Annotated in this window: 51 protein-coding genes (2 of these 51 cut by a window edge); 21 read left to right on the forward strand and 30 right to left on the reverse strand. The window is 76.6% G+C overall.

Features of this window, described 5'->3' with window-relative positions:
• Positions 1–56, reverse strand: the 5' end (the start) of a protein-coding gene (locus SK069_RS11390) for a hypothetical protein (protein ID WP_319954355.1). It extends 289 nt beyond the left edge of the window; only the first 56 of its 345 coding nucleotides appear in the window; the start codon lies at positions 54–56; its stop codon lies off the left edge, out of view.
• 249 nt (positions 57–305) lie between these two features.
• On the opposite strand from SK069_RS11390, the gene SK069_RS11395 reads away from it, so the two are divergent.
• Both SK069_RS11395 and SK069_RS11400 read left to right on the forward strand, forming a co-directional pair.
• Complete coding sequence (locus SK069_RS11395) at positions 306–1229, forward strand: LysR family transcriptional regulator (protein ID WP_319954356.1); 924 nt, start codon at positions 306–308, stop codon at positions 1227–1229.
• Between the two features lie 66 nt (positions 1230–1295).
• Positions 1296–2222, forward strand: a complete 927-nt coding sequence (locus SK069_RS11400; RefSeq protein ID WP_319954357.1) for a LysR family transcriptional regulator — start codon at positions 1296–1298, stop codon at positions 2220–2222.
• A 6-nt stretch (positions 2223–2228) separates the two neighbouring features.
• On the opposite strand, the gene SK069_RS11405 is transcribed toward SK069_RS11400, so the two are convergent.
• Both SK069_RS11405 and SK069_RS11410 read right to left on the reverse strand, forming a co-directional pair.
• Positions 2229–2582, reverse strand: a complete 354-nt coding sequence (locus tag SK069_RS11405) for an ArsR/SmtB family transcription factor (RefSeq protein WP_319954358.1) — start codon at positions 2580–2582, stop codon at positions 2229–2231.
• Complete coding sequence (locus SK069_RS11410) at positions 2579–3025, reverse strand: SRPBCC family protein (protein ID WP_319954359.1); 447 nt, start codon at positions 3023–3025, stop codon at positions 2579–2581. The genes SK069_RS11405 and SK069_RS11410 overlap by 4 nt, the downstream gene beginning before the upstream one ends.
• 130 nt (positions 3026–3155) lie before the next feature.
• Between SK069_RS11410 and SK069_RS11415 the strand changes: the two genes are divergently transcribed.
• Positions 3156–3767 carry an ATP-dependent Clp protease proteolytic subunit gene (locus SK069_RS11415; protein ID WP_319954360.1) on the forward strand — a complete coding sequence of 204 codons (612 nt, stop codon included), beginning with the start codon at positions 3156–3158 and terminating at the stop codon, positions 3765–3767.
• Positions 3768–3769: 2 nt separating this feature from the next.
• On the opposite strand, the gene SK069_RS11420 is transcribed toward SK069_RS11415, so the two are convergent.
• Positions 3770–4441 (reverse strand): hypothetical protein, encoded by a 672-nt coding sequence (locus SK069_RS11420; RefSeq protein WP_319954361.1) that lies wholly within the window; start codon positions 4439–4441, stop codon positions 3770–3772.
• 98 nt (positions 4442–4539) lie between these two features.
• Between SK069_RS11420 and SK069_RS11425 the strand changes: the two genes are divergently transcribed.
• Positions 4540–4980 (forward strand): YunG family protein, encoded by a 441-nt coding sequence (locus SK069_RS11425; RefSeq protein WP_319954362.1) that lies wholly within the window; start codon positions 4540–4542, stop codon positions 4978–4980.
• Between the two features lie 136 nt (positions 4981–5116).
• The gene (locus SK069_RS11430) at positions 5117–6697 is read left to right on the forward strand and encodes a PQQ-dependent sugar dehydrogenase (RefSeq protein WP_319954363.1); all 1581 of its coding nucleotides are present in this window, start codon (positions 5117–5119) and stop codon (positions 6695–6697) included.
• Positions 6698–6795: 98 nt separating this feature from the next.
• On the opposite strand, the gene purB is transcribed toward SK069_RS11430, so the two are convergent.
• Entirely contained in the window at positions 6796–8127 is a 1332-nt protein-coding gene (purB, locus tag SK069_RS11435) for an adenylosuccinate lyase (protein WP_319954364.1), read from the reverse strand.
• Positions 8128–8531: 404 nt separating this feature from the next.
• Here purB and SK069_RS11440 point away from each other — a divergent pair, with 404 nt between their 5' ends.
• Together SK069_RS11440 and SK069_RS11445 are read left to right on the forward strand one after the other, a co-directional pair.
• Complete coding sequence (locus SK069_RS11440) at positions 8532–11501, forward strand: amidase (RefSeq protein ID WP_319954365.1); 2970 nt, start codon at positions 8532–8534, stop codon at positions 11499–11501.
• A 245-nt stretch (positions 11502–11746) separates the two neighbouring features.
• Positions 11747–13378 carry an NAD-dependent malic enzyme gene (locus tag SK069_RS11445; protein WP_319954366.1) on the forward strand — a complete coding sequence of 544 codons (1632 nt, stop codon included), beginning with the start codon at positions 11747–11749 and terminating at the stop codon, positions 13376–13378.
• Positions 13379–13732: 354 nt separating this feature from the next.
• Here SK069_RS11445 and SK069_RS11450 read toward each other — a convergent pair whose 3' ends face one another.
• Positions 13733–14578 (reverse strand): ABC transporter permease, encoded by an 846-nt coding sequence (locus tag SK069_RS11450; RefSeq protein ID WP_319954367.1) that lies wholly within the window; start codon positions 14576–14578, stop codon positions 13733–13735.
• Positions 14575–15591 carry an ATP-binding cassette domain-containing protein gene (locus SK069_RS11455; RefSeq protein WP_319954368.1) on the reverse strand — a complete coding sequence of 339 codons (1017 nt, stop codon included), beginning with the start codon at positions 15589–15591 and terminating at the stop codon, positions 14575–14577. Before SK069_RS11455 ends, SK069_RS11450 begins: the two co-directional genes overlap by 4 nt.
• Before the next feature lie 282 nt (positions 15592–15873).
• Between SK069_RS11455 and SK069_RS11460 the strand changes: the two genes are divergently transcribed.
• The 3 genes from SK069_RS11460 (at position 15874) to SK069_RS11470 (ending at position 17778) form a co-directional block, all read left to right on the forward strand.
• Positions 15874–16539, forward strand: a complete 666-nt coding sequence (locus SK069_RS11460; protein WP_319954369.1) for a TetR/AcrR family transcriptional regulator — start codon at positions 15874–15876, stop codon at positions 16537–16539.
• A gap of 83 nt (positions 16540–16622) precedes the next feature.
• Positions 16623–17123, forward strand: a complete 501-nt coding sequence (locus SK069_RS11465; protein ID WP_319954370.1) for an AIR carboxylase family protein — start codon at positions 16623–16625, stop codon at positions 17121–17123.
• A 58-nt stretch (positions 17124–17181) separates the two neighbouring features.
• Positions 17182–17778: an NUDIX hydrolase gene (locus tag SK069_RS11470; protein ID WP_319954371.1), complete on the forward strand. Its 597-nt coding sequence runs from the start codon at positions 17182–17184 to the stop codon at positions 17776–17778.
• A gap of 20 nt (positions 17779–17798) precedes the next feature.
• Here SK069_RS11470 and SK069_RS11475 read toward each other — a convergent pair whose 3' ends face one another.
• The 4 genes from SK069_RS11475 to SK069_RS11490 all read right to left on the reverse strand — a co-directional run bounded on the left by SK069_RS11475 (position 17799) and on the right by SK069_RS11490 (position 22598).
• Positions 17799–19289: a hypothetical protein gene (locus tag SK069_RS11475; RefSeq protein WP_319954372.1), complete on the reverse strand. Its 1491-nt coding sequence runs from the start codon at positions 19287–19289 to the stop codon at positions 17799–17801.
• A gap of 33 nt (positions 19290–19322) precedes the next feature.
• Positions 19323–20615: a phosphoribosylamine--glycine ligase gene (purD, locus tag SK069_RS11480; protein WP_319954373.1), complete on the reverse strand. Its 1293-nt coding sequence runs from the start codon at positions 20613–20615 to the stop codon at positions 19323–19325.
• A 75-nt stretch (positions 20616–20690) separates the two neighbouring features.
• Positions 20691–22148, reverse strand: coding sequence for a hypothetical protein (locus tag SK069_RS11485; protein ID WP_319954374.1), 1458 nt, complete (start codon positions 22146–22148; stop codon positions 20691–20693).
• 168 nt (positions 22149–22316) lie between these two features.
• Positions 22317–22598, reverse strand: coding sequence for a GYD domain-containing protein (locus tag SK069_RS11490; protein WP_319954375.1), 282 nt, complete (start codon positions 22596–22598; stop codon positions 22317–22319).
• Between the two features lie 165 nt (positions 22599–22763).
• On the opposite strand from SK069_RS11490, the gene SK069_RS11495 reads away from it, so the two are divergent.
• Positions 22764–23435, forward strand: coding sequence for an LmeA family phospholipid-binding protein (locus tag SK069_RS11495; RefSeq protein ID WP_319954376.1), 672 nt, complete (start codon positions 22764–22766; stop codon positions 23433–23435).
• A gap of 112 nt (positions 23436–23547) precedes the next feature.
• Positions 23548–23874, forward strand: coding sequence for a hypothetical protein (locus SK069_RS11500; RefSeq protein ID WP_319954377.1), 327 nt, complete (start codon positions 23548–23550; stop codon positions 23872–23874).
• 12 nt (positions 23875–23886) lie between these two features.
• On the opposite strand, the gene SK069_RS11505 is transcribed toward SK069_RS11500, so the two are convergent.
• Entirely contained in the window at positions 23887–24756 is an 870-nt protein-coding gene (locus SK069_RS11505; protein WP_319954378.1) for a 3-hydroxybutyryl-CoA dehydrogenase, read from the reverse strand.
• Between the two features lie 226 nt (positions 24757–24982).
• Between SK069_RS11505 and SK069_RS11510 the strand changes: the two genes are divergently transcribed.
• A complete protein-coding gene (locus tag SK069_RS11510) occupies positions 24983–26497 on the forward strand; it encodes a flavin-containing monooxygenase (RefSeq protein ID WP_319954379.1) in 1515 nt (504 codons plus the stop codon).
• 33 nt (positions 26498–26530) lie between these two features.
• Here the strand turns inward: SK069_RS11510 and SK069_RS11515 are convergent, their stop codons facing one another.
• Entirely contained in the window at positions 26531–28786 is a 2256-nt protein-coding gene (locus SK069_RS11515) for a molybdopterin-dependent oxidoreductase (RefSeq protein WP_319954380.1), read from the reverse strand.
• 107 nt (positions 28787–28893) lie between these two features.
• Between SK069_RS11515 and SK069_RS11520 the strand changes: the two genes are divergently transcribed.
• From SK069_RS11520 to SK069_RS11530, 3 genes are all read left to right on the forward strand, one after another.
• Complete coding sequence (locus tag SK069_RS11520) at positions 28894–29763, forward strand: aldose 1-epimerase (RefSeq protein WP_319954381.1); 870 nt, start codon at positions 28894–28896, stop codon at positions 29761–29763.
• Positions 29764–29947: 184 nt separating this feature from the next.
• The gene (locus tag SK069_RS11525; protein ID WP_319954382.1) at positions 29948–30436 is read left to right on the forward strand and encodes a cupin domain-containing protein; all 489 of its coding nucleotides are present in this window, start codon (positions 29948–29950) and stop codon (positions 30434–30436) included.
• Between the two features lie 33 nt (positions 30437–30469).
• Positions 30470–33289: an ATP-binding protein gene (locus tag SK069_RS11530; protein ID WP_319954383.1), complete on the forward strand. Its 2820-nt coding sequence runs from the start codon at positions 30470–30472 to the stop codon at positions 33287–33289.
• A gap of 21 nt (positions 33290–33310) precedes the next feature.
• On the opposite strand, the gene SK069_RS11535 is transcribed toward SK069_RS11530, so the two are convergent.
• From SK069_RS11535 to SK069_RS11545, 3 genes are all read right to left on the reverse strand, one after another.
• Entirely contained in the window at positions 33311–33922 is a 612-nt protein-coding gene (locus tag SK069_RS11535) for a methyltransferase family protein (RefSeq protein WP_319954384.1), read from the reverse strand.
• Positions 33922–35811 carry a heavy metal translocating P-type ATPase gene (locus SK069_RS11540; protein WP_319954385.1) on the reverse strand — a complete coding sequence of 630 codons (1890 nt, stop codon included), beginning with the start codon at positions 35809–35811 and terminating at the stop codon, positions 33922–33924. The genes SK069_RS11535 and SK069_RS11540 overlap by 1 nt, the downstream gene beginning before the upstream one ends.
• Positions 35812–36068: 257 nt before the next feature.
• Entirely contained in the window at positions 36069–36428 is a 360-nt protein-coding gene (locus SK069_RS11545) for a helix-turn-helix domain-containing protein (RefSeq protein WP_319954386.1), read from the reverse strand.
• Positions 36429–36614: 186 nt separating this feature from the next.
• Between SK069_RS11545 and SK069_RS11550 the strand changes: the two genes are divergently transcribed.
• Positions 36615–37967 carry a TolB-like translocation protein gene (locus SK069_RS11550; protein WP_319954387.1) on the forward strand — a complete coding sequence of 451 codons (1353 nt, stop codon included), beginning with the start codon at positions 36615–36617 and terminating at the stop codon, positions 37965–37967.
• Positions 37968–37997: 30 nt separating this feature from the next.
• On the opposite strand, the gene SK069_RS11555 is transcribed toward SK069_RS11550, so the two are convergent.
• Together SK069_RS11555 and clpB are read right to left on the reverse strand one after the other, a co-directional pair.
• Positions 37998–39386 carry a TolB-like translocation protein gene (locus tag SK069_RS11555; protein ID WP_319954388.1) on the reverse strand — a complete coding sequence of 463 codons (1389 nt, stop codon included), beginning with the start codon at positions 39384–39386 and terminating at the stop codon, positions 37998–38000.
• Positions 39387–39536: 150 nt separating this feature from the next.
• Positions 39537–42167 carry an ATP-dependent chaperone ClpB gene (gene clpB / locus SK069_RS11560; RefSeq protein ID WP_319954389.1) on the reverse strand — a complete coding sequence of 877 codons (2631 nt, stop codon included), beginning with the start codon at positions 42165–42167 and terminating at the stop codon, positions 39537–39539.
• Between the two features lie 256 nt (positions 42168–42423).
• Between clpB and SK069_RS11565 the strand changes: the two genes are divergently transcribed.
• Both SK069_RS11565 and SK069_RS11570 read left to right on the forward strand, forming a co-directional pair.
• On the forward strand, positions 42424–43323 hold the full coding sequence (locus SK069_RS11565) for an alpha/beta fold hydrolase (RefSeq protein ID WP_319954390.1): 900 nt from the start codon (positions 42424–42426) through the stop codon (positions 43321–43323).
• Positions 43324–43421: 98 nt separating this feature from the next.
• Entirely contained in the window at positions 43422–44060 is a 639-nt protein-coding gene (locus SK069_RS11570; protein WP_319954566.1) for an FMN-dependent NADH-azoreductase, read from the forward strand.
• 47 nt (positions 44061–44107) lie between these two features.
• On the opposite strand, the gene SK069_RS11575 is transcribed toward SK069_RS11570, so the two are convergent.
• Together SK069_RS11575 and SK069_RS11580 are read right to left on the reverse strand one after the other, a co-directional pair.
• The gene (locus SK069_RS11575) at positions 44108–44656 is read right to left on the reverse strand and encodes a dihydrofolate reductase family protein (RefSeq protein WP_319954391.1); all 549 of its coding nucleotides are present in this window, start codon (positions 44654–44656) and stop codon (positions 44108–44110) included.
• Between the two features lie 39 nt (positions 44657–44695).
• The gene (locus SK069_RS11580) at positions 44696–45661 is read right to left on the reverse strand and encodes an AraC family transcriptional regulator (RefSeq protein ID WP_319954392.1); all 966 of its coding nucleotides are present in this window, start codon (positions 45659–45661) and stop codon (positions 44696–44698) included.
• Positions 45662–45759: 98 nt separating this feature from the next.
• Between SK069_RS11580 and SK069_RS11585 the strand changes: the two genes are divergently transcribed.
• Positions 45760–46470: a phosphatase PAP2 family protein gene (locus SK069_RS11585; protein WP_319954393.1), complete on the forward strand. Its 711-nt coding sequence runs from the start codon at positions 45760–45762 to the stop codon at positions 46468–46470.
• On the opposite strand, the gene SK069_RS11590 is transcribed toward SK069_RS11585, so the two are convergent.
• Positions 46376–47110 (reverse strand): RDD family protein, encoded by a 735-nt coding sequence (locus SK069_RS11590; RefSeq protein ID WP_319954394.1) that lies wholly within the window; start codon positions 47108–47110, stop codon positions 46376–46378. The two genes, SK069_RS11585 and SK069_RS11590, sit on opposite strands and share 95 nt — an antisense overlap.
• Before the next feature lie 3 nt (positions 47111–47113).
• Here SK069_RS11590 and SK069_RS11595 point away from each other — a divergent pair, with 3 nt between their 5' ends.
• Positions 47114–48058 (forward strand): stage II sporulation protein M, encoded by a 945-nt coding sequence (locus SK069_RS11595; protein ID WP_319954395.1) that lies wholly within the window; start codon positions 47114–47116, stop codon positions 48056–48058.
• A gap of 12 nt (positions 48059–48070) precedes the next feature.
• Here the strand turns inward: SK069_RS11595 and SK069_RS11600 are convergent, their stop codons facing one another.
• The 9 genes from SK069_RS11600 to dnaK all read right to left on the reverse strand — a co-directional run.
• Entirely contained in the window at positions 48071–49471 is a 1401-nt protein-coding gene (locus SK069_RS11600; protein ID WP_319954396.1) for a DUF58 domain-containing protein, read from the reverse strand.
• A gap of 85 nt (positions 49472–49556) precedes the next feature.
• Complete coding sequence (locus SK069_RS11605) at positions 49557–50495, reverse strand: AAA family ATPase (RefSeq protein ID WP_319954397.1); 939 nt, start codon at positions 50493–50495, stop codon at positions 49557–49559.
• Positions 50492–51679: a DUF4350 domain-containing protein gene (locus SK069_RS11610; protein ID WP_319954398.1), complete on the reverse strand. Its 1188-nt coding sequence runs from the start codon at positions 51677–51679 to the stop codon at positions 50492–50494. The genes SK069_RS11605 and SK069_RS11610 overlap by 4 nt, the downstream gene beginning before the upstream one ends.
• The gene (locus SK069_RS11615) at positions 51676–52431 is read right to left on the reverse strand and encodes a hypothetical protein (RefSeq protein WP_319954399.1); all 756 of its coding nucleotides are present in this window, start codon (positions 52429–52431) and stop codon (positions 51676–51678) included. The genes SK069_RS11610 and SK069_RS11615 overlap by 4 nt, the downstream gene beginning before the upstream one ends.
• Positions 52428–53552: a hypothetical protein gene (locus SK069_RS11620; RefSeq protein ID WP_319954400.1), complete on the reverse strand. Its 1125-nt coding sequence runs from the start codon at positions 53550–53552 to the stop codon at positions 52428–52430. Before SK069_RS11620 ends, SK069_RS11615 begins: the two co-directional genes overlap by 4 nt.
• Positions 53552–54055, reverse strand: a complete 504-nt coding sequence (locus SK069_RS11625) for a heat shock protein transcriptional repressor HspR (protein WP_319954401.1) — start codon at positions 54053–54055, stop codon at positions 53552–53554. The genes SK069_RS11620 and SK069_RS11625 overlap by 1 nt, the downstream gene beginning before the upstream one ends.
• 5 nt (positions 54056–54060) lie before the next feature.
• Complete coding sequence (gene dnaJ / locus SK069_RS11630) at positions 54061–55191, reverse strand: molecular chaperone DnaJ (protein ID WP_319954402.1); 1131 nt, start codon at positions 55189–55191, stop codon at positions 54061–54063.
• A 17-nt stretch (positions 55192–55208) separates the two neighbouring features.
• Positions 55209–55937 (reverse strand): nucleotide exchange factor GrpE, encoded by a 729-nt coding sequence (gene grpE, locus SK069_RS11635; RefSeq protein WP_319954403.1) that lies wholly within the window; start codon positions 55935–55937, stop codon positions 55209–55211.
• Positions 55938–55967: 30 nt separating this feature from the next.
• On the reverse strand, positions 55968–56617 hold the 3' end of the coding sequence (gene dnaK, locus SK069_RS11640; RefSeq protein ID WP_319954404.1) for a molecular chaperone DnaK. The gene runs 1252 nt beyond the window's last position; 650 of the gene's 1902 nt are visible here — the last part of the coding sequence; its start codon lies off the right edge, out of view; it ends in the stop codon at positions 55968–55970.

Genomic DNA, 56617 nt, shown 5'->3' on the forward strand with positions numbered 1-56617 from the left:
TGCGCCGCGCGGCGCAGCTCATCGTCGGGGGTGGAGTTCAGGAGGGTCGCGCCCATGGGTGGCCTTTCGTCGTCTCGTCTCGTGCCCCGAGGGTGCCGGCCCCGGCGGGCCGCGGACAGGCCGCTCGCCGCGCCGCCGGCGGTTCGAGCCCGGTCGGGCCCTCGACGGTGGCGGGCCGCCGTCCGGTTCTCCATCGCACCTGCGCATGACGGCCATGCGCCGCGCCGCGCCCCCGCGCCGCGCATGGGCGCCATGCCGCTCCCGCATGGTCCTCGCGGCCCGGGCGGGCTACCGTCGGAGGGACCATGGAGCTCCTGCACCTGCGGGTCCTCCGCGAGGTCGCCCGCCGCGGGTCGATCTCCGCGGCCGCCGACGCCCTCGACTACACCCAGCCCGCGGTCTCGCGCCAGCTCGCGATGCTCGAGCGGCAGACCGGTCAGGCGCTCGTCGAGCGCACCCCGCGCGGCGCCCGCCTGACCGCCGCCGGCGAGGCGCTGCTGCACCACGCCGACGAGATCCTCGACCGCGTCGCGGCCGCCGAGCGGGAGATGCGCGCGATCTCGACGCTCGGCGCCGGCAGCGTGCGGCTCTCGGCGTTCCCCTCGACCGTCGGCTCGTTCGTGCCGGCGGCGCTGCGCGGGTTCCGCGATCGCTACCCCCGGGTCCGCGTGGCGTTCGAGCTCGCCGAGCCCGGACCCGCGCTGGAGCTCCTGCGCCAGGGACGCGTCGACGTCGCGGTGACGAGCCTCGGCGCGGCGGCCGGCCCGCCGCCCGGGTTCCGCGCCGTGCCGCTGATCGAGGACCCGATGCTCCTCGCGCTGCCGACCGACCATCCGCTGGCGGAGCTCGAGGAGGTGCCGATCGCGGCGCTCGCCGGCGAGGCGCTCGTCCTCGGCTCGCCGCGCACCTGCCCGGACTGCGACGTCGTGCAGGCCGCCTGCGAGGAGGAGGGGTTCGCCCCCAACCGCGCGTACGTGGCCGACGACTACGGCGCGACGCTCGGGCTCGTGGCGTCGGGCCTCGCGGTGGCGACGGTCCCGCAGCTGGCGCTGCACCATCCGCGTCCGGACGTCGTCGTGCGCCCGCTGGAGCAGCGGATCGTCCGGCGGATCGTCGCGATGACCCCCGCGGCCGCGTCCGGAGCGGCGCGCGACGCGCTGCTGGAGGCGCTCGTCGCGGCGGCCGCCGCGCACGAGAGCGCCTTCACCGCCGCGCGGACCGTCGCCTAGCGGGTCCGGCGCCGCGGACGCGCTGCGTCCCGCACGAGCATTCCGAGGTGGCATAGTCAGCGGTGGATGAGCGAGCGACCCGCACCCCCGGCGACGCACGACCTCGAGGCGCTCGTGGCCGCGGTGGAGACCGGGACGATGAGCGGGGCCGCGGAGGCGCTCGACCTCACCCAGTCAGCGGTGACGAAGCGGATCGCGCGGCTCGAGGCGCAGCTCGGCTCGCTGCTGCTGGAGCGCGGCCGCTTCGGCGTGCGCCCGACGCCGGCCGGTGCGCTCCTCTACCCGGAGGCCAAGCGCGCCCTCGACGTCCTGCACCGCGCCGCCGACCTCGTCCGGGCCGAGCGGACCGAGCGGCAGGAGACGCTGCGGATCGCCGCGAGCCACACCGTCGGCGAGTACCTCGTGCCGGAGTGGCTGGCCGAGCACCGTCGCTCGGGCGGCCCGCCCGTGCGGGCGGCGGTGACGATCTCCAACTCGCCCGCCGTGCTGCAGGCCGTCCGCGACGGCGATGTCGACCTCGGCTTCGTCGAGCACGACCAGCCGGCGACGGGCCTGGAGACGCTCGTCGTCGGCCGCGACGAGCTCGTGGCCGTCGTCGCCGCCGACCATCCGTGGGCGCGCCGCGAGAGCGTCCCGGTCGGCACCCTCGTCTCGGAGGCGTACCTCACTCGCGAGCCGGAGTCGGGCACGCGGACCGTCGCCGAGCACGCGCTGGCCGCCGCGGGCGTGTCGCTGCGTCCGGCGCTCGAGGCGATGAGCCTCGAGGCGGTGAAGCGGTCCGTCGCGTCCGGCGGCGGGTTCGCGCTGCTCTCGCCGCTCGCCGTGGGCCGCGAGGTGGAGGCCGGCCGCCTGGCGACGGCACGGGTGGAGGGCGCCGACCTGCACCGCGAGCTGCGCGCCGTGCGGCGCCGCAGCTCCTCGACCTCGGTCACCGGCAGCGAGCCCGCGCGGCGGCTCTGGCGCTGGCTCGAGGCGCGCCCGACCGCGACCTGACGCCGCTCAGCCGCCGAGCTCGCGCTCGAGCCGCGCGAGGCGGTCGTCCCACCGCGCCCCGGCGCCGGCGATCCAGCGGACCGCGTCGTGCAGCGGCTCCGGCGTCAGGCGGAAGCGCGTCTCCCGCCCCTCTCGCGCCGCCGCCACGAGCCCGGCGTCCGCGAGCACGGCGAGGTGCTTGGCGACCGCCTGGCGGCTCATCGGCAGCTCGCCCGCGAGCGCCGACGCCGTGACCGTCGGGCGGTCGGCGAGGGCGCGCACGACCTGCCGGCGGGTCGGATCGGCGAGCGCGGCGAAGACGGCCCCGGCCGCGACGTCGCGGTCCGCGGCGACCGGCGGCGTTCCGGCGCGCGGGGTCACGCGCGGGCGAGCGCTCGGGCCTGCGGCGCGCCGCCGCCGTGCCGGCGCGAGACCGGGGCGTGCCCGGGGACCGCGACGACGCGGAGCGCGCGGACCGGCAGCTCGACGACCACGACCCGCGTGCCGCCGGGCGCGTCGTCGAGGGTCAGCTCGACGAGCGCCGGCTCCTCCCCGTCGCCGCTCCAGGTCAGGGAGAGGCGCCGGCCGGGCACGACCTCCTCGATCTCGACGTCGCGCTCGCGGCCGTCGACGGTCATCCGGCCCCGCGCGCCGGGGCGCAGCTCGACGTCGACGTCCTCGGCGAGCCAGCGCTCGAGGCCCTCGGGCGTGGCGAGCATCGTCCAGGCGTCCTCGCGGGCGGCGGGCAGCAGCCGCTCGCGGCGCACCGCGTCCTCGAGGAGGTCGGGCTCGGCCGTCGGCCGGTCGTGGTGCGGCTGGGTCATCGTGGTCCTCCGGGCGTCGCGGCGGGTCGAGGACGACCTTACACGCAACTGCCGAGTTGCGTGTAAGGTACCCACGAAGCGCAACCATTTGGTTGCGTCTTTCCCGGTCACCCGTCCCACCAGGAGCCCCATGCCCCTCGTCCCGATGGTCGTCGAGCAGCACTCGCGCGGCGAGCGCTCGTTCGACATCTACTCCCGTCTGCTGAACGACCGCGCGGTCTTCCTCGGCAGCCAGATCGACGCCGACGTGGCGAACCTCGTCGTCGCGCAGCTCCTGCACCTCGAGGCCGACGCGCCCGACAAGGACATCCAGCTCTACGTGAACTCGCCCGGCGGCGACGTCTACGCGAGCCTCGCGATCTACGACGCGATGCAGTACGTGCGCTGCGACGTCGCCACGATCTGCTGCGGGATCGCCATGTCCGGTGGCTCGATCGTGCTCTGCGGAGGCGCGCCCGGCAAGCGCGCCGCGCTGCCGAACAGCCGGATCCTCGTGCACCAGCCGCACGGCGGGCTGCAGGGCCAGAGCTCGGACATCGAGATCCACGCCCGGGAGATGCTCTGGATGCGCGAGCGGATCGAGCGGCTCTACGCCGTGCACACCGGGCAGGAGCAGGAGCGCATCCACCTCGACATCGAGCGCGACCGGTTCCTCTCGCCCGAGGAGGCGCGCGCCTACGGGCTCATCGACCGGGTGATCGCCCACCGTGCCCCCGCCGGCACCGGCGCCGGGCTGACCTGAGGTCAGCGAGCCGCGAGGTGCGTGCGGAACCGCTTCTGGAACGCCTTCATCTCGCGGCTCGCGCCGAGGGCCGCCGGCACCGCGCCGACGAGCGGGATCGCTCGCACCCCGGGCTGCAGCGACTCCGGAACGAGGTCGCGGACCTTCCGCACCCGCCAGAGGAAGCGCAGGGTGCTCCACGGGGTCCACTCGTCGGGCACGAGGTCCGTCACGGCGCCGGCCGCGCGGCTCGCCTCGAGGTCCAGCAGCGACCGCGTGCCGGTGCCCGCCGTGATCGCCTCCGCCTCGTCGAGCTCCTCGACGAGGCCCCAGACCACGAGCAGGTCGGCGGCGAGCTCGGCGTCCGTGCGCGGCGTGCCGAGCTCGGCGGCGAGCGTCACGGCGGCGCGCGCCTCCTCGATCACCGCGAGCGCCTCGCCGGACACGCGGCCGGGCAGGCCGGCGAGGCCGGTGACGGCGGCGAGCCGGCGCGCCCGCTTGCGCGCGTCCTTCGGCCGCGCCGGATCGGCGTCCTCGCGCTCGGCCCGCAGCTCGGCCACGAGCGCCACGAGCACCCGCTCCGGGATGGCCGGGAGCCGACCGGCCCGCGGGGGCGCGTCCTGCGCGTCCTTCACCGCGCGCACGAGCGCGGCGACCTGCCGCGGGCGCAGCGGCAGCCGGGGCGCGCCGCTCATCGACGTGGTCCGGCGCTCGGGCTCCGCATGACGGCCCCAGGGTACCCGCGGACGCCGAGTCCCACCGGGGGCCGACGCGGACGTGCCACGATCGACCGATGAGCGACGCGCCGCCCCCGGAGCCCGAGGGCTCCTCCCACCAGCCGACGCTCGACGCGCTCGAGGAGGCGCTGCGCGCGTCGTGGGACCGTGACACGAGCGACGACCCGGACCGGTGGACGCCGGAGAACCCGGCGCTCGGCCAGTGCGCGGTCTCGGCCCTCGTCATCCGCGCGGTCTACGGCGGGGAGATCCTCATCGCGACGGTCCTCGACCGCCACGGCGAGCGCACGCCGGACGGCCACGCCTGGAACCGGCTGCCCGACGGCAAGGAGGTCGACATCTCGTTCGACCAGTTCCTCGACGGCGAGCAGCTCGCCACCCCGCTCGTGACCGAGCCGGTGATCGCCGGCGACCCGCACCGCCACCGGCTCCTGGCCCGGCGGGTCGAGGAGCGCCTCGGGATCGAGATCGACCGATCCCGGATCGACCCGCGCTAGGTCCTCCGGCGGGCGGCGCGCGGCGGCTGGTGCGTCGTCGCAGCCCCGGCCCCCGGGGCTCCCGCGACGCACCAGGGGTCCCGCGTCCGCGCGACCCCGCGGTTTGCGGACCGGCCCGGCGTGGGAACAGCGGTCCATGGCCCGCGCTCCCGTCCTGCTCGCCGGCGTGCTCGCGTCGCTCCTCCTGCCGGCGGCGGCCGCCGCGGTGCCGACCGGCGACCCGGTGACGGTCGCCGAGGGCCTGCGCACGCCGTGGGAGGTCGCCCCGACGCCCGACGGGCGGACGCTCGTCGTCGAGCGCGACCAGGGCGTGCGGGTGCTCGACGCCCAGGACCGCCTCCAGGCCGGCAGCGTCCTGACGCGCAGCGCGGTCGCCCCGGACGCGACGAAGCTCCTGGGGCTCGTCCTGCATCCCGGCTACGCGACGAACCACCGGCTCTACCTCTACGCGGTCCGCGCGGCGGACCCGGACGGGACCGGACCGGCGACCGGCACGAGCGGCATCTGGCGCCTGCGGGACGAGGGAACGCGGCTCGTCGTCGAGCAGCAGGTCTTCCGGGGCATCGACTCCGACGGCAACCACGACGGCGGCCGGATGGCCTTCGGGCCCGACGGCGCGCTGTACGTCACGACCGGCGACATCCATCAACCGGCGCGTCCGCAGGACCACGGGTCGCTCAACGGGAAGATCCTCCGCTTCGCGCCGCCCTCCGGCAGCGAGACCGAGCTCGCGCCGGCGCCCGACAACCCGTTCGCGGCGGAGGGCGGCAACGCCCGGTACGTCTGGTCGCTCGGGCACCGCCATCCCCAGGGCATCGCCTTCGACGCCGCGGGCCGGCTGTGGGAGACCGAGCACGGCCCGACCGGCGAGCAGCACGGCTCCGCGTACCCGGGCGGCAACGATCAGCAGGGGCGGGACGAGCTGAACCTCATCGTCCGCGGCGGCAACTACGGCTGGCCGCTCGTGTCCGGGCCGATGACGCGCGCGGGGACGATCGCGCCGCTCGCCTACGCCCCGGACGACGGCGCCTGGGCGCCGGGCGACGTCGCAGTCGGGCGCGACGGCAGCCTCTACGCGCCCTTCCTGCGCGGCGCGCAGCTGCGGCGCTTCGACGTACGGGCCGGCGCGGTGATCGGCCAGGGCCAGCACCTGCAGGGCCTGGGCCGGCTGCGGGTCGCCGTCGCGCGCGGCGACCACCTGCTCGTCGCCCAGGACGGCAGCGCCGCGAAGCTCCTGCGGCTGCCGCTGAGCGAGCCCATCCCCGGCGGCAGCGACGCGGCCGACCCGCCGGCCGGCCCCGGCGGCGGGGCGGGCGGGGGAGGCACCGGAGGGACGAACGGCGGCGGCACGGGCACCCCGGCGGCGCCGTCGGCCACCACGGCGACCGCCCGCCTGGCCCGCGGCCTGCGCGCCGCCACCACCCGGCTCGGCGAGCGCCGCCTGCGCGCCGGCCGCGGCGCCACCACGCGCGTGGCCCTGCCGGCGGGGCGCGTCACGGTCGAGCTGCGGCTGCGCAGCTCGCGCGGCCCGCGGCTGTCCCGGACGACCCGCACGGTGCCCAGCGGCAGGACACGGACCTGGGCGATCCGCGCCGACGCGCGCGGCCGGCGCCTGCTGCGCCGCACCGCCTCGCGCCGGATCGTCGTGCGCGTCGTGACCCGCCCGACCGGGGCGGCGACCGTCGTGCGCGCGTCCGGAGGCACGCTGCGCCGCTGACCCATCCGGCCAGGTCCGCTCGACCAGTGCGTCGGCGGAGCCCCGGCCCCCGGGGCCTCCGCCGACGCGCCAGCGGGCGGATCGGGCTCGCCGGCTGCTCAGAGGCCGGCGTCGGCGAGGCGGCCGACGAGCTCGTCGGCGTGCTTCGTGTAGTGGCCGAGGTCGAACACGGCGTCGAGGTCGAGCGCCGAGCAGCGCTCGTCGGCGGCGGCGAGCTGGCGCAGCGGGGTGCGGGTGTCCCAGGCGCGCTGGGCGAGCTCCTGGGCGATCCGGTAGGCGTCGTCGCGCACCATCCCCGTCTTGACCAGGGCGAGCAGCAGCCGCTGGCTGAAGAGGGCGCCGGAGGTGATCTCGAGGTTCTCGCGCATCCGGTCCTCGTGCACGACGAGGCCGGACACGACCCGGACCGCGAGCGACTGCATGTAGTCCAGCGCGATCGTCGCGTCGGGCAGGATCACGCGCTCGGCGCCGGAGTGGCTGATGTCGCGCTCGTGCCAGAGGGCGACGTTCTCGACCGCCGCCTGTGCGTAGCCGCGCAGCACGCGGGCCAGGCCGGTGATCCGCTCCGTCGTGATCGGGTTGCGCTTGTGGGGCATCGCGGAGGAGCCCTTCTGCTTGCCCGCGCGGAACGGCTCCTCGGCCTCGCGGACCTCGGTGCGCTGCAGGTGCCGGATCTCGGTGGCCAGGCGCTCGAGCCCGGCGCCGGCGAGGCTGATCGCCTGCAGCAGCTGCGCGTGGCGGTCGCGCGGGATGACCTGGGTGGAGACCGGCTCGCCCTGCAGCTCGAGCCGCTCCAGGACCTTCGCCTCGAACGCCGGCGAGGTCGAGGCGTAGGTGCCCACCGCGCCGGACAGCGCGCCGACGGCGACCTGGTCGAACGCCTCGGCGAGCCGCTGCGCGTTGCGGTCGGCCTCGAGCGCGAAGCCGGCGAGCTTGATGCCGAAGGTCGTCGGCTCGGCGTGGATGCCGTGGGTGCGCCCGACGCAGACGGTGTGGACGTGCTCGCGCGCCTTCGCCGCGAGCGCCTCGGCGACCTCCTGCGCACCGGCGACGACGATCTCGCCCGCCTTGCGCAGCTGGAGCGCCAGGGCGGTGTCCAGCACGTCGGAGGAGGTGAGGCCGTAGTGGATCCAGCGGCCGCTCTCGCCGGCCGACGCCGAGAGGACGTCGACGAACGCCGCCACGTCGTGATCGGTGATCTTCTCCCGCTCCTGGACGGCCTCGACGGTGAAGGTCGCCGCGCGGATCGCGTCGAGATCCTCGGGAGACGGGCCGCCGCCCTCCCCACCCTCGCCCGTGCCCTCGAGCCCCGGGACGACGTCGGGCGTCAGCGCCTCGGCGGCGGCCACCTCCACGTCGCGCCACGCCTGGAGCTTGGCCTGGTCGGTCCAGACGGCGCCGATCTCGGGACGGGTGTAGCGCGGGATCATCGCGGCGGATTCTGGCTGATGGCCGACGACGACGCCCGCCGCCCAGGTGACCTCGCGCGCGCGGCCGACCCTCGTAGCGCTCGGCTCCGCACTGGCGCGACGCTCGGGCGCGACCCGGCCGCGCCGGGCGTACATGTCCGCTTCCCCCACCGAGCGCCCCACGCGGCCCGGAGCTTCCCCGGGCGCGTCGCGGGCATCTTGGGTCCGGGCCGTGGCGATACGCCATAGACCGCCGTCGTCGCGGAGCGTCGGCGCGCCACGGCCTATCCCGCGGGACAGGCCGACCGGCCGCGGCGGGGGCGATCGTGTTCCCGTCCGGTCACGCGCCGTCGACGGCCCGTGCGCGGCGCCCCGGCCCGCGTGGTGTCGGCCGGCCTCACGCACCCGATCGAGGAGATCACGCAGTGTCATCCCACCCCCGCCGTCGGAGGGCGGCGGCGCGACGACGCGCCGCCGCGCGCGCGATCGCCCTCACGGCGACGACCGCGATCGCCGCGGGCGCGCTCGCCGTCCCGGCCAGCGCCTACAACTACGTCCCCAGCGGCAACGGCGTCACCTGGGGCGTCCAGGACGGTGCCGCGCCGCGCGTGGACACCGGCAGCATCCGCGACACCTCCTCCAACGCCCTGACCGGCTTCGGTGGCATCCGGGTGAAGGTCTCCACCGACGCCGCCCGCAACGGCGAGCTCGTGCGCGGCTTCCGCCTGACGTTCGATCCGCCCGAGCGGTTCAGCTCGCGCAACAGCGTCGAGCTGGGCGGGGTCGCGATCGCGCGCCAGATCCGGTTCAACCGGACCGCCAACTGGGCGCGCTGGCTGGACACCTTCAAGAACACGACCGACGCGCCGGTCACCGTCGACGTCCAGTTCGGTGGGCAGACCGGCGTCGGCAGCAGCAACGGCAGCACGAACGGGATCGTCTCCGGCACCTCCTCCGGCGACGCCGACATCACGCCCGGCGACGCGTGGACGCTGACCCGCTTCGGCACGAGCGGCGCGAGCACCCGGGGCCCGTCGGCGGTCGTCGTCGGCTCGCCCGCGCCGTTCACGGGCGCGATGACCCGCACCGGCAACTTCCGCGACAAGCCGTTCGACGAGGACCGCGTCCTGACCGGCCACGAGTCGAACTTCATCGGCTACGAGCACCGGCTGACGCTGGCCCCCGGCGAGACGAAGTCGCTGGCGCGGTTCGTCGTCGTCGGCCTGGCGGAGAGCGCCGGCGGCACCGGCGACACCGCGCCGGGCGCCCAGGTCGCCGCGGTGCGCGCCACCGCCGCGGCGATCCCGACGACCGCCGCCGCCTTCGCGGACCTCACGAAGCCGGAGCTCTGCTCGCTGGCCAACTGGGACCTCGACGCACTGCCGACGATCGCCGCGTTCGACCCGGGCACCGACTGCGCGGGCGTCGCCGCACCGGTGATCCCGGCGCTGCCGCCGGCGACCCCGACGACGACCGGCTCGACCTACGACGTCGTCGGCACGTCGATCGGCGAGATGCAGGCCGACATGGCCGCCGGCCGGACGACCTCGCAGCAGATCACCCGGGCGTACCTCGACCGGATCGCCGCCTACGACCGCGGTCCCTGGGGCTTCAACGCGTACACGACGGTCGCCTCCGACGCGCTGGCGCAGGCGAAGGCCGCCGACGAGGCGCGCGCCGCGGGCAGGACCGGGCCGCTGCTCGGCATCCCGCTGGCGATCAAGGACCTCTACGACACGAAGGACATGCCGACCACGAACGGCTCGCTCGTGTTCGAGGGCTACCGCCCGCCGGAGGACGCGACCTCGGTCGCCCGCCTGCGCGCCGCCGGCGCCGTGATCCTCGGCAAGGCGTCGCTGGAGGAGTACGCCCTCTCGGGCCAGTACTCCGACTCGGCCTACGGCATCGTCTGGAACGCGTTCTCGCCGTCGAAGTCGTCGCTGGCCTCCAGCGGCGGCTCGGCGACCGCGACCGCGACCTGGCTGGCCGCCGGCGCGCTCGGCAGCCAGACCGGCGACTCGCTCTACGCCCCCGCCAGCGGCGCCAGCCTCTACACGCTGCGTGGCACCGACGGGATGGAGAGCCTCGCCGGCCTCATGCCCCTGACCTGGCTGCAGGACTACGGCGGAGCGCTCGCCCGCTCGCTGCCCGACCTGGCGGACATCCTCGACGTCACCACCGGCACCGACCCGCGCGACGCGGAGCGGACCGCCGAGGCCGACGCGCACCGCCCCGAGACCTGGCGCTCGACGTTGAAGGCCGATGCCCTGCAGGGCAAGCGGATCGGCTACTACGACTCGGCGTTCACCGATCCGTTCGGCACGTCCGGCACCGTCGACGCCCAGAAGGCGGCGCTGCAGCGCTTCGAGGAGGCCGGCGCGACCCTGGTGCGGATCTCCGGCGGCCCGTCGCTGCCCGGGAGCGTCGCCGGCGACCGCGCCTACCAGGGCTGGGTCGAGTACATCAAGGAGCACCCGAACCTCCCCTTCCAGAACGCCGGCGACATCCTCGCCTCGCCGCTGCGGCTGCCGTACCGACGCCGTGACGGCTACACCGGGACGGGCGCGATGACCCCGGCGCAGATCACCGCCTACAAGCAGTGGCGCGCCGACGCCAAGGTCGCCGTCGGGCAGTGGCTCGACGACCCGCCGAGCCCCGTCGACCCGGACACCGGCGCCCCGTCGCCGGGCGCGCTGGACGCCGTCGCGTTTCCCGGGCTGAAGAGCACGTTGAGCCTCAACGACGGCAACGCCGCCGCGTTCGGTCGCGGCGACCCGCCGACCAACGGCGCCGGCGCGCCGTCCGTGGCGTTCCCGGCGACGGTGAACGACGACGGCGAGCCGACGAACCTGCAGCTCGCCGGCCGGGCGTGGGACGACGCGAAGCTCATGGGCTACGCGTACGCGTTCGACCGGGTCGCGGAGGCCCACATCGCCCCGACGACGGCGCCGCGGCTGGCCTACGCCGCCGATCCGCAGCCGCCGGTCGTCGACCCGCCGCCGGTGGTCGCTCCGGAGCCGGCGCCGATCCCCGCGCCGCTCGTGCCGCCGACGACGCGGCCGCTGGCGCCCCCGGCGGCGGTGAAGCGCACGGTGCGGATCCGCGCCGGATCCGTGCGGGTCGACCGCTCCGGGCGCTTCGCCGTCCGGGTGAGCTGCGCCCGTGGCGCCACCTCCTGCGTCCTGCGCGTGCGGGTGACGCGCGGCGGCGGCACCCTGCTCTCGCGGGTGATCACCGTCCGGGCCGGCCGGACCGCGACGCTGCGGGTGCGACCGACCGCGTCGATGCGGCGGGTCCTGCGCCGCGGGTCCTCGCCGACCGTCCGGGTGCGGGTCTCCGGCGCGCGGATCCGGTCGACGCCCTCGGCGGTCGTCGTGGTGCGTCCCGCGCGGTGAGCGCCGTGGGGTGCGCGGCCCGTCCGCGCACCCCACCGCGGGTGTTCCCCGGCGGTGGGCGTCGCAGCGCGGCGTTCCGGGCGGTGCGCGGTACCGGGGACGGCCGCGCCGGGATGCGTGGTCCGCCGCCGACCACGTCGACCCCCCAGACCGTCGGGATCGAGCCGCTCCGGGGCGCCCGCGGCGGGGGTCGGCCACCGCATCGCCACCCGCTCCGGCGCCGCGACCGGTAGAGCTTGGGGGCGATGTCGCCGGCGCGCTATCCGCAGATCCTCGACGACCCGCTGCGCAACCGGGGCACGGCGTTCACCGCCGAGCAACGCCGCGTCCTGGGGCTCGACGGGCTCCTGCCGCCGGCGATCGAGTCGCTCGACGAGCAGGTCGCCCGCTCGATCGAGGTCTTCCGCCGCCGGCCGCGGCCGATCGACCAGTACCTCTACCTGCGGGAGCTCCAGGACACGAACCTCGTCCTGTACTACCGGCTGCTCGTCGACCACCTCGAGGAGGTCCTGCCGATCGTCTACACGCCGACGGTGGGACTGGCGTGCCAGCGCTTCCACCGGATCTTCCGTCGTCCGCGCGGCCTGACGCTGCCCTACACCGAGCGTCACCGACTCCCGGAGCTCCTCGGCAACCGCCGTCAGCCGAGCGTCGACGTCATCGTCGTGACCGACGGCGAGCGGATCCTCGGGCTCGGCGACCAGGGCTCCGGGGGCCTGGGGATCCCGATCGGCAAGCTCGCGCTCTACACCGCGATCGGCGGCCTCGACCCCGGTCGGACGCTGCCGATCGTGCTCGACGTCGGGACGAACAACGAGGAGCGCCTCGCCGATCCCGGCTACCTCGGCTGGCGCCACGAGCGGATCGCGGGACCGGAGTACGAGGACTTCGTCGAGCGGTTCGTCCAGGCCGTCGAGACGGAGCTGCCGCGGGCGATGATCCAGTGGGAGGACTTCGCCAGCCACAACGCGCGGCCGATCCTCGACCGCTACCGCGACCGGATCTGCTCGTTCAACGACGACATCCAGGGAACGGCCGCGGTCGCCGTCGGCGCGTTGCGGGGCGCGATCCGGGTCGCGGGGTCGCGGCCACGCGACCAGCGGATCGTCGTGCTCGGCGCCGGCTCGGCGGCGATCGGCGTCGCGGACGAGATCCGCCAGGCGCTCGTCGACGACGGCCTCGGCGCCGACGAGGCGCGGCGCCGGTTCTGGGTCCTCGACGTCGACGGCCTGCTGACCGAGGAGCGCAGCGACCTGAGCCCCGAGCAGCGCGTCTACGCGCGGCCCGCGTCGGAGGACCTCAGCGCCGGCGCGACGCTCGCCGACGTCGTCTGGGCGGTGCGCCCGACGGCGCTGCTCGGCCTCTCGACCGCGCGCGACGCGTTCACGGAGGAGGTCGTCCGCGCGATGGCCAGCCACTGCGAGCGGCCGATCATCTTCCCGCTGTCGAACCCGACGGCGCGCTCGGAGGCCGACCCGGCCGACCTCGAGCGGTGGACGGACGGCCGCGCCCTCGTGGCGACCGGGTCGCCGTACCCCGCGATCCAGCGGCACGGCGGCGAGGTGCCGGTCTCGCAGTCCAACAACGTCTACGTCTTCCCCGGCGTCGGGCTCGGCGTCGTGGCGGCCCAGGCCGCGCGCGTGACCGACCGGATGCTGCGCGCCGGATCGGCGGCGCTCGGTGCGCTCTCCCCCGCGCTCCGGGATCCCGACGCTCCCCTGCTGCCGCCGATCAGCGCGCTGCGCGACGTCGCGGCCGAGGTCGCCCTCGGCGTCGCGGTCGCCGCGGTGGAGGACGGCGTGGCGCCCGAGCGCAGCCGCGAGGACCTGCGGGCCCGGATCGCCCGTGCCCGCTGGTCCCCGGTCTACCCGGACTGATCCGACCGGCGCGAGGACCGCAGCTCGGCTCGGCCGGCCGAGCGCCGCTCGACGCGGCTCGGGGGCCGTGGCCAGACGAGGTCCTGGCGCGTCCTCGCGACGCGCGGCGCGCCGGCCGCGCGGTGCCGCGGAGGGAACAGGGTCGGCTGTGCACGTCGATCTCGTGGAGGCGGACGGTCCGAGACGTGCGAAGAGCACGATCCGCATGCGTTTCGTCGTTCTCGGCCGTTGGCCGGGCGCGAGGGCGACGAACCGCACGCCCCGTGGACGAGCACCGGTCGCGGGAGGTCCGGGCACCCGGCACCCGGCACCCGGCCCCCGGCTTGCTCGCCCGGGGCGGCGAGCATCGTCCCGTCAGACGCGGCGGTACAGGCGCGTCGTCAGGGGCGCGAAGACGACGGTGAGCCCCGCGGTCACCGCGAGCGAGATCGCGACGTCCGCGCCGTCGACGTCGCCGGCCATGAGGCCGCGGGAGGCGTCGGCGAGGATCGAGATCGGGTTCACGCCGACGAACCACTCGAGCACCGCCGGGAGCGTCTCGGGCTCGACGAAGACGTTCGAGAGGAACGTCAGCGGGAAGATCGCCATGAACCCGACGTTCATCACCGCGTTCGGGGAGCGCAGCACGAGCCCGAGGCACATGAAGACCCAGGAGAGGCCGAAGGCGAAGATCGTGACGATCGCCATCGCCCCCAGGACGCCGAGCAGGCCGCCCTCGGCGTCGAACCCGAGGATGAACCCGAGCACGACGAGCACGGTCCCCGCGACGACGTAGCGCACGACGTCGCCGAGCAGCGCGCCGACGAGCGGCGCCGAGCGCCAGATCGGCAGCGAGCGGAAGCGGTCCACGACGCCCTTCGTCGCGTCGGTGTTCAGCGACACGCCGCAGTAGACGGTCGTGAAGAGCACCGACATGACGAGCATCCCCGGCAGGACGTAGTCGAGGTACTCGCCGGTCGAGCCGGAGATCGCCCCGCCGAAGAGGTACGTGAACATCAGCAGGAACATCACCGGGGTCACGGTGACGTCGAGCAGCTGCTCCGGGACGTGCTTGATCTTCAGCATGCCGCGCCACCCGAAGGCGGCGGCGGTGCGCAGGCGGCCCGGGGGCGCGGGGCGCTGGGTCGAGGCGATCGCGCGACGGACGGCGTCGGCGTCGGCGACGCCGACGTTCTCGGTGGGGGTCGTCGCGGTGCTCATGCGGTCGTCTCCTGATCGTCGTTCGTGCGGCCCGCGGCGACCGGGACCTCGGCCGCGCCGTCGCCCTCCGCCTCGGCGGGATGGCCGGTGAGGGCCATGAAGACCTCGTCGAGGCTCGGCTGCCCGAGCGCGAAGTCGCCGATCGCGATCCCCGCGGCGGCGAGCGCGCCGACGGCCGCTGCGGCGGCGTCCGCGTCGTCGCTCTGCACCGACAGCGACGCCGGGTCCGGCTCGAGGTGGACGGTGCCGAGGCGCTCGCCGAGCAGCCGGGACGCCTCGTCGCGCCGCGCCGCGTCGAGCAGGCGGACGTGCAGCGTGCCGCTGCCGACGGAGCGCTTGAGCTGCGACGGCGACCCCTCGGCGATCACGCGGCCGCGGTCGATGACCGCGATCCCGGACGCGAGCTGGTCGGCCTCCTCGAGGTACTGCGTGCAGAGGAGGATCGTGGTGCCTCCCTCGACGAGCATCCGCACGATGTCCCAGACCTGGCCGCGCGAGCGCGGATCCAGGCCGGTCGTGGGCTCGTCGAGGAACAGGAGCTCCGGGGTGACGACGAGGGACGCGGCGATGTCGAGCCGCCGGCGCATGCCGCCCGAGAAGTGCTTCACGAGTCGCCCGGAGGCCTCCTCGAGGCCGAACGCCCCGAGCAGCTCGCTCGCGCGGGCCTTCGCCGCGGGGCGGCGGAGCCCGAGCAGCAGCCCGATGAGCACGAGGTTCTCCGTCGCGGTGAGCTCCTCGTCGACCGAGGCGAGCTGCCCGGTCAGCGCCACCTTGCGGCGGACGGCGTCGTCCTCGCGGACGATGTCGTGGCCGAGGACCCGGGCCTCGCCGCCGTCCGGGCGCAGCAGCGTGGCGAGCATCTTGATCGTCGTCGACTTGCCGGCGCCGTTCGGGCCGAGCACGCCGTAGACGATGCCGCGCGGCACGGCGAGGTCGACGCCGTCGACGGCGCGGTGCTCGCCGAAGGCCTTCGCGAGGCCCGATGCCTCGATCGCGAGAGAGGGCGGGGACATGGCTCCTGGTGCTCCTTGGGACGGGACGGGGCGGACGACGGCCGCGGGACGTGGCGCCGCGGCGCTCACCGAGAGAGACGCCTCGGGGCGGCGAGACTCATCGCTCGCCACCCCGATGCGCTCCTGGCGGGTGGAGCCGGACGGGACGGACCGGGCTCCGGGATCGGGAACGGGACGGGACGGACCAGGACCTTGAGGCCTCGAGTGCACTGGAGGTCAAGCCTCGGCGCAAGGGCGCGTGCGGGGCCGATCGCGGTTCGAGTCCGTCGAGACCGGGGCGGCATGTTCACCCATCTGGTTGAATTTGTCAACCAGATGGATGAATCGAGCGCACCGGGAAGCCCCGGACCGCCGCGCGGGCCGCACCGTCCGCCGCCGGGGGAGGAGCCCCGCCGCGATCCCGAGCAGACGCGATCGCGCCTGCTGCGAGCGGCGAAGGCCGAGTTCGCCGAGAAGGGCCTGGCCGGCGCGCGGGTGGCCGCGATCGCCGAGCGGGCCGGGGTGAACAAGCAGCTCATCTCGTACCACTTCGGCGGCAAGGACGGCCTCTACCGGGCGCTCGTCGAGCGGTGGCTGGAACGCGAGCAGGCCTTCGCCGCCGAGGGTGCCCCGCTGGAGGAGCTCGTCCTGCACTACCTCGACGTGGCCGTCGAGGACCCGGAGCTCGTCCGGCTCTTCGTCCGCCAGATGCTCGACGGCCTGCCGGCCGGCGCGTCGCCGGAGCCGACGGACGACCTCGACGACCTGCGCCGCCGGCAGGACGAGGGCGAGCTCGCGCCCGAGCTCGATCCCGGCTTCGTCCTGCTGCTGCTCCAGGGCGTCGTCACCGCGGGCGTCAGCGCGCCGGACGACGTGCGCCGGCTCCTCGGCGTCGCGCCGAACGGCCCCGAGTACCGCGAGCGCATGGCGCAGCAGCTGCGGGTGCTCGTCCGGCGGCTGCGGGACTGATCCCGGCCGCGACGCGCTGGAGCGCCGCGCAGCGGTCTCGTAGGCTGGGACGGCGTCCGCGCCGGACGCCGAGGATCTCGTCCATGTCCGAGCCGCCGCTCACCACCAGCGATCCGGAGACGGAGCTCCTGGAGGCCGCCGTCGAGGCGCCGGCCGAGGCGCCCCGCGTCGGGATCCTCACCGGCAGCACGACCGACCTGCTCGTGCTCGAGGAGGCCGGCGCCGTCCTGACCGAGCACCACGTCGCCTGGGAGCTGCGGGTGGCCAGCCCGCACGAGGAGCCCGAGACCGTCGCCGCGTACTGCCGCAACGCCCGGATGCGCGGGCTGCGGGTCCTCATCGCCGGCGGCACCCTGTCCGCGGCGCTCCCGGCCATCGCCGCCGCGCACACCGACCTGCCGGTGATCGGCGTGCCGCTGAGCGGGCTGGGATCCGTGTCGGGCGGCCTCGACGCCGTGCTCGGGACCGTGCAGGCGCCGCCGGGCGCGCCGGTGGCGGCCGTCGGGCTGGACAACGCGCGCAACGCCGCGCTGCTGGCGATCCGCATCCTCGCCTCCGGCGACCCGTCCGCGCCCGTCCGCTGAGCGGCCCGGCGCGTCGCCGGGCGCGATCCGGGCGCGGGAGGCCGTAGCGTCCCGCGGGATGAGCGCCTCCTTCGATGGCCCCCGGATCCGCACCGTCTCGTCGCGCGAGGCGTACCGCAACCCCTGGATGGTCCTGCGCGAGGACGCGATCGAGCGCCCGGGTCCCGACGGCCCGCGGCCGGGGATCTACGCGGTGGTGATGAAGCCGTGGGCGGCGGTCGTCGTGCCGTGGGACGGCGAGCGCGTGCACCTCGTCGGCCAGCACCGCTACCCGCTCGGCGACTGGAGCTGGGAGCTGCCGCAGGGCGCCTCGCACGCCGCGGGCGACGGCGCGTCCTCGACGACCGAGGACCCCGCCGAGGTCGCCCGCCACGAGCTGCTCGAGGAGACCGGCTTCGTCGCGGGCGAGCTCGTCCGGCTCGCCGACCTCGCCTTCGCCCCGGGGATGGCCGACCAGCGGTTCACGGCGTTCCTCGCCCGCGACCTGCGCCCCGGGCCGCCGCAGCCGGAGGCCGAGGAGGAGGGCCTCCTCGTCCCGCGCGCGGTGACGCCCGACGAGCTGGACGCGATGATCGACGACGGCGAGATCGTCGACGCGGCGACCGTCGCCGCCTGGCTGCTGGCCGTCCGCCGCGGCCTCGTCGTTCCCGGCTGAGCGGCCTCGCCGCCGGGCGGTCAGCGCACGACGGTCGCCCGGACGTGCAGGCGGGTCGTCGGCCGCAGGCAGAGCACGCCGCTGCGCGACAGCCGCACCGCGACGCGGCGGACGCTCGCCCGGCCCCGCCGGACGGCGATCCGCCGCGCGGTCGAGGTCCGCGCCGCGCAGTTCCACGCGCGAACCGCTCCCGAGCGACCCGGCGGGCGCACGGACAGCTCCACCGTGGCGCGCCGGAGCCGCCGGGGCAGGCCGCCCCGTCCGCCGACCCGCACCCGGACGGTGCGGCGGGCGCGCAGCGCACGCCGTGGCGCGCCGACCCCGCGGCGCGTGTCGAGCACGACCACCGCGGGCGGCGAGACCGGCGGCGCGGGCGGCGCCGCGCAGCTCGTCGGCACCGTGCCGACGTCCGGCGTGCCGGGCAGCCCGAGCACGACCGCGCCGCGACCGCTGGCGGGATCGACCGCCTGGAGCGTGATCGCGATGCCCGTCACCGGGTCGCGCAGCGTGCGGCCGGGGGGCAGCGGCGCGTCGGCCCACGTCGCCGTCTCCGGACGCGCGTCGACGAGCTGGCTGCGCCCGTCGGGACCCGCCAGCCGCACCTGCAGGGCGTCGATCGCCGGATCCCCGGGCGCGAAGTCGTCGAACGTCCCGTGCGGCCGGCGCAGCTCGAGCCAGAGGCGGCGGGCATCGCCCGGCCGCGTGATCGTCAGCGCCCGGGTGCCGCCGGGGGCCATCAGCGGGCAGAGCTCGTAGGTGCCGCTCGCCACCGCCGCTCGCACCTCACCGGGGACGGTCCAGCCGAGCGCGTCCCGCCGGGGCGCGGAGAGCAGCCGGCCGAGCTCGTCGCCCGCCGCGCCCATGAGCTCGAGCCGGTCGCCCTGGTCGCCGTCGGGTGCCTCGCACGTCGCGCTGATCGCCGCCTTCGGACCGCCCGGACCGTCGGTGCAGCGCAGGAGCCCCGCGTGCCGCAGGCCGAGGTTGTGGCCGAGCTCGTGCGCGAGCGTCCGCGGGCGCAGCCGCGCGTCGGGCAGGTTGTCGTAGAGCACGAGGCGCCGGCCCGGCGGCAGCTGGCCCGCGCCGTTGACCGTGCCGCAGCCCGGGTGCGGCCAGGTCACGTAGAGGACGTGGTCGTAGCCGTCCAGGGACCGTCCCGCCAGCCGGGCCGCGGTGTTCGCGCGACGCTCGAGCCGGTCGCGGCCCGCCTCGGTGCACGGGTCCAGCGGCCCGACGTCGTACGGGCCGATCACGTCCCCGTCGCGTCGGTCGCGACCGACGAGCGCGAGGCGCCCGCCCGAGGACTCGCGCAGGAACGCCGCGGGCGAGCGCGGGCCGGTGAAGACGTCGGTGCGCGCCTGGGCGCGGCTGATGCGCGACGCGCGGGCGCCGCTCGAGGTCAGCACGACGAGCGCCTCGCGCTCGCCGACGGCCCGCGCGCCGGCGCCGTCCGCCGGCGCGGCCGCGCCGAGCGCCGGCAGCACCGCCGCGAGCAGGAGGGCGATCCGGCGCACGGCCCTCCATCGTTCCCGCCGTCCCCCGCGGCGTCAATACCGCTCGACGGCGCGGAGGGCGACGTCGCGGCGCAGCTGCCGTCCGTCGAAGCCGATCGCGTCCGCGGCGGCGTACGCCTCGGCGCGCGCGTCGACGGGGGCGTCGCCGAGCGCCGTGACGTTCAGGACGCGCCCGCCGGCGGTCACCAGCGTCCCGTCGGCGTCGCGGGCGGTGCCGGCGTGGGTCACCTCGACCGCCTCGCGCTCGGCGGCGCGCTCGACGCCGGTGATCCGGTCGCCCTTGGAGGCCGACGCCGGGTAGCCGGCGGACGCGAGCACGACCGTCACGGCCCAGCGCGGGTCCCACGCGAGCGTCACGGCGTCGAGCGTCGCCCCGTCGACCCCGGCCGAGGCCTGCATGAGCTCGAGCAGGTCGCTGCGCAGCCGCGGCAGGACGGCCTGCGTCTCCGGGTCGCCGAAGCGCGTGTTGTACTCGAGGACCTTCACGCCCTCGGCCGTGAGCATGAGGCCGGCGTAGAGGACGCCGCGGAAGGGCGTGCCGCGGCGCGCGAGCTCCTCGACGATCGGCTGGTGGACGTCGGCGGAGATCTGGGCGGCGCGCTCGCCGTCGATCCCGACCACCGGGGAGTAGGAGCCCATGCCGCCGGTGTTCGGGCCCTCGTCGCCGTCGAAGATCCGCTTGTAGTCCTGCGCCGGTGCGAGCGCGACGGCGCGCTCGCCGTCGCAGACGGCCAGGAGCGAGAGCTCCTCGCCGTCGAGGAACTCCTCCACGACGACGGCGGCGTCGCCGAACCGCTGGTCCTCGAGCATGTCGACGAGCGTCGCGCGCGCCTCGTCCTCGTCCTGCGCGATGACGACGCCCTTGCCGGCGGCGAGGCCGTCGTACTTCAGGACGACGGGGAAGCCGAACGACGTGGCGACGGCCATGCCCGCGTCGACGCTCGTGACGGTCTCGTGGCCGGCGGTCGGGACCCCGGCGGCGATCATGACCTCCTTCGCGAACGCCTTCGAACCCTCGAGACGGGCGGCCGCGGCGGTCGGCCCGAACGCGGCGATGCCGGCGTCCTGGAGCGCGTCGACGAGCCCGGCGACGAGCGGCACCTCCGGCCCGACGGCCACGAGGTCGACCCCGAGCTCCCGCGCGAGCGCGACGAGCGCCGGCACGTCGTCGACGGCGACGTCGTGGACGGTCGCGTCCTCGGCGATGCCGGGGTTGCCCGGCGCGGCGTGGAGGTCCCCGGGCGCCTCGACCTGGGGCGAGCGCGCGAGGGCGCGGACGATGGCGTGCTCGCGCCCACCGGCGCCGACGACGAGGACCTTGGCCATGCGCGCCAACCTACTGTCCGGCGGCGCCGGCGCGACGCGTCGACGTCCGGGCCGGGACCCGGACGCCCGCCGCGCCTACGGGGTGCCGTCGGCGAAGCTCGTCGCCGAGCGGAGCTTCCCGTCGACGACGCTCGCCTTCGTCCAGGCCACGGTGAACGTCCCGTCGGGCAGCGCCCCGATCGCCGCGCCGCCGTAGGCGTTGGAGCGGTCCAGCAGCTGCTCGTCGGTGAAGGCGTCGAGCGTCGCCGGCGCCCCGAGGGCGCCGTCGGCGGGACGCACCGCGACCTGCACGGCCGTCCCGCGGTCGCCGTTGGAACCGCCGCGCGGGATCTCCTGCTCGCGCACGAGCACGAGGCCGGTCGCCCCCTGGGCGGTCGTGGCGACCCCGTGGATGCGACCCGCGGCGGCGAGGTCGGTCGCCGTGCCGACGCGGCCCGTGGCGTCGCCCTGGGCGACGCGCGGCAGGTCGTGCGCGGTGCCGTCCGCGGCGCTGCCGACGACCTGGTTCCAGCCGACGATCGGACGGTTCGCGCGGTCGATCGCGGCGACGAGCTCGCCGCCGGGCGCGCGCACGACGGTGCCGCCCCGGTCCAGAGGCTTCGGGGCGGAGAAGCGCGAGCCGTCCGTGTCGCGGCTCGTGGCGCGCACCACGTAGGGCTTCGTGCGGTCGGAGGCCGCGTCCTGCTCGCCCCAGGCGATGACGGCGCGGCCGTTGCGTCCGACGGCGACGGCGACGCTCGAGAAGCCCGGGCCGCCCCGGCGCAGCGTCTGCCGCTTGCCGAGCTCGCCCTTGCGGATGTCGAGGGACCGCGTGTAGAGGCGTCGCGTCTTCTCGCTCGCGCCCTGCTCGAAGACGAGCACGGACTCGCCCGAGCGCCCCGTCGCCAGGCCGAGCAGGCGGCTCGAGCGGCTGCCGCTGACGAGGCGCGGCGTCCCGAGCTGGAGCTTCGCCTTCGAGCTCGAGCGCCGCCAGCTCGCGTAGACCCGCACGACGCCGTCGTCGCCGACGTCGCTCCACGCCATGACGAGGTTGCCCGACGGCGTGCCGGTGAGGCGCGCGGGCTGGTCGAGGACGGCCGTCGCGTGGTAGCGGGCCGCGCCGAGGCGCACCTCGGGACCCGACCCGGCCGAGAGGCCCAGGCGCACGCGCGCCAGGCGCGCCGTGCGGGTGCCGCCGCGGCCGTTGGGGACCTTGCGGGTGACGGTGCCGAGCGACCGCGTCCGCGTCCAGAGCAGCTGATCGTCGCGGTAGGGGATCGGCTCCGGGACGACGCCGGCGAGCGTCCGGCGCCCGCCCGGGCGCCCGTCGGCGTCGACGCCAAGGATCCGGCTGTTCAGCGCGCCCTTCGACGAGCCGCGGGCGAGCACGAGCCGGCCGCCGGCGCCGTCCACGGCGACCGCTGACACGCCGACGCCGGTGTCGAGCTCGACCGGCGCGCCGAACGCCGCACCGGCGGCGGCGGGCGCGGTCAGCGCGAGGGCTCCGGCGCCCAGGAGGGCGAGCGGGACGCGATGGCGGTGGATCGTCGGCAACGGGTGCTCCAGTCCTACGCGGGGCGGGACCGAGCGACGGTAACGCACGACCCCGCCTCCGCTCGCAGGTTGCCGTTCACGCCGCGTCGCGGCGCGGGTGCCGGACGGCGGGCCGGAGCGCCGACCCGTCCGCCCGGTCCGGCGGCGCCCCGGGGCGCCGCCGGTGCGTCAGATCCCGGCGATGAAGTCGTCGATCGGGATCGCGGTGAGCGTCTCGAAGCTCCCGGTCCCGCGCGAGGACAGCTCGAGCGAGACGCGGGCGATCGTCTGCTCGTCCGGCGCCTCGAGGATGTTGATGAAGTCGTACTGCCCGAGCGTCGCCCACTGGGCCGTGACGGACGCGCCGAGCGCCTCGACCTCCTTGTTCACCTCGCGGATCCGCTGCGGGTTGTTCTTGATCGTCTGCACGCCGTCGGGCGACAGGCGGGTCAGCAGGACGTAGGTCGGCACGGGTGTTCCCCTCGGTTCGACGTTCCGGCGGCCGCACGGGGCACGACCGCTCCCGGCTGTTCTATCCCAATCGCACGACGACCGGCAATCGATCCGGCCGGGCGAGGGGCCGGCGGCCCGCCGGGCGTGGCGGCCGGGCCGCGGCGCTGCCCTACGATGCCCGTCATGGAGGGCCGCAGGGTCACGCGCCGGCAGCTGCAGATCGGCGCGCTCGTCACGCTCGTCGTGCTGCTCGTGGGCGGCCAGCTGCTGCTCCCCTGGATCGGCGCGCGGGTGGTGCGCTCGAAGCTCGGCGACCCGTCGGCGGAGGTCACGGTCAAGGCGTTCCCCGCCTGGAAGATGGTGCTCGGCAAGGTCGACTCGGTCGACGTGCGCTCGGCCGGCGTGGAGCGCTCCGACGACGAGCTCTCCGACCTGCTGGAGCGCAGCAAGGACGTCGGGCGGATCACCTCGGTCGTCCAGCGGATGACGATCGGCGGCCTCGAGCTGCGCGACGTCCGGACCCGGATCGAGGACGGACGGCTGCAGGCGTCCGCGACGATGACCCTCGCCGCGCTGCGCGCGATGGCCCCGGCCGGGACCGACCTCACCGTCCTGCCCGACAGCGGCGACGGCGTGCCGCGGTTCGAGGTCGCGGTGACGATCCTCGGCGTCACCCAGCGGATCGGCCTCGCGGTGACCGCCGAGGAGGGCCAGGTCGTCGTCGCCCCCGACAACGCCCTCGGCGCCGTCTTCCGGCTGACGATCTTCGAGAACCCGAAGCTGCTCGTCGAGCAGGTGACCTCGCGCCGCAGCGGCCAGGACCTGCAGCTCGACGTCACCGGCTCGATCCGCTGAGGGCGGATCGGTCCCCGCGGCGGCGCACCGTCCCGGCGGGCCGATCCTCACGAAGTTGCAACATCGGGCCAACAGGTCGGCCCGCGAGCGTCCCTAGCCTTGAGCGCCAAGGATGCTCCAGTTGCTCTCCTCCCTCCCCGAAGCACCCCGGTCGATCGCGATGCGCGACGGCCAGGACCTCGCCGCCGGCGCGCCGCTGCTGCTCGACGGGTTCCGCCTGGTGGGCACCGCGGCCGACGTCCCGCCGTGCGAGCGACGCGTCGCGGCGCTGGGTGACCGCCGCGTCTCCGTCTTCCGCTCGGGCCGTGGCTTCGCGGCCGTCGACGCCGGCGGCGACGGCGCCGCCGCGGTCCACGAGATCGCCGAGCGCGAGGGCCTGCTCTACGTGCGCCTGGCCCAGCGCCCCTCGGGCCAGGCGCCCGCCGAGCGCGCCGCCTGACCCGGGCGCTCCTCAGTAGCTGTAGAGCCCGTGGCCGGTCTTGCGGCCGAGGCGGCCGGCCGCGACGAGGCGCTGCAGCAGGGCGGGCGGGGCGAAGAGCTGCTCGCGCTGCTCGGCGTAGAGCGTCTCCGCGACGCCGAGGACGGTGTCCAGGCCGATGAGGTCCGACAGCGCGAGCGGGCCCATCGGGTGGGCGCAGCCCTTGACCATGCCCTCGTCGATGTCCTTCGCCGAGGCGAGGCCCTGCTCGAGCATCCGGATCGCGGACAGCAGGTACGGGATGAGGAGCGCGTTGACGGTGAAGCCCGCGCGGTCGGGGGCCTTGATCGGGTCCTTGCCCAGGACGTCGGTGGTGAACGCCCAGACGCGGTCGGTGACCTCCTGCTCGGTGAGCAGCGAGGGGATGACCTCGACGAGCGAGAGGACCGGCACGGGGTTGAAGAAGTGCAGGCCGAGGACCTTGCCGGCCCGGTCCCCGACGGCGGCGCCGAGCTCGACGATCGGGATCGAGCTCGTGTTCGAGGCGAGGATCGCGTCGGGGTCCTCGACGGTGTCGGCCAGGCGCGTGAAGACGTCGAGCTTCGCCGCCTTCTGCTCGACGACGGCCTCGACGACGAGCTGGCGGTCGGCGAGGCGGCCGAAGTCGCTCGTGGCGGTGAGGCGGCCCAGGGCCTGGTCGGCGTCGGACTGCTCGATCTTGCCGCGCTTGACGCCGCGCGCGATCGAGGACGCGATCCGGTCGCCGGCGGCCTTCGCCCGGGCGTCGTCGACCTCGACGATCACGACGTCGCACCCGCGGCGGGCGGCGACCTCCGCGATGCCCGTGCCCATCTGGCCACCGCCGATCACGCCGACGTGGGTGGGATGGGCAGTCGTGGACATGCGGGACCTCGGATCGGAGCGGTCGGAGACGACCCGCCGATCCTCGCGCGCGACGGCCCCCGGCGGCGAGGGCGACCGCCCACCATCCCCCCGGTCGGCGAAGGCGAGATAGTCGGACGTCCGACTATTTCGCGCAGACCCCCACCGCCGGGTCCGCAGCGCACTCCAGGAACCTGGCGTGTCGGCGCTCTTGCTACTGGCGAGTAGCCTACGGTACGGTAGGAACATGACCGAGCACGTCGACGTCCTCATCGTCGGAGCGGGCCTCTCGGGGATCGGCGCCGCGTGCCGGCTCCGGCAGGAGCACCCGGGCAAGTCGATCGCGATCCTCGAGTCGCGCGGAGCGATCGGGGGCACGTGGGACCTCTTCCGCTACCCCGGCATCCGCTCGGACTCCGACATGTTCACGCTCGGGTTCGACTTCTCCCCGTGGGACTCGCCCCAGGCGATCGCGGACGGCCCGTCGATCCGCGAGTACGTCGAGCGCACGGCCGCCGAGTACGGGGTCGACCGCCTGATCCGCTTCCACCACCGCGCCGTCCACGCGGCGTGGTCGACGCCCGACGCCCGGTGGACGGTGACCGCCGAGCGGACCGACGATCCCGACGCCGAGCCGCTGACGATCACCTGCGGCCTCTACTACAACTGCACCGGCTACTACCGCTACGACGAGGGCTTCACCCCCGAGTTCCCCGGCGTGGAGTCCTTCGAGGGGACGCTCATCCACCCGCAGCACTGGCCGGAGGACCTCGACTACGCGGGCAAGCGGATCGTCGTCATCGGCTCCGGCGCCACCGCGGTGACGCTCCTCCCGTCGCTCGCCGAGCAGGCCGAGCACGTGACGATGCTCCAGCGGTCGCCGAGCTACATCCTGTCGCTGCCGGGCCGGGACCCGGTCGCGCCGATCGCGCAGAAGGTCCTGCCCCGCAAGGCCGCCTACGCGGCGATGCGGTGGGGCAACGTCCTGCGCGCCGCCGCGGTCTACAACCTCAGCCGCCGGGCGCCGGGCCTCGTCAAGCGGCTCGTGAAGGCCGGCGTCGCCCGCCAGCTGCCCGACGGCTACGACGTCGACACCCACTTCACCCCGCGCTACGACCCGTGGGACGAGCGCCTCTGCCTCGTCCCCGACGGGGACCTCTTCCGGTCGATCCGCCGCGGCAACGCCTCGATCGTCACCGACCACATCGAGACGTTCACCCCGACGGGCATCCGGCTGCAGTCCGGCCGCGAGCTCGAGGCGGACATCATCGTCACGGCCACGGGCCTGAACCTCCTCCTGCTCGGCGGGCTGGAGATCGACATCGACGGCAAGCGCGTCGACCTCAGCGAGACGATCGGCTACAAGGGCCTCGCGCTGTCGGGCGTGCCGAACCTCATCGTCACGCTCGGCTACACGAACGCCTCGTGGACGCTGAAGGCCGACCTCATCAGCCACTGGGTCTGCCGGCTGCTGCGCTACATGGACGAGCACGGCCACCGGATCGCGATGCCCCTCGCGCCGCCGGCCGACGAGCCGACGCACCCGTTCCTCGACCTCCAGTCCGGCTACATCATGCGGGCGGCCGACCGCCTGCCGAAGCAGGGCGACCGCGCACCGTGGCGGCTCTACCAGAGCTACCCCCGCGACGTGCGCCTGCTGCGCCGCGGGCCGATCCTCGACGAGGGCATGAGCTTCCCGCCCGTGCCGGCCGCCGACGTCACCGAGCGCGACGCCGCGCCGCGCCCGATCGCCGCCGACTGACGCGACGCGCCGGCGGCCCGGGCCCGGCGTCCGTCAGGCGACGCTCGCGGCGGCCGACGCCGCGGCGTCGCCGGCCACGACGGCGGCGGCCTGGACCGGCACGCCGTTGAGGTGGGCCATCCCGGCGAGCGGCTCGAGGTCGGCGGGGTCGCTCGACATGAGCAGGTTGACGTTCACGCCCCCGGGCCGTCCCTCCGGGGCGTCCTCGCGGCCCGCGCCGGCCGCGTTCGCCCGCCGCCAGCGCCCGGTGCCCTTGTGGCCCCAGCCGTGCGGGACCGCCACGACTCCCCGGGCGAGCCCGTCCGTGAGCAGCGCGGGCAGCTCGATCGCCCCGTGTCGGGTGGAGAGCCGGACGGGGGCGCCGTCCTCGATCCCTCGTTCCGCCGCGTCGTCGGGGTGCAGCCGAGCCGCGTGACGACGGCCGCCGCGCAGGAGCAGCGGGCTGTTGTGCAGCCACGAGTTCTCCGAGCGCAGCTCGCGCATCCCGATGAGCAGCAGCGGGTGATCGGGATCGGGGCGACGGGTCGCCAGCCGCGCGACCTCGGCGCGGATCGCCGGCGGCGCCAGGTGCACGCGACGGTCGCGGTGCCAGACGACCGCGCGCAGCACGCCGGCCCGCAGCCGATCGGCGAGGACGGTGCCGTGAGGGTGCTCGCGCAGGAGCCGCCTGCGGCTCAGCCCACCGCGGCGCAGCCCGAACCGGTCGCCGCCCTCGGCGAGCCGGACGAGGCCGTCGGCGACGAGGTTCGGCAGGTGCATCCTCCCGGCCAGCGGGCCGAGCGCGCGACGCCCCGCGGCGAGGGCGGCGAAGGCCGGGCGCTCCCGCCAGAGCCGCGCGGCGAGCTCGCCGACGACGCGCCACTCCTCGCGGGCCTCGCCCGCCGGCGGGACCACGGCGGTCGTCGCCTGGCGGAAGGGCGTGGTGTGGAACGTCTGGAAGGCGAGCGGGAAGTCGTCGCGCTCGTACATCGTCGTGGCCGGCAGGACGTAGTCGGCGTGGGCGTTCGTCTCGTTGACGTAGAGGTCGATCGAGACGAGCAGGTCCAGCGCGCCGAGCGCCGCCTCGAGCTCGTCCCCGTCGGGCACCGACAGGACCGGGTTGCCCGCCGAGACGAAGAGCGCGCGCAGGCGGCCCGGTCCGGGCGTCGTGATCTCCTTCGCCATCACCGACGCCGGCGAGGTGCCGAGGACCTGGGGCAGGTTCCCGACCCGCGAGCGCCGGCGGTCGTGCATCACCGGCAGGACGCGCCCCGCCAGGCGGCCGAGCGCCCGCTCGCCGGGCACGCCGAGCGTGCCGAACATCGCGCCGCCCTCGCGGTCCAGGCAGCCGGCCACGAGGTTCACCGCGTCGAGCAGGAAGGTCGTCAGGGTGCCGCTGCGCCCGAGGCACGTGCCCGTGCGGCCGTAGACCGCGGCGCGCTCCGTGGTCGCCAGCGCCCGCGCGAGCGCGCGGACCTCGCCGGCCGGGACGCCGTGGTGCTCGACGGTCGCCTCGGGCGCGAACGGCCGGGCGAGGTCGCGCAGCGCCTCGCCGTCGCGCGCCTGGCGCGCGATCGCGGCGGTGTCCGCGAGGCCCTCCTCGAACAGCACGTGCAGGAGCGAGAGCAGCAGGTGGGCGTCGCCGTCGGGCGTCACCGGCAGCCACTCGAACGCCTGGGCGGTCTCCGTCCGGCGGGGATCGAGGACGAGCACCCGTCCGCCGCGGTCCACGACGCCGTGCAGCTGCTCCTTCAGGCGTGGGGCGCTGAGCACCGAGCCGTGCGAGACGACGGGGTTCGCGCCGACGAGCACGACGAGCTCGGCGCGCTCGACGTCGGGGACCGGCACGACGAGGGGCGAGCCGTAGAGCAGCTCGCTGGCGACGAAGCGGTTGTTCACGTCCTGGGAGCCGGCGGAGTAGACGTGCGGCGAGCCGAGCGCGAGCATGAACGCCGGCACCGCGAGCGCGTGCCCCGCGCTGAACGCCGAGGGGTTGCCGAAGTACCAGCCGATCGCGTCGCCGCCGTCCTCCCCGTGGATCCGGCGCAGCCGGGCGGCGATGTCGTCGAGGGCGGCGTCCCAGCCGACCCGCTCGAACGTCCCGTCCGGACGGCGGCGCTGCGGGTGCAGGACCCGGTCGGGGTCGTTCTGGACCTCGGTGAACGCGATCCCCTTCGGGCACGCGAAGCCGCGGGACAGCGGATGGTCGCGGTCGGGTCGCAGCCGCACGAGCCGCCCGTCCTCGACGGTCGCGACCATGCCGCACAGCGGCTCGCAGATCCGGCAGTACGTCGGCTTCTCCTCGCGCATCCCCGGCCCCCTCGACAGCGATGGGACGAACGTCCCCGATGCGTCCCACGGTACCGCGGCGGTCGGGCGCGGTCCACCGCGTCGGGCCCTCGCTGCATGATCCGCCGATGATCGAGCTGCGCGCCGGCGACCTGACCACGACGTGGCACCCCGACACGGGGATGGTCTGCTCCTCGCTGCGCCACCGCGGCGAGGAGCTGCTCGGACAGCGCGGGGGCCTCGAGGCCTACCGGGCGCGGGGCGCGGCGTTCGGGATCCCGCTGCTGGCGCCGTGGGCCAACCGGCTCGATGCCCCGGAGCTCGACGGGCCGGACGGTCCCGTGACGCTCGACCCCGCGCAGGTCAAGGTCGACGGCGCCGGGTTGCCGAAGGACGGGCTGCTCGCCGGGGTGCCGTGGCGCGTCGTCGAGCAGGCGCCCGAGCGACTGGTCGCCGAGCACGACCTGACGCCGTCGCAGGAGCGCTGGTTCCCCTTCCCCCACCGCCTGCGGGTCGCGGTGTCGCTGACCGGCGACGCGCTCGCCGTCGCCACGACGATCGAGGCGACCGGGTCGGTGCCCGTCCCCGTGAGCTTCGGCTGGCACCCGCTCTTCACGCTGCCGGGCGTCCCGCGCGAGGCGCTCGAGGTCGCGCTGCCGATCGGGGACGAGCTCGAGCTCGACCCGCGCGGCATCCCCACGGGGCGCCGCGTCCCCGCGGCGTGGACCGACGGACCGCTCGGGGACCGCGTGCTCGACGCGGAGTACGTCGCGACGGGCGACGCGTTCGTCCTGCGGGGCGGCGGCCGGACGGTGACGGTGGCGTTCGGCGCGCCGGGCTACCCGATCGGGCACGCGTGGGCGCCCGCGGGCGAGGCGTTCGTCGCCTGGGAGCCGATGACCGCCCCGACGAACGCGCTGCGCAGCGGCGACGGACTGCGTCGGGTGGGACCGGGCGGGGCGCTGACGGCGACGTTCGTCGTCCGCGTCACCGGCTGACGGTCGCGGGCGGTCCTGGCCGGCATCCCCGCCCCCTGCCGCGCGTCGGCCGCGTCCGGCGAGGCGCCCCGCAGCCTGCCCCCGCTCGGAGCGCCGCCGACGACGGGCCCGGCGGGCGATCCTGGGGGGAGGTCGGGGGTGGGTCCCCGATGCGCACCGGCGTCCGGCACGCCACCGTCGCTCCATGACCCCGCCCGACCCGCTCGTCGTCCCGCCGGCGGCCGCTCCCGGCCCGCCGGGCACGGGCCCGACGCCCGACCCCCTCGCCGCTGCGCCGCACGGCCCGCCGCGCCTGCGCCGCGTGGCCGCCGGGGCGGCCGGCGACTACGCCCTGCTCGAGCTCGACGTCCCCGCCGGGGCCGCCACGCCCCCGCACGTCGCCGAGGCCGCCGACCTGGCCCTCGGCGTCCTGACGGGGGCGCTCGAGCTGCGCACCGGCGTCGCGACCCGCCGGCTCGGCCCCGGTGCGTGGGCGACGATCGGCCGCGGCGAGCCGCGCGCGATCGTCGTGCTGCAGGACGCGCGGATCGTCTGCGTCACGGTGCCGAGCGGGCTCGAGGGGCTCGTCGGGACGCTGCTCGACGGCCCGCTGGACCCCGACGACCGGGACGTCCTCCTGACCGCCGCCGGGGTCCGGCTCCTGCCGCGCGGATGGCGGCCCGGTCCCCGCTAGCGACCGGCCGACGGCTGCTCTAGCCTGCCGCGCGTGAGAGCGGGCACCGATGCCGCGCTGCTGGAGCGCGAGGAGGAGCTCGGCACCCTCGCCCGCCGGATCGCCGCGGCGTCCGCGGGGCGCGGCGGGCTCGTGCTGCTCGAGGGCGGGCCCGGGCTCGGCAAGACCGCGCTCGTCCGGCGCGTTCGCGCGCTGGCCGGCGACGGCGGCCTGCGCGTCCTCCAGGCGACGGGCGGCGAGCTGGAGCGCGAGTTCGCCTTCGGCGTCGTGCGCCAGCTCTTCGAGCCGACGGTGCTCGCCGCCGCGCCGGAGGAGCGTGCCCGGTTGCTGGACGGCGCGGCGCGGCGCGCCGCGCCGCTGTTCGACGTCGAGGCGACGGTCGAGCCGACGCTCGACCCGGGCTTCGCGACGCTTCACGGCCTCTACTGGCTCACCGCCGCGCTCGCGGAGGAGGAGCCGCTGCTCGTGCTCGTCGACGACGCGCACTGGGCCGACGCGCCGTCGCTGCGGTTCCTGGACTTCCTCGCCCGGCGCGCCGCGGAGCTGCCGCTGCTGCTCGTCGTGGCGCTGCGCCCGAACGAGCCCGGCGCCGAGCACGGTCTGCTCGGCGCGCTCGGCGCCGCGCCCGAGGTCGAGACGCTGCGGCCGCGCCCCCTGAGCCGGGACGGCGTGCAGCGGCTCGTCGACGAGCGGCTCGCCGAGCGGGCGGCGCCGGAGCTCGGCGCCGAGGCCCACGCCGCGACGCACGGCAACCCGCTGCTCGTCGGCGAGCTCGTGCGGGCCCTCGCCGAGCGCGACGGGCCGCTGGAGCCCGGCGCGGTCGACGAGTCCGTGCCGGAGGCCGTCGCGCGCTCGGTGCGCCGCCGGCTCGCCGCCCTGCCCCCCGCGGCGCGCGAGCAGGCCCGCGCCCTGGCGACGCTCGGCGACCGCAGCGGGGTGCCGCTGCTCGGCGCCATCACCGGCCAGGACCCGGCGGCGAGCGCGGCCGCGCTGGGCGCCCTGCGCGACGCGGAGCTCGTCGCCGGCGAGCCGCCCGCGTTCGTGCATCCGCTGGTGGGCCGGGCGGTCGCCGACGGCCTGACCGCCGCCGAGCGCGACGACCTGCACCGTCGCGCCGCGCGCTGGCTGCGCGACCACGACGCCCCGGACGACGAGATCGTCGTGCAGCTGCTCGCCGCGCCGCTGCTGGGCGAGCCGTGGGAGCGAGAGCTCCTGCGGCGCAGCGCGGCGCGGGCCCTCGCCGACGGTGCCCCGGACGCCGCGCTGCGGCGCCTGCGGCGAGCGCTGGAGATCGCCGCGGAGGACCCCGAGCTCGAGCGGCTGCGGCTCGAGCTCGGGCGCGCGGCCTTCGCCGCCGAGGCGCCCGATGCGCGGCACCTGCTCTCGGTCGCCGCGGCGGCGCAGGACCCGCGCGTCGCCGCCGACGCGACCGCGCTGCAGATCTGGCTCGGGCACTTCGGCGCCGAGGACACGACGGCGCGGATGGCCGAGCGGCTGCGGGCCGGGGCGGCCGCGCTCGGCCCCGAGGAGGCCGATCAGGCCGACCGCTGGCAGGGCCGGCTCATCGACCTGCTGCTCGTCGAGGTCGCCGCGGCGCCGGAGCGGGCGCGAGCGCTCGCCGCCGCCCCGGACGGGCCTCGCGTGCTCTCGCACCGGGCGTGGGAGGCGGCGGCCGGCGACGCCGCGGGGGACGAGGTGCTCGCCCTCGGGGCCGCCGCGCTCGCCGACCGGCCGTTCCAGCGGCTGGAGGTCGTCGAGCACCCGACGCCGCTGTGGGCGGTCATGGCGCTCTGCGCGTGCGACGGCGCGGCGCTCGCGGACGAGGCGCTGCGGGACGCCGACCTGACGCTGCGGCGGGAGAGCAGCCCGCTCGGGCGCGGGCTCACGGCGGTCCTGCGGGCCGAGTGGCTGCTGGCCTTCGGCGGTGCCGGCGCGGCCGAGGCGTCGGCGCGCGAGGCGACCGAGCTGCTGGAGCGCAGCGGCAGCGGTGCGACGTCGTCGGCGGCGTGGGCGGCCCTCGCGTCCGCCCTCGTGCGGCGCGGCCAGCTCGAGGAGGCCGAGGAGGTGCTCGCCCGACTGGGCCCCGACGAGCGGTTCGCGGCGTACTTCGGCGGCGGCAGCGTGTGGTCCAGCCGCGCGCAGCTGCGCCTGGCGCAGGGCCGTCCGGCCGACGCGGTCGCCGATCTGCGCCGCGTGGCGACGCTCTGCGACCGGTACGGGTGGCGGCGCTACCCGCGTGGCGCGAAGGGGGCCGACCTGCCGCGCGCGCTGGCGCTGGCGGGCGAGCGCGAAGAGGCCCGCGCCCTCGCCGACGCCGCGGTCGCCGACGCGGCACGACGCGGGACCGGCAGCGACCACGCGATCGCGTTGCGCGCCCTGGCCGCCGCGCAGGAGGGCGAGGAGGCGATCGCGACCCTCCACGACGCGGTGGAGGTCGCCGACGCCGCGCCCTCTCCGGCACTGGCCGCCGCGGTCCGGCTCGACCTCGGGATCGCGCTGCGCCGCGCGGGGCGGCGGGTCGACGCGCGCGCCCGGCTCGCGGAGGCCCGCGAGGCCGCCCACCGCCTCGGCGAGACGCCGCTCCTGGACCGCGCGACCGAGGAGCTCTCCGTCGCCGGCGCCCGGCCCCGCCGAATCGCGCTCAGCGGGGCCGATGCCCTGACCCCGAGCGAGCGGCGCGTCGCTGAGCACGCCGCGCGCGGCCTCACGAACCGCGAGATCGCCGAGACGCTCTTCGTGACCCGCAAGACCGTCGAGTTCCAGCTCGGCGCGACCTACGCGAAGCTCGGCATCTCCTCGCGGACCCAGCTCGCCGCGGCGCTGGAGCCGGACGGCGGGAGCGCCGCGGGCTGACCACGCTCCGCGGACGAGCGGTCAGCCGCCCGGGCGCCGACCGACGCCCGGGACGAAGCGCCCGGCGCGGGCGGCATAGGCGGCGTACGCCGGACCGTGGAGCCGGGCGAGGTAGGGCTCCTCGGCCCAGCGCACCTGCAGCTGGACGGCGAGCAGCAGCGCGAGCAGGCCACCCAGCGCGACGACGTTCGGAACGAGCGCGAGCAGCCCCGTCGCCACGAGCAGCATCGCGGAGAAGACGGGGTTGCGAACGTGGGCGAACGGCCCGCCCGTCACGAGCTCGGTCCGCTCGTCCTCGTCGACCCCGATCCGCCACTGACGCCCCATCTCGCGCTGCGCGCCGAGCGTCAGCACGCCGCCCGCGAGCACGAGCGCCACGCCGCCCGTCCGAGCGAGCGCGCCGTCGCCCGCGCTCGACGGCGTCAACGCGCCGGCGAGCTGCAGCAGCGGGGCGAGCGCCCCGGCCGCGAGCGCGACGACGAACAGCACGCCGCCCCACCACTCCGGTCTCGCGGGGGATCCGCTGAGCCCGACGAAGCCGCTGCGACCGGTCGTGCGCACCTGGACGACGGTCCGCCAGCCGAAGGCCACGACGAGGAACGCCCCGTAGAGCGCGAGCGCGAGACCGGGCATCAGACGGCCGAGGTCGGGCGCAGCGTCCCGGGCCGAGCTTCGCGTGCCGGACCACGGGCGCCCGGCCACCGCGCGGCCCGCACGCCGTTGGCGATCACGAGGACCTCCGCCAGCTCGTGGATCGACACGACCGCGGCGAGCCCCAGGACCCCCGTGGCCGCCAGCGGCACGAGCCCGACGAGGATCGCGCCCGAGAGCGCCAGGTTCTGGCGCATGATGCGGCCGGCGCTCCGCGCGTGCCCGATCGTCCGCGGCAGGGCGCGGAGGTCGTCGCCCAGCAGCGCGACGTCCGCCGTCTCGATCGCCACGTCGCTGCCCATCGCGCCCATGGCGATGCCGACGTCGGCGCTGGCGAGGGCCGGCGCGTCGTTGATGCCGTCGCCGACCATGGCGACGGTCCCGCGTCCGTCGGCGCGAAGCCGGTCGACGACGCGCGACTTGTCCTCGGGACGCAGCTCCGCGTGCACGTCCGCGATGCCGGCGTCCCCGGCCAGCGCGCGGGCGGCGCGAGCGTTGTCCCCGGTCACCATGGTCACGCGCCGGACGCCGTGGTCGCCGAGCTGCGCGACGGCGACCCGCGCCTCCACGCGCAGCTCGTCGCGAACGGCGATCGCGCCGAGCAGGCGCCCGCGGCGCTCGAGGAGCACGACGGTCGCCCCGTCCTCCTGGGCGGTCGAGATCCAAGGCTCCCAGGGACCTGGGTCCACGAAGCCGGGGCGCCCCAGCCGGACGGGATCCCCGTCGACGACGCCGACGATCCCGTCGCCGGGGATCGCCCGCACGTCGTCGGCGACCGCCGGGTCCGGCGACGCCGCGAGGATCGCCCGGCCGAGGGGGTGCTCGCTGCGCGCCTCGAGCGCCGCCGCGAGGGCGAGCACCTCCTCCCGGTGGTCCCCGCCGTGATGGAGCACGTCGACGACCCGTGGCTCGTTGCGGGTCAGCGTGCCCGTCTTGTCGAGCGCGACGGACCGCACCTCGCCCAGGGCCTCCAGCGCGGCGCCGCCCTTGATCAGCACGCCCGCGCGGGTCGCCGCGCCGATCGCCGCCACGACGGTGACCGGAACGGCGATCGCGAAGGCGCACGGCGCGGCCGCGACGAGGACCACGAGCGCGCGTCCGATCCACTCGCCCGGGTCGCCGGAGACCGCGCTGCCGACCACCGCGATCAGCAGCGCAGCGACGAGCACCCCGGGCACGAGCGGACGAGCGACCCGGGCTGCCAGCCGCTGCCCCTGGCCCTTCCGCTCCTGGGCCGCCTCGACGATCCCCACGATGCGGGCGAGCGAGTTGTCGACGGCCGTCGCGGTCACCTCGACCTCCAGCGCCCCGCCGCCGTTGATCGCGCCGGCGAGCACCTCGTCGCCCGGCCCGAGCACCACCGGGATCGACTCGCCGGTGATCGCCGCGAGGTCGACGGCCGAGCGTCCGCGTGCGATCACGCCGTCGGTGGCCAGCCGCTCGCCGGGCCGGACGACGAGGAGCGCGCCCGGACGCAGGTCGGCCGGATCGATCTCGACCTCCCGGCCGCCGTGCAGGACGCGAGCGCGGTCGGGGACGAGGTCGAGCAGGGCGCGAAGGCTACGGCGCGTTCGTGCCACGGCGAAGCGCTCGAGCGCCTCGCTGACGGAGAAGAGGAACGCGAGCGTCGCGGCCTCCGTGATCTCGCCCAGCGCGATCGCACCGAGGCCGGCGATCGTCATGAGCGTCGCGACCGAGAGCCGCCGTGCGAGCATTCCGCGGACGGCGCCGGGCACGAAGGTCGCACCCCCGGCGACGATCGCGATCGCCGAGAGGAGCAGGATCGCGGCATCAGGCGCGCCGAGGACCCCGACGAGCAGTCCGGCACCGAGCGCGACGCCCGAGAGCGCCGCGAGGCGGATCTCGTGCACGTCGCGCAGGCGCGCCGGCTCGTCGCCGACGCGCCCCGGGATCTCGCATCCGCACTCGTCGTATCGCGCCGACGGCGTCGGCGCGGGGGCGCAGCAGGCATCCAGCGGCTCCCGTTGCGACGCCGCGGACGCGCGACGGGCGCCCGCCGGGCCTCGCGACGCACCGACGCACGCCTCGCCCCCGGGCGCCCGGCCGCGGTCCGACGCCGGCGTCGCGGCCCGAGGCGCCTCGGGCGGACCCGTGGGTCGTCCGTCGCTCATGCGTCCGCCCCCGCGATCGCCCCGACGAGCGAGCGGAGCAGGTCCGCCCCGGCGGGCGTCAGCCGGTACATCACCATCCTGCCCTCGCGGCGACTCGCTACCAGCCCCGCGGCGCGCATCTTGCGAACGTGGTGGGACACCGCCTTCTCCGGCCGCTCGACCACCCAGGACAGATCGCAGACGCAGAGCTCGCCGCCGTCGCGCAGCGCGAGCGCGAGCAGGAGCCGGGTCGGATCGCCGAGGCCGGCGGCGCGCTGGGCCGCGCGCTCGGCCTCCGACGCCGAGAGGCGCGCTCGGCGCAGGGCCTCGGCACGCGGCAGGTCGAGGCAGAGGAGGTCGCAGGCATCCGCCGTCATGCGTACATCCTAACGATCGTTGGTATGACGGAGCGAGTCGCGTCCCCTGCGTGCGCCCCCGTCGTGCCGCAGAGACCGACACGGCTGCCGTCGAGCCCCGACGTCGCTCGCCGGCCGTGGTTCTGGGGTGGCGTTCTGGTGTGGCGCCTGATGTGCCCGGGACGGGCCGGCGAGAGAGTCGCCGCCATGACCTTCGCCCGCCCCGCCCTCCTCGCCGCCGCCACCGGCGCGGCCCTCGCCGTCGGCCTCGCGGCGGGTGCCGCGCCGGCCGGCGCGTCGCTGACGTTCGTGAAGGACCACGACGTCTGGCTCGCCCACGACGACGGCTCCGGCGCCGTGCGCGTCACGACCGACGGCACGGCCGAGAACCCGTGGCAGTCGCCCTCGCAGGCCGACGACGGGACGATCGTCGCCGCGCGGAAGCTGCCGCGGTCCGGCCCGCTGTTCGTCCTGCGCCAGAACGGCGAGCTCGTCCGCCGGATCGACCTGCCCGCCGTGCAGTTCGGGCCGTTCGACCCCGCGGTCTCGCCCGACGGGACGCTCGTCGCCTACGGCCACTCCTTCGCGCGCTACGTCAACGGCTGGCTCGAGACGGGCAGCGACATCCGCTACGCGCGGACCGACGGCACGGGCGGGACCGAGAGCTGGCCCGGCGTGGCGACGAACGCCTCGACGCCCTCGTGGATCGACGCGCGCCACGTGCTCGCCGCTCGCGGCACCGTCGCCTACGACCAGCGACCCGACGAGAGCCCGACGCAGTGGTGGTCGGACTACGACCACCAGGGCACGTTCGACCACGGCGAGGACCTCTCCGACGGCGAGGTCGCCGGCGGCCGGATCGTCGTCGTCCGCGGCACCGGCACGCCGAACACGCTGCAGGTCTACCGCGTCGCGGGGCGCCTCGGCACCCCGACGCCGACCTGCACGATCCACGACCCCGCCGACGGCCCGCTCGGGCGGGCGTACAAGGACCCGACGCTCTCCGCCGACGGCCGTCGCATCTGGTGGCAGGAGGGCGACGGGATCTGGACGGCGACCACGCCGGCGGGCGACGGCTGCGAGGGCTGGGACGTGCGACGGATCGTCGACGGCGCGTCCGAGCCGGACTGGAGCCCCGCGGCGGTGAGCCCCGGGCCGCGCGGCGGCGGGGGAACCGGCGACGGCACGGGCGGCGGGACCGGCGACGGAGCCGGCGCAGGCGGCGGCACCGGTCGGCCCGCGCCCGGCGCCGGCGGCGCTCCGGCCACGGGCGCGCCGGCGGCGCGGGCGGCGCTCAAGGGCCGCGTCACGACGGCGGCCCTGCGACGCGGGCTCGTGCTCTCCGTCCGGACGACGAAGGCCGGGACCGTGAGGACGACCGCGACGACGGGCGCGCGCACCATCGCCCGTCGCAGCACGAAGGTCCGCCGCGCCGGGACGACGACCGTGCGCCTGCCGAGGCTCCGCGCGAGCGTCGCCCGGCGGCTGCGCGGCACGGCCGTCCGGATCACCGTCCGCGGCGCGGGCGTCAGCACGACGCTGCGGGCGACCGTCCGCTAGCGCCGGTCGCCCGGTCCACCGGCGGACGGTCTACCGGCGGACGGTGAGCGTCCCCGTCGCGACCGGTCCCCTCGGCGCGGTCGCCCGCAGGACGAGGCGGTAGCGGCCCGGGCGCACCCGCGGCCGCACGACGATCCGGCGCGTCCCGCGGCCAGCGCTGCCCCGCAGCCGCAGCGCGGTGCGGCCGGCGCGGACGAGGCGCAGCTCCCAGCGCGTGGCCACCGGGGCGCGGAAGGCGATCGTCACCCGGCCGCCCCGGCGCACCCGCCAGCTCCGTCGCGTCAGGCGCAGCCGCACCGTCGCCGTCGTCGCACCGCCGGCCGGGGCGCCCGCGCCCGGACCGACCGGCCCGGAGCCCGGAGCCGGCCCCGGAGCGCCGTCGGTGGGACCGTCGTGGGCCGTGCCGCCCGGTCCCGCGTCGGCGGGGACGTCGGCCGGTCCCCAGTCCGGTGCGGTGGCGCCCGGCAGCATCGTCCGGACCGCCACCGCGTCCCCGGCCGGGCAGCCGCCGGCGAGGCCGGCGAGCGTCGCGACGTACAGGCCCTGGGGCCCCGCCCAGACGAGCCGCTCGCCGTCCGGCGACCAGCTCGGCGAGGACCAGGCGCCGCCCGAGGCCGGCGCGTCGAGGCACCCCTGCGGCGCGGTCGCCGGCGCGGCTCCCGGCAGGCGGTAGACGACCAGGCGGTCGCCCTGGCTGTTGGCGACGAAGGCCGCGCCGGTCCCCTGCCGGTTCAGCTCGCCGTCGTAGAGGTTGCCCACGGCGCCCTCGCTGAACCACTCCGCAGCCGTCGCCGGATCGCCGGCCTCGTCGATCGCGACCTGCTTGACGAACGCCGACGACGGGCCGGACAGGAGCGTCCGCCGGTCGTCGATCCACGACGGATCGCCCCATCCCCACTCGGGACGGAAGCCGGCCTCGTCCCACTCGACCGGACCCGTCGACCGGGCGTACCCCGTGCCTGCGTAGAGCTGGCCGGTCTGACAGCCGCCGGGACGCCCGCAGTGGGGATCGCCCGCCCGGTACTGCACGAAGAACCCGTAGGCGACGTGGGAGCCGTCCGGGGAGAGCACGGGGTCGAACGGCCCGCTGAGCTGGATCGACCCGGCGGTCCGGGCGGCGACCGGGGAGAAGTCGGCGAGGACCGCGCCGCGCCGATCGAGCAGGCGCAGGCGCGATCCGCGCAGCGCGACGATGCGCCCGTCGTCGGCCTGCGAGGCGGAGCGGTAGCCGCCCTCCGTCGTCAGGCGGACGGTGCGGCCCCCGTCCGGCGTGGCGAGGTGGACGTCGCCGTCGCGGACGAAGCTGATCGAGTCGGCGCCCGCGGCGGCGGGCAGGCCGAGGACCACGACGCTGCCGAGCGCGACGGCGCGCCGCAGGCGCCGGGCGCGGGACGGGAGGCGGGAACGGGACGAGGACACGGCGAGCTCCTGGGGCGGGGCGCGGCGACCGGTGGCCGCCGCGCCGTCGAACGGGACGGCGGCACCCTCGCCGAGCCCGCTTGGCGCCCCCTTGGCGCGGCCTTGCGTCCCGCTTGCCGTCCGGGGTCCGCGGACCCCGGACGACGCGGGTCAGGCGCTCTCGTCCGTGCCGGTGGCCATCGCCGCCGGCTCGCCGGGGCGCGCCTGGGCACCCGGCTCGGCGATGAGGTCGCCGTCGACCGACAGCGCGATCTCGCCGTCCGCGACGCCGACCTGGACCGTCTCCCCGTCGCGCACCTGGCCGCGGAGCAGCGCGAGCGCGAGGCGGTCGGTGAGGTGGCGCTGGATCGTCCGCTTCAGCGGCCGGGCGCCGTACGTCGGGTCGTAGCCGAGGTCCCCGAGCAGCTCGAGCGCCGGCTCGTCGATCTCGACGGTCACCCCCCGCTCGGCGGCGCGGTCGATCACGCGCCGGACCTGCAGGTCGACGATCCGCGTCAGGTGCCGCCGATCGAGGCTGTGGAACTCGATGATGTCGTCGAGCCGGTTGATGAACTCCGGGCGGAAGTGCGCCTCCGCCCCGGCGCGACCCCCCGGGATGTTCGACGTGAGGATGAGGACGGTGTTCGTGAAGTCGACCGTCCGCCCCTGGCCGTCGGTCAGCCGGCCGTCGTCGAGCAGCTGCAGCAGGATGTTGAAGACGTCCGGGTGGGCCTTCTCGACCTCGTCGAGCAGCAGCACGGAGTACGGCTTGCGGCGGATCGCCTCGGTCAGCTGACCGCCCTCGTCGTAGCCGACGTACCCGGGGGGCGCGCCGACCAGCCGGGACACGGCGTGCTTCTCCATGTACTCCGACATGTCGATCCGGACCATCGCGTCCTGGCTGTCGAAGAGGAACTCCGCCAGCGCCCGCGCGAGCTCGGTCTTGCCGACGCCGGTCGGCCCGAGGAAGAGGAACGAGCCGATCGGCCGGTCCGGGTCGCCGAGCCCGGCGCGGCTGCGCCGGATCGCCGCCGAGACGACCGCCACGGCGTCGTCCTGCCCGACCACGCGGTCGTGCAGGCGGTCCTCCATGTGGACGAGCTTCTCGACCTCCCCCTCGAGCAGTCGCGCCACGGGGATGCCGGTCCAGCGACCGACGACCTCGGCGATGTGCTCCGCGGTGACGCGGTCCTCCAAGTACCGGAACCCCTGCCCCGCCCGCTCCTCCGTGTCGACCTCCTCCGCCTTCGCCTCGAGGTCGGCGATCTGCTGCTCGAGCTGCGGGATCTCGCCGTACTTCAGCTCGCCGGCGCGCTGCAGGTCGCCCGCGCGCTGCGCCGTGAGCTCCTCCGTGCGCTTGCGGTCCAGCTCCTCCTTGAGCTTGCCGACCGACTCGACGGACTCCTTCTCGCGCTGCCACTCGGCCGTCATCGCGGCCGAGCGCTCGCGCTGGTTGGCGAGCTCCTCGTCGAGCCGGACCAGGCGCTCCTTCGAGGCCTCGTCGTCCTCCTTCTCCAGCGACGTGCGCTCGATCTCCAGCTGCATGATCCGGCGGTCGATCTCGTCGATCTCCGTCGGCTTGGAGTCGATCTCGATCTTCAGCCGGGAGGCGGCCTCGTCGATGAGGTCGATCGCCTTGTCCGGCAGCTGCCGGTCGGGGATGTGGCGCTGCGAGAGCGTCGCGGCGGCGATCAGCGCGGCGTCCTGGATGTCGACGCCGTGGTGGGTGACGTACTTGTCCTTCAGGCCGCGGAGGATCGCGATCGTGTCCTCGACGCTCGGCTCGTCGACGAGCACGGGCTGGAACCGCCGCTCGAGCGCGGCGTCCTTCTCGACGTACTTGCGGTACTCGTCGAGCGTCGTCGCGCCGACCGCGCGCAGCTCGCCGCGGGCGAGCATCGGCTTCAGGAGGTTCGCGGCGTCGACGGAGCCCTCGCTCGCGCCGGCCCCGACGATCGTGTGCAGCTCGTCGAGAAAGAGCACGATCTGGCCCTTCGCCTCGGCGACCTCCTTCAGGACGGCCTTCAAGCGGTCCTCGAACTCGCCGCGGTACTTCGCTCCGGCGATCATCGAGCCCATGTCGAGCGCGATGACGCGGCGATCCCGCAGCGACTCCGGGACGTCGCCGTCGACGATCCGCTGCGCGAGGCCCTCGGCGATCGCCGTCTTGCCGACGCCCGGCTCGCCGATGAGGACCGGGTTGTTCTTGCGCCGGCGGCTGAGGACCTGGATGACGCGACGGATCTCCTCGTCGCGCCCGATCACCGGGTCCAGCCGCCCCTCGCGGGCGGCCTCCGTGAGGTCCTGTCCGTAGCGCTTCAGCGCCTCGAGCTTGTCCTCGGGGCTCTGGTCGGTGACCTTGTGCCCGCCGCGGAGGTCGCCGACCGCCGCGGCGAGGGCCTCCGGCGTGGCACCGGCGGCGCGCAGGGCGTCGCCCGCCTTCGAGTCGTGCCGGGCGGTCGCGAGCAGCGCGTGCTCCGTCGAGAGGTACTCGTCGCCGAGACCGCGCATCTCCTCCTCGGCACCGCGCAGGACGGCGACGAGCTCGGAGGACGGCCCGGCGGCCTGGCCGCCGCCGGTGGTCGTCGGCAGGCCCTCGAGGGCCGCGTCGACGGGGCGACGGACCTGCTCGATCGGGACGCCGAGCTTCTGCAGCACGCCGGCGACGAGGCCGCCCTCCTGGTCGAGGAGCGCGAGCAGCAGGTGCTCGGGCGTGATCTGGGGATTGCGACGACGCTCGGCCAGCTGCCCGGCCTCGGAGAGCGCCTCCTGCATCTTGATGGTGAAACGGTCAGGTTGCATCGGACCTCGGTTCGGGACGAAGACGGACGCTGCGCGTCGCCGTGGGAGGGCGCACCGGCAGCGTGACGCACGGGGACCGGATGGTCGAGACTCCTCGACGACCCGCCACGGATCTGCGTCTGTATGACTGAGATTTTGCGCGCCCCGGCCACGAATGTCAAGGTCGCGTCCGGTCCGCGCGGCGCGCTCGGCGACCGACGGGACCACGCAGCCGATGTCAGGATCGCCGGGACCGCCCGCCCGTACCGGAGCTCCCGTGCCCATCGTCCGCATCTCCCGCGAGATCGAGCTCGCCTACGACACCTTCGGCGACCCCGCCGACCCGCCCGTGCTGCTCGTCATGGGGTTCGGCGCGCAGATGATCGCCTGGCACGACGAGTTCTGCCGCCTGCTCGCCTACCGGGGACGCTTCGTCGTCCGCTACGACAATCGCGACTCGGGCCTCTCGACGCGGCTGGACGACCACCCGGTGGACCTCGCGGCGTTCATCGGCGCGCTGACCGCCGGCGACCGGGCGACGGCCGCGGCGATGATCCCGTACGGCCTGCGGGACCTCGCCGCCGACGGCATCGGCCTCCTGCGCGCCCTCGACCTCGACCGCGCGCACGTCGTCGGCGCGTCGATGGGCGGGATGATCGCCCAGACGATGGCGATCGAGTTCCCCGACGCCGTCCTGTCGCTCACGTCGATGATGTCGACGACGGGCGAGCCCGAGTACGGGCAGGCCTCGCCGGAGGCCCAGCAGCTCCTGCTGACGCCGAAGCCGCCCGACCGCGAGGGCTACGTCGCGGCGTCGGAGCGCGAGCTGCTGTGGGCGTCGCGGCGGTACGGGGACCGCGAGGCGATCCGCGAGCTCGCCGGCGCGAGCTGGGACCGGGCGTACTACCCGGCGGGCGTGCCGCGCCAGCTCGGCGCGATCGTGCTCGCCGAGCCGCGGAGCGACGCGCTGCGGGCGCTCGACGTCCCGACCCTCGTCATCCACGGGCTCGACGACGTGCTCATCGATCCGAGCGGCGGGCGCCGGACGGCCGAGCTCGTCCCGGGGGCGCGCCTGCTCCTGCTCGAGGACATGGGCCACGACCGCCCCCGTCCCCTCTGGGGCACGCTCGTCGACGCCATCGCCGAGCACACCGCCGGCGCCCCGGCGACCGCCTGACGCCCGCCGCGAGGCGCCAGCCTGCCCCGCGGCGGCCGGCGAAGCGACGTCGGCGTCGCGGTCAGCAGGGCGGGACGTCGCAGGCTCATCTCCTGCACCTGGACTCCTCGCTGCGCTCCGACGACTCGCGCAGCCGCCGTCTCAGCGCCGGCTACGCCGAAGCGTGGCGCGCCGCGAATCCCGGCGGCGTCGTGACGTACCGCGACCTCGCGGCCGACCCGCTGCCCCACCTCGACGGCACGGCGTTCGCGGCCGGGATCACGCCGGAGGACGCGCGGGACGAGGCGCAGCGCGCCGCCTGGGCGCTGACGGCGCAGGTCGCCGGCGAGGTGCGCGACGCGGACGTCATCGTCCTCGGCATGGGGCTCTACAACTTCGGCGTGCCAAGCACGGTGAAGGCGTGGGTCGACCGGATCGTCGCCCCGGGGATCACCGTCGGCGAGGACGGCTCCGGCCTGCTCGGCGGCCGGACGCTCGTGCTGGCGCTCGCCTCCGGCGGCGGGTACGCCCCCGGCACGCCGCGCCACGGCTGGGACCACCGCGAGCCGTGGCTGCGCCACGCCTTCGAGTTCCTGGGCCTGACCGACGTCGTCACCGCGTCGGCCGAGCTGACGCTCGCCCGCGAGAGCCCCGCGATGATCCCGCTGGATCTCGGCGACGCGGAGGACGCGAGCTTCGCCGCCGCGCAGGAGGCGCTCGCCGCGCACGCCCGCGGCACCGTCGCCGGCGCCGCGTAACGCTCGGCCGCGCACGGGACGTCGGGCCGGCCCGACCGGGAAGGCGGTCAGGCCGGCTCGGGGCCGACGACGCCGTAGGTCACGCACGCGAAGTCGCGGTTGCGCGCGACGTCCTCGACGCGCAGGCGCAGCCGCCGCGGCAGCAGGGGCGCCCCGGCGCCGAGCGTCACCGGGGCGATCGAGACGAGCACCCGGTCCAGCAGCCCGGCGTCGGCGAAGCGGCCGACGAGCTCGCCGCCGCCGACGAGCCAGACGTCGCGCTCGCCGGCGGCGGCCGCCATCTCGGCGTGGACCGGGACGACGTCGCCGCGGACGAACCGGACGTCGCCGTCCACGCGCGGCAGGTCGCGGGTCGTGAAGACCCACGTCGGCTGCGCGTAGGGCCAGCGGAAGTCGGGCTTCGCGCCCTCGTGGCGGAGGATCCACTCGTAGGTCGCCGAGCCCATCGCGAGCGCCCCGACGTGCGCCGCGAACGCCTCGTGGTCGTGCACGCCGCGCGGATCGTGGTCGCTGCGGAAGAGCCACTCGAGCGAGTGGTCCGGGTCGGCGAGGAAGCCGTCGAGGGTGGAGGCGGTGAAGTACGTCGTGCGGGGCATCGGGTGCTCCTGGGGATCGGGTCGGGGAGGTGCGCGGCATCAATCCGGCGCGCCGGCGTCGGGGCCGGCCGCGCCGTCGACGAGCCACGCGAGCGGGTCGCCGTCGTCGAGGGTGCGCCCTGCCTCGCGGAGCATCGACCGGGCGACCTGCCGCCGATGGGCGGCGTACGTCAGGACGTGGACGAGCACGCCCGAGAGGGGGAAGCTCTCCGGCGGCTCGCAGAGGGCGTCGACGAGCCGGTCCGCCCACGCGCCGCGGCGCTCGACGTCGCGCCACGTCGCGACCCAGCGCGGAGCGATCGTCGCGTGCCGCGCGCGGATCCCCGGCAGCGAGGCGGGCGGCCGGTCCGGCAGGTCCTCGCCGGCGATCGACGCGAGCCAGATCTCCTTCGTGCGCACGAGCGCGTCGAGGACGGCCAGCAGCGACGGCTCGGGCCCGTCCCACGCCAGCACGACGTGACCGGGCCGGCGCTCCCGTCGCAGCTCGTCCTCCCCGAGCGCGGCCGCGTCCTCGAGCACCTGCTCGGTGTCGGCGAGGTCGTGGTGCACGAGCTGCGCGAGCGGCACGCTCGCCCCGGCGCGCGGCGTCCCGCTGCCCGCCTCGCCGCCGCCGGCCTCCTCCGCCGCGTCGACCCACAGGTGCAGCGGCGGATGGAAGTGCAGGCCGTTGGGCGCCACGAGCCGGTGATCGCTCCCGGCCGTCGTGCTCGAGGGCGGCCGCCCGAACGCGCGCCGGAACGCCCGGCTGAAGCCCGCGACGGAGTCGTACCCGGCGTCCTGCGCGACGTCGGCGACGCGCGCGCCCCGCCCGAGCTGCCAGCTGGCGCGCTCCAGGAGGACCCGGCGGCGCAGCGCGACCGGCGGCTCCCCCGCGCCGGCCACGAGCTGGCGGTGGAAGTGGAACGGCGAGGCGAACGCGTCGGCGGCCATGGCGTCCAGCGACGCGTTGCCCTCGGCCAGGACGGCGTCGAGGAGCTCGCGGAGGCGGTCGCGGCCGGCGGTCACGAGCAGCAGTGTGCCGCGAGGGGCCTCGTGCGTCGATGACCGTTCTTGCCCTCTGCGCGTCGGCTCCCCCATCACGACCGCCGACTAGCGTGTGGGCGGTGCCCGGTCCCTTCCGGTCGTGGCGGGTCCTCGCGATCCTCGCCCTCGTCGCGCTCGCCGTCCTCCTCGGGGTGCTCGTCGGCCACGACGATCCGCTCACGCGCGCGGACGCCCGGATCGTCGAGGAGGTCGCCGGGTGGCGTCCCGGGTGGGTCGTGGACCTCGCGCGGGCCCTGACGACGCTCGGCAGCGGCTGGGTCGCCACCCCGGCGCTCCTCGGCGCCGGGATCCTCCTCGTGCTCGACGACCGGGTGCCGTGGCGGGTCGCGCTGCTGCCGCTCGTCGCGCTGCTCGTCGCGGTCGCGCTCGTCCCGCTGCTGAAGGACCTCGTCGACCGGCCGCGACCGCCGCTGGCCCTCCACGCCGTCGACGAGGGCTCCAGCGCCTTCCCGTCCGGGCACGCGCTGCAGTCCGCGGCGGGGTGGCTGACGCTCGGCCTCGTCCTGGCGCGCGTCCGGGCCGACCGCCGGTGGCTCGCCGCGACGGCGCTGCTCGTCGTCGCGATCGGGATCACGCGCGTGGTTCTCGCGGTGCACAGCCCGAGCGACGTGCTCGCCGGATGGGCGCTCGGCGCCGCGCTCGCCCTCGCGCTCGCCGGCGGCCGCGGGACCCTCGTCAGCCCAGGCGGTGGGCGACCGCGAGGACGAGCTCCTCGTCCGCCGTCCCCGGCGGCACCCCGCCCACCCGACGCCGCAGCGGACCGGCGATGAGCGTCGCCAGCCGCGCGCGCTCCGCCTCGGCCAGGGTGCCGGCCTGCGCCGCGAACCGCCGGACCGTCGCGCGGTCGTGCGCGTCGAGGGCCACGAGGTCCAGGGCCGGCACCGGGCCGGCGTCCGGTGGCGCGACGGGCGCCCGCTCGGCGGCGACGGCGACCGGACGGCGCTCGCGCACGACGTAGGTGCCGGCGGCGAGGTCGCCGATCCGCTGGTGGCGCGGGTGGGCGAGCAGCATCGCGATGCCGGGCAGGTAGAGCAGCGGGTACTCGACGATCCGCAGGAGGTTGCGCACGAGGCTCGACGCGAGGTCGACGCGACCGCCGTCGTCGCGCACGACGCGCAGCCCGAGCATCGCCTTGCCCGGCGGACGCCCGTCGGTCACCTGCTCGAGCCACGGGTCCCAGAGGAAGAGGAACGCGAACGCCCCAACGGCGACGGCGATCGTCGCGCCCGCGTCGCCGAGGATCCCGTAGCCGATCCCGACGGCGATCGAGACGACGAACGTCGCGGCGACGAGCTTGACGAGGGTGTCGAGGAGCGCCGCGACGATCCGCGTCGCCGGTCCGGCGAGCACCAGCGCGACCTCGAGGCCCTCCGGGGTGGTGATCGTCACCCGGTCCTGGTAGTCGTCCACGTCGTGAACCTCCCCCGCTTCCTCGAGACCCGCGAGCCCGCGTGGCGCGCCCTCGAGGAGCTCGTCCGCCAGGCGGGGACCAGCCGGCCCGAGCACCTGGGACCCGCCGGGATCCTGCGCCTGGGCACAGCGTACCGCTCGGCCGTGGCCGATCTGGCGTTCGCGCGGCGGGCGTTCCCGGACGCCCCCGCCACGCTGCGCCTCGAGACGCTCGTCGAGCGCGCGCGGACGCTCGTCTACGCCCACCGCCAGCGCCGCACGAGCCCGTGGGCCTTCGCCGCCGGCGGCTACTGGCGGCTCGTGCGCGCCCTGGGCGGCTGGCTCGCCCTGAGCGCGGCGGCGCTGCTCGTGCCGGCGCTCGTCGTCGGCGTCTGGGCGGCACTGGACCCGGCCGTGGCCGCGACCCTCGTGCCGGACTCGTTCATCGACGGCGCCGCCCCGCCGGACCTCGACCGCGGGCTGAGCTCGTCGGACTCGGCGGCGTTCTCCTCCGAGCTCTTCACGAACAACATCCGCGTGACGTTCCTGAGCTTCGTCGCCGGCGTGGGCTTCGCGCTGCCGGCGGTGCTGCTCGTCGCCTACAACGGTGCGATCCTCGGCGCGGTCCTCGGGCTCGCGGCGGCGAACGGCAACCTCGGGACCGTCCTGCGGATGGTCACCGCGCACGGCGCGCTGGAGCTCACGTGCATCGTCGTCGCGGCCGCCGCGGGCATGGCAGCCGGCTGGCGGCTCGTGGACCCCGGCGACCGCCCGCGCGGGCACGCGCTGCGCGACGCCGCGCGCCCCGCCGTCCTCGTCGTCGCCGGCACCGCGCCGTTCCTCGTGCTCTGCGGGGTCGTGGAGGGGTTCGTCTCCCCCGCCGGCTGGCCGGCGGTCGCGGTCGTCGCCCTCGGCCTCGGGCTCGCGGGCGGCTACTGGGCGCTCGTGCGCCGTCTCGGACGCGCCTGACGCCCGACCGCGCTACAGCCCGCGGCGCTTCGTCCGCAGGTACGCGTCGACCGACGCCGCGGCGAGTCCCGACGGCGGCGTCGTGAGGACCTGGATCCCGCGGGCGCGCAGCCGGGCCGCGACGCGGTCGCGCTGCGCGCGGACCTCGATCGCCACCGCCTGGGCGAGCGCGGCGTGCTCGTCGGCCGGGCGGCCGGTGGCGATCTCCCGGAGCCGCGGCTCCTCGACGGTCGCCACGCAGAGCGCGTGCCGTCGCGCCAGGAGCGAGGACGCCTCCAGCAACGGGGCCGCAGCGGCCTCGTCGAGCAGGTCGGTGAGCACGAGGACAAACGCGCGCCGCGCGCCGCCGATCGCCCGGAACGCCCGCCCGTGGTCGCTGTCCACGCCGCGCGGCTCGAGGTCGTGGAGCGCGCGGACGATCGCGTCCCCCGCGCCGCGGCGCGGCGGGAGCCGCCGGCGCACCGCCTCGTCGTAGGCGATCGCGCCGACGTGGTCGTCGAGCGCGTCGGCCGTCGCCGCGACGGCGGCGGCCGCGTCGAGCCAGACGTCGAGCAGCCGCGGCGGCGCCGGCACGCTCGACGCCGGCCGCAGCCCCGCGAGCCCGATCGCCGCGTCCTCGGCGGCCCGGCGCGCCGCCCGACCGGCGACCGGCGTCCCGCCGGGCTCGCGGGCCGCCCGATCGCGGGCGTCGGAGGACGGCCCGGGTCGCTCGGTCCCGGCCGCGCCGGACCGCGCGGGCGCGTCGCCGAGCCGACCGACGTCGACGAGCAGCACGACGTCGCGATCGCTCTCGACCCGCCACTGGTTGCTCATCGGCCGCCCGAGGCGCTCCGTCGCGCGCCAGTTCACCTGTCGCACGTCGTCCTCCGGCGCGTACTCGCGCACGTGGTCGAACTCCGTGCCGAGGCCGTACGCGCCGCGGCTGCTGACCCCGCCGGTGGCGCGCACGACCGCGGCCAGCCGGTGGGCGGCACGGTAGTCCGGCAGCACGCGCAGCTCGGCGGCCGGGTCCGGCGCGCGGTGGTCCCAGCGCCCGAGCCGCAGCGGCCCCTCGCGCCGGGCGACGACGGGCGGCAGCAGGTGCCGCCCGCGCCGGTGGGCCACGACGGTCGCCGCCAGCGTGCCGTGGCCCTCGCCGTCGCGGACCTCGACCGTCGGCGTGCCCGCGAGCCGCAGCCGCAACGCCGGCTCGGGGGGCTGCGGCGCGACCGCGACGGCGAGCGGCTGGCCGCGCGGCGCGATGCCCGGTGCCTCGACGTGCAGCGACGGCGGTCGGCGGCGCGCGAGCAGCGCGTCGACGAGCGACGCGGTCGCCGCGAGCGCGGCGAGCACGAGGCAGAGCACCGGCGGCAGGACGATCGCCGCCACGGCGCACGCGGCGACGACGAGCGCCAGGCGCGGGGTCGGGCTCACCGCGCGCGTCCCCCGGCGGCCGACGCGGACGGACGGCGCGCGTCCCGCATGGCGGGAGGCCGGTGCCGGATGCGGGCCGCGGTGCTCACGCCGCGCTGGCCGGGACCGGGACGCTGCCGACCGCGGCGGCGACGGCGTCGACGTCGCGCATCCCCTCGAGCTCGGCCTCCGGCGCGAGGACGATCCGGTGCGCGAGGACCGGCTCGGCCGCGGCCCGGACGTCGTCGGGGGTGACGAAGTCGCGGCCGCCGATCCGCGCGTACGCCTGCGCGGCGGCGAGCAGGTGGACGCCGGCGCGGGGGCTCGCGCCGAGGGCGACGCTCGGCAGCGCGCGGGTCGCCCGGACGATCCCGACGACGTACGCGGCGACGTCGGCGTGGACGTACGTCTCGGCGACGGTGGCGCGCGCCGCGAGCAGCGCCGCCGCGTCGGCGACGGGCGCGACGTCCTCGAGCGCCGCGGGGCGCAGGCCGTCGCGCGGCGCGGTGACGAGCTCGCGCTCGGCCGCCTCGTCGGGGTAGCCGACGCGGACCTTCAGGAGGAAGCGGTCCAGCTGGGCCTCCGGCAGCGGGTACGTGCCCTCGTGCTCGACCGGGTTCTGCGTCGCGACGAGCAGGAACGGCTCGGGCAGCGGGTGGCGCTGCCCGTCGACGGAGACGGCGCCCTCCTGCATCGCCTCGAGCAGCGCCGACTGCGTCTTCGGCGGCGTGCGGTTGATCTCGTCCGCGATGAGCAGCTGGCAGAAGACGGGTCCGGGACGGAACACGAGCTCGCCGCCCCGCAGGGCGACCGAGCCGGTGATGTCGGACGGCAGCATGTCCGGGGTCAGCTGGATCCGGTGCACGTCGACGCGCAGCGCGCGGCCGAGCGCGGTCGCCGTGAGGGTCTTCGCGACGCCGGGCGGCCCCTCGAGCAGCACGTGGCCGCCGAGGGTCGCCGCGGCCACGAGCGCGTCGACGGTCGCGTCGGCGTCGCGCACGACCCGTCCGACCTCCGTGCGCAGGGCGGTGACGAGCTCGTTCATGCGGGGTCTCCTGGGGTCCGGGGGTCGGGGTCGGCGAGGGCGCCCGGCGGGGCGCCCGCCGGAGCAGCGGGGTCGGGGGACGGGCGGACGGGCCCGCGGGCGGCGGACTCCAGCGCCGCGAGGGCGCGTCCGGGCGCGACGAGGTCGTCCGGACGACCGACGGCGAGCGCCGCGACCTCCTCGTCGCGCAGCCCGAGGCGTCGTGCCGCGGCGGCGAGCTCCTCCTCGCTCGCGCCGCGCGGCAGCCCGGCGCGCCGACGGACGAGCGCCCGGGCGTGCTGATGGGTCGCCGCCACCGCGATCGTCGGGTCGTCCGTGCGCTCGAGCGCGGCGGCGAGCGCGTCGACGTACGCCGACCGGCGCGGGACGGGGTCGGCGTCCGGGGCCACCGGCGGGCCGAGGCGCCGCCCGCGCGCGAGCAGGCCGGCCACCGCGGCGAGGACGAGCAGCAGCAGGACCGCCTGGGTCCGGTCCCCGAGCCCGCCCCCGTCGGCCCGCGGGCGCAGGGCCACGACGCGCCCGCTCCCGGCGAGCCCGACGGCGAGCGCGGCGTTGTCGGCGCGCGCCAGCGCCCGGTTGGCCAGGACGTCGCGGTCGGCGACGAGCAGGACGCTGCCGGCGCCGTGCCGGAGGCGCACGACGGGGACGGCGACGCCCCCGCCGGCGGCGGGGGCGCGCAGGAGCGGCTGCGCCCGGGACGGCAGCGCGCCGGAGGCCCATGCCGCCCGCGCGTCGACGACGGCGCCGACGGCGCGCGTCTCGGGCGCGCGGGCCGCGCGCGTGGCCCGCGATCCGCGGGCGCTGCGCGTCCGGCCGCGGACGCCGAGGGCACCGGCGAGCCGCGCCGCGTCGCCGCCGACGGCGACCACCCGGGCGCCGTCGCGGATCCCGGCGAGGACCCGCCGCAGCGCCCCGCGGCCCTCCGCGGAGACGAGGTCGTCCTCGGCGAAGAGGTACGTCGTGCGCGGCAGCAGGCGCAGCTCGTCGGTCTCGACGGTCGCGATCCGCACGTCCACGCCCTCGTGGCGCAGGAGCGCGGTCCAGCCGCCGAGACCGCCGGCCGCGCCGCTGCGCAGGCCCCGGGAGGGCTCGGGCTCGTCGCCCTCGAGGCCGGCCGGCACGAGCCAAAGCGCCGCGACGAGCAGGACCATGCCCAGTCCGGCGAGCAGCCCGCGACCGGTCACCGTCCCGGCTCCCGCTCCAGGACCGCCGCCCACCCCTCGCGCGCGGCGGCGCTCTCGGGCGCCTCGATCGGCGCGGCCCCGTAGGCGGCGCGGTCGTGGCCGTCCGCGAGCGCGCGGACCCGCTCGTCGCCGAGCGCGCGGGCGACCGAGCCGGACGTGTCGGGTCCCGGCCCGCGCAGGCGACCGCGCTCGCGCAGGCGCAGGACCCCCAGGCGGAACCAGAGGACGACGGCGCGCCGGTGCTCGCCCGCCGCCTCGGCCTCGCGCGCGCCCCGCTCGAGCCCGGCGACCGTCTCCGCCGCGGCGACGGCCCCGCGCGCCTCGGCCTCGCGGTCGGTCCGGCGGCGGCGCCACGGCCGCGCGCCGAGCAGCGCCAGCAGCGCGCCGACGACCACGATCAGCAGGAGGAGCCGCCACCAGCCGTTCGGCCCGCCGTCGCCGGCGTCGAGGTCGTCCAGTCGCGGGCGGGTGGTGCCGCCGGTGCGCTCCGGCCGCGGGTCCCCGACGATCTCGCGGGCGGTCTCGCGCAGCTCGTCGGCGCGCCGGCGCTCGCCGGCGTCCAGCGGGACGGCGCCGTCGGCGGCCTGCGCGAGGACCGCGACCCCGGACGCCGACGCGGCGCCGACCGGCGCCGCGGACAGGCCGCAGGCGAGGAGCAGGACGACGAGGACCGCGGCGGCCCGTGACCCGCGCCGGACGGGGCGGGCGCGCGGGGCGGGCCCCGCAGCCGTCGTCCCGCCCCCGCCGCTCACGGTGCGTCGGGGCGCCGCCAGCGGCCGTCGGGGTCCTCGCCGGCACGCTCGGCGGCTGGATCCCCCGCGTCGCCCGGACCGGCGAGGGGTGGTGCCGCGGGTGCCGCGCGGGGTGGACCGGACCCGAACGGACCCGGATCCTCGGGGCGCCGCCCCATCCGCTCGGCGGCCGCGAAGAGCCCCCGCGCGTCGGGGCCGGCGAGGGCCCGGTGGGCGACGACCACCGGCGCGATCGCCAGCGCGGTCACGAGCAGGCCGCCGGCGGCGCTGACGACCTCGGTGAGGATCGTCGGTCCGAGGTTCGCGTTCTGGTCCAGCGCGAACGTCCCGGCCGACACGAGCCCGACGACGATGAGGAGCGCCCCGGCGATCACCGCGACGATCACCCAGAGCAGCAGGAGCATCCCCAGCAGGGGCCAGAACTGGCCGCGCGTGAGCTCCCAGCTGCGCCGGAACGGCCGCAAGCCGACGCCGAGGCCCTCCGCCTGCTGGACCGGCAGCCAGAGCACGAGCCGGACGGCCGCCGCCACGACGAGCGCGACGACGCCGAGGCCGAGCAGGAGCGCCAGCGGCGCCGCGGCGGCGGCGGACGCGGCGACGACGCCGACGAGGACGGCGAGCGCCACGAGCCCGAGGATCGTCGCCAGCAGGGCCGTCCCGAACGCCCGCGGGGCGCCGCGCAGCCCGCCGCGGACGGCGTCGCGCACCGCGAGCGGCTCCTCGTCGGCGAGGTCCGCCTGCACCGCCCGGACGAGGGCGACGACCGCCGCCCAGCCGAGCCACAGACTGAGCAGGACGCGGAGGCCGAGCGTGACGCCGAAGATCGTCCACTGGCCGTCGGAGTACTCCGGGACCTCGCGCACGACGAGGTTGCTGTCGCCCCAGACCGTCGACTGGCGCACGGTCTCCAGCGACGTGCCGTGGCTGCCGATGAGGAGCTCCGCCAGCAGCGCGATCACGACCCCGGCGGCGATGTCGATCGCGAAGAGGACGAGCAGCGGCAGGAGCGTCGCGCGCGGGCGCCGCCGCACGAGCGCGAGGCCCGCGTCGATCGTGGGGCCCGCCGGCAGCGCCGGCCGGCCGGCCGCGGGCGCGGCCGCCGCGGCGGTGTCGGTCGCCATCAGTCGGGGTCCCGCTCGATCCGGATCCGGCGGCCCTGCGGCTCGACCCGGACGATGTCGGTGGTGCGGCCGCGGTAGGGCACGATCTCGTTGCGGGCCCGCAGCTTGTCGATCTCCGCCTGCATCTCGGCCCGCAGCTGCTCGCGCATGACGACCGTCTCGGCCTGCAGGCGCTCGAGCTTCGCCGTCGCCTCCTCGTAGCGGCGCTTCTCGTGCTCGAGCTCGAGCTCGAGCTCGAGGACCCGCTCGACGCCGGCGAGGTTCAGGCCCAGCTCGTTCGTCATCTGCTGGATCCGGCGCAGCCGCTCGACGTCGGCGTGCGAGTACAGGCGGGTGCCCTTCGGCGAGCGCTTCGGCTCGATGAGCCCTCGCGACTCGTACATCCGCAGGGTCTGCGGGTGCATGTCGGCGAGCTCGGCGGCGACCGAGATCATGAACACGCCGCGATCGGCGTCGACCTCGATCGTGATGTTGCTGCGGGTCCGCCGCCGTGGATCGCCCATCGCGATCAGCCCTCCTCGAAGAGCCGCTCCCGGCCCGCGGCCGGGAAGAGGTCGGCGAGGTGGTCGACCGCCTCGCGCTGCTCGTCGCTGCGCGGCTCGGGCACCTCGATGACGAACCGGTAGCGGATGTCCCCGCGCCCGCCGCCGCCGAGCCGCGGCGGCCCCTCGCCGCGCAGCCGCTGGACGGTGCCGTGCTTCGTCCCCGGCGCGACGCGGAGCTTCTTACGCCCGTCGAGGGTCGGGACCTCGACGTCGGCGCCGCGGACCGCCTCGGCGATCGACAGCGGGACCGTGACCTCGATGTCGTCGCCGTGGCGCTGGAAGACGTCGGAGGCGCGCACGTGGGTGATGACGAAGAGGTCGCCGGGCTGGCCGCCGTTGCGACCGGCCTGGCCCTTGCCGGCGAGCCGCACGCGCGAGCCCTCGCGGACCCCCGGGGGGATGTTCACGCGGTAGCGCTTCGTCGTGTGGACGGCGCCCTCGCCGCTGCAGGTCGGGCAGGGGGTCTCGATGACGGTCCCCGAGCCGTGGCAGCGCGCGCACGGCTGGCTGATCGAGAACAGCCCCTGACCCTGCGCCTCGACGCCGCGGCCCTGGCAGCGCGGGCAGACGATCGGGCTCGTGCCCGGCTTGGCGCCCGTGCCGGCGCAGGTCGTGCACGGCGTCGTCGTGCGGACGCTCAGCGGCACCTGCGCCCCGTCCATCGCCTGCCGGAACGAGAGGGTGACCTCCGCCTCGAGGTCCTTGCCGCGCTGGACGTTCGCGCGTCGGCTGCGCGCCTGCCCGGCGCCCGGTCCCCCGCGCCCCGTGACGTTGCCGAAGACCGAGGAGAGGATGTCCCCGATCCCGCTGTCGCCGAAGTCGAACCCGGCTCCACCGGTCGAGAAGGCGCCCCCGAGGCCCCCGAACGAGCGCGCGCGGTCGTACTCCTTGCGCTTCTCGGCGTCGGAGAGGATGTCGTGCGCGGCGGAGACCTGCTTGAACCGCTCCTCGGCCGCCGTGTCCCCCGGGTTGCGGTCCGGGTGGTACTCGCGGGCGAGCTTGCGGTACGCCTTCTTGATCTCGTCCGGCGTCGCCTTCTTGTCGACGCCGAGGACCGCGTACAGATCGGGGGTGTTGTCCTGACGGGTGGCCATTCGCGGGTGGTCCGGGGTCAGCCGGCGACGACGACCTTCGCCGGACGCAGCACGTCGTCGCGCAGACGGTACCCCTGCTGGTAGACGACCATCACGGTCCCCGGCAGGGTGCCCTCGGGCGCCGGCTGCTGGGTGAGCGCCTCGTGGAACCGCGGGTCGAACTGCTCGCCGGTCGGGTCGAACGCCGCGATGCCGACCGACGCGAGCGCGGCGTGCAGCTCGCGGTGGACGATCCGCAGGCCCTCGACGGTCTGGGCGTCGGCCGCCGGAGCGCTGCCGTCCGCGGGCGCCTCGGCGAGGTGCGCCAGCGCCCGGTCGAGGTTGTCCAGCGCCGGGAGCAGCTCGCGGGCGAGCCGGCCGACGCCGCGCTGCTCGCCCGCCGCGACGTCGCGGCGGGCGCGCTTGCGCACGTTGTCGAGCTCGGCGACCGACCGCACGTAGCGGTCCTTCCAGTCGGGCTCCTCCTCGGCCGGGGCCTCGTCGTCGCCCTCCGCGGTCGCCTCGGCATCGACCTCGTCGGTCGCCGCCGGCCGCGCGCCCGCGGGGTCCCCCGGGGCGTCGGCGCCCTCGGGATCGACGGCGCCGTCGGCCGGCGCGCCGGTCGCCGCGCCCTCGCGCGGCGGCTGGCCCGCCGGGCGGTCGGTCGCCACGCCCTCGGTGCGGGCCTGCGCGAACTCGCTCGCGTCGGTGGGCGGGCCGTCGCCGGCCGGGGTGGCCCCGGCCGGGTCCTGGGACTGGTCGCTCATCGTGCTGCTCCTGGCGCGGTCGATCGGGGGCTACTTCTCGTCGACGACCTCGGCGTCGACGACGTCCTCCTCCTCGGAGGACGGGCCGCCGGCACCGGCGCCGTCGGGACCCTGACCGGCGGCCGCCTGCTCCTGCGCCCGCTGGTAGAGCTGCTCGGAGACCTTGTGGAAGGCCTGCTCGAGCGCCTCGCGCTTCGCCGTGATCTCGGCGGCGTCGTCGCCCTCGAGGGCCTCGCGGACGCCCTTGACGGCCTCCTCGATCTCCTTGCGGGAGCCCTCGTCGACCTGGTCGCCGAGGTCGGCGAGCTGCTTGTCGGCCTGGTAGGCGGCCTGCTCGGCGACGTTGCGGGCCTCGGCCAGCTCGCGCGCCTTGCGGTCCTCCTCGGCGTGGGACTCGGCGTCGGAGACCATCTGCTGGATCTCCTCGTCCGAGAGGCCGCCGCCGGCCTTGATCTCGATCTTCTGCTCCTTGCCGGTGCCGAGGTCCTTGGCGGACACGTTGAGGATGCCGTTCGCGTCGATGTCGAACGTCACCTCGATCTGCGGCACGCCGCGCGGCGCGGGCGGAATCCCCGTCAGCTGGAACTTGCCGAGCGACTTGTTGTAGCTCGCCATCTCGCGCTCGCCCTGGAGCACGTGGATCTCGACGGACGGCTGGTTGTCGTCGGCGGTCGAGAAGA

It is taken from the genome of Patulibacter brassicae (assembly GCF_033949425.1).
Lineage (GTDB): Bacteria > Actinomycetota > Thermoleophilia > Solirubrobacterales > Solirubrobacteraceae > Patulibacter > Patulibacter brassicae.

Excerpts from the sequence above, each read along its gene's own strand:
- SK069_RS11395 (WP_319954356.1), top strand. The coding sequence starts at position 306 with ATGGAGCTCCTGCACCTGCGGGTCCTCCGCGAGGTCGCCCGCCGCGGG.
- SK069_RS11400 (WP_319954357.1), top strand. The coding sequence starts at position 1,296 with ATGAGCGAGCGACCCGCACCCCCGGCGACGCACGACCTCGAGGCGCTC.
- SK069_RS11410 (WP_319954359.1), bottom strand. The coding sequence starts at position 3,025 with ATGACCCAGCCGCACCACGACCGGCCGACGGCCGAGCCCGACCTCCTC.
- SK069_RS11415 (WP_319954360.1), top strand. The coding sequence starts at position 3,156 with ATGCCCCTCGTCCCGATGGTCGTCGAGCAGCACTCGCGCGGCGAGCGC.
- SK069_RS11420 (WP_319954361.1), bottom strand. The coding sequence starts at position 4,441 with ATGAGCGGCGCGCCCCGGCTGCCGCTGCGCCCGCGGCAGGTCGCCGCG.
- SK069_RS11425 (WP_319954362.1), top strand. The coding sequence starts at position 4,540 with ATGAGCGACGCGCCGCCCCCGGAGCCCGAGGGCTCCTCCCACCAGCCG.
- SK069_RS11430 (WP_319954363.1), top strand. The coding sequence starts at position 5,117 with ATGGCCCGCGCTCCCGTCCTGCTCGCCGGCGTGCTCGCGTCGCTCCTC.
- purB (WP_319954364.1), bottom strand. The coding sequence starts at position 8,127 with ATGATCCCGCGCTACACCCGTCCCGAGATCGGCGCCGTCTGGACCGAC.
- SK069_RS11445 (WP_319954366.1), top strand. The coding sequence starts at position 11,747 with ATGTCGCCGGCGCGCTATCCGCAGATCCTCGACGACCCGCTGCGCAAC.
- SK069_RS11450 (WP_319954367.1), bottom strand. The coding sequence starts at position 14,578 with ATGAGCACCGCGACGACCCCCACCGAGAACGTCGGCGTCGCCGACGCC.
- SK069_RS11455 (WP_319954368.1), bottom strand. The coding sequence starts at position 15,591 with ATGTCCCCGCCCTCTCTCGCGATCGAGGCATCGGGCCTCGCGAAGGCC.
- SK069_RS11460 (WP_319954369.1), top strand. The coding sequence starts at position 15,874 with ATGTTCACCCATCTGGTTGAATTTGTCAACCAGATGGATGAATCGAGC.
- SK069_RS11465 (WP_319954370.1), top strand. The coding sequence starts at position 16,623 with ATGTCCGAGCCGCCGCTCACCACCAGCGATCCGGAGACGGAGCTCCTG.
- SK069_RS11470 (WP_319954371.1), top strand. The coding sequence starts at position 17,182 with ATGAGCGCCTCCTTCGATGGCCCCCGGATCCGCACCGTCTCGTCGCGC.
- purD (WP_319954373.1), bottom strand. The coding sequence starts at position 20,615 with ATGGCCAAGGTCCTCGTCGTCGGCGCCGGTGGGCGCGAGCACGCCATC.
- SK069_RS11495 (WP_319954376.1), top strand. The coding sequence starts at position 22,764 with ATGGAGGGCCGCAGGGTCACGCGCCGGCAGCTGCAGATCGGCGCGCTC.
- SK069_RS11500 (WP_319954377.1), top strand. The coding sequence starts at position 23,548 with ATGCTCCAGTTGCTCTCCTCCCTCCCCGAAGCACCCCGGTCGATCGCG.
- SK069_RS11505 (WP_319954378.1), bottom strand. The coding sequence starts at position 24,756 with ATGTCCACGACTGCCCATCCCACCCACGTCGGCGTGATCGGCGGTGGC.
- SK069_RS11510 (WP_319954379.1), top strand. The coding sequence starts at position 24,983 with ATGACCGAGCACGTCGACGTCCTCATCGTCGGAGCGGGCCTCTCGGGG.
- SK069_RS11515 (WP_319954380.1), bottom strand. The coding sequence starts at position 28,786 with ATGCGCGAGGAGAAGCCGACGTACTGCCGGATCTGCGAGCCGCTGTGC.
- SK069_RS11520 (WP_319954381.1), top strand. The coding sequence starts at position 28,894 with ATGATCGAGCTGCGCGCCGGCGACCTGACCACGACGTGGCACCCCGAC.
- SK069_RS11525 (WP_319954382.1), top strand. The coding sequence starts at position 29,948 with ATGACCCCGCCCGACCCGCTCGTCGTCCCGCCGGCGGCCGCTCCCGGC.
- SK069_RS11535 (WP_319954384.1), bottom strand. The coding sequence starts at position 33,922 with ATGCCCGGTCTCGCGCTCGCGCTCTACGGGGCGTTCCTCGTCGTGGCC.
- SK069_RS11545 (WP_319954386.1), bottom strand. The coding sequence starts at position 36,428 with ATGACGGCGGATGCCTGCGACCTCCTCTGCCTCGACCTGCCGCGTGCC.
- SK069_RS11550 (WP_319954387.1), top strand. The coding sequence starts at position 36,615 with ATGACCTTCGCCCGCCCCGCCCTCCTCGCCGCCGCCACCGGCGCGGCC.
- clpB (WP_319954389.1), bottom strand. The coding sequence starts at position 42,167 with ATGCAACCTGACCGTTTCACCATCAAGATGCAGGAGGCGCTCTCCGAG.
- SK069_RS11575 (WP_319954391.1), bottom strand. The coding sequence starts at position 44,656 with ATGCCCCGCACGACGTACTTCACCGCCTCCACCCTCGACGGCTTCCTC.
- SK069_RS11605 (WP_319954397.1), bottom strand. The coding sequence starts at position 50,495 with ATGAACGAGCTCGTCACCGCCCTGCGCACGGAGGTCGGACGGGTCGTG.
- SK069_RS11620 (WP_319954400.1), bottom strand. The coding sequence starts at position 53,552 with ATGGCGACCGACACCGCCGCGGCGGCCGCGCCCGCGGCCGGCCGGCCG.
- SK069_RS11625 (WP_319954401.1), bottom strand. The coding sequence starts at position 54,055 with ATGGGCGATCCACGGCGGCGGACCCGCAGCAACATCACGATCGAGGTC.
- dnaJ (WP_319954402.1), bottom strand. The coding sequence starts at position 55,191 with ATGGCCACCCGTCAGGACAACACCCCCGATCTGTACGCGGTCCTCGGC.
- grpE (WP_319954403.1), bottom strand. The coding sequence starts at position 55,937 with ATGAGCGACCAGTCCCAGGACCCGGCCGGGGCCACCCCGGCCGGCGAC.